Source organism: Streptomyces sp. NBC_01635 (assembly GCF_045209715.1).
Classification (GTDB): Bacteria; Actinomycetota; Actinomycetes; order Streptomycetales; family Streptomycetaceae; genus Streptomyces; species Streptomyces hirsutus.
In genome coordinates, this window is the sequence record NZ_CP109277.1 from 8222782 (window position 1) to 8280452 (window position 57671).

Sequence of the window (57671 nt, forward strand, 5' to 3'; positions counted from 1 at the left end):
ACCCCGTGGTCGATGACGGCGATACGGTCGGCCATCCCGATCGCCTCCTCCTGGTCGTGGGTGACGTAGACCGCGGTGAAGCCCAGGCGCTTCTGCATCTCCCGGATCTCCACGCGCAACTGGTCGCGCACCCGGGCGTCGACGTTGGACAGCGGCTCGTCGAACAGGACGATCCCGGAGTCCTTGACCAGTGCCCGGGCCAGCGCGACGCGCTGCTGCTGGCCGCCGCTGATCTGCGCGGGGTGCTGTTCCGCGAGATGCGCGATGCCCATCATCTCCAGCACGCCCATGACCCGCTCCCGGACCTGCTCCCGGGTCAGGCCCTTGTGGTGGCCCGTGGTCAGCGGGTAGGCGACGTTCTTGAAGATGGTCATGTGCGGCCACAGCGCGTACGACTGGAAGATCATGCTGATGTCGCGCTGCTCGGGCGGGACGAAGACACCGTCCTCGGCGGAGGACAGGATCTTCCCGCGGCTCTCGATGCTTCCGGCGTCGGGCTTCTCCAGACCGGCGATGCACCGCAGGAAGGTGCTCTTCCCGCAGCCGCTGGCACCGAGCAGCACCAGCACCTCACCCTCGTGGATGTCCAGGGTGGTGTCATCGACGGCGGGCACCGACTCCCCGTCGCTGCGGCGGTACATCTTGCGGACGCCCCTGATCCTGAGCGCCGGCTCCGGAGCGGCCGGTGCCGGAGGGTGCGCGGCGGCCTCGCGGGCCGTGACGTCTCCCGTGTCCAGGGATACGACATTCGCCATGACGGCTCTCCTTCTAGGACTGTTGACGGTTTCTGCGTGCCTGCCACATCGAGGTGGCGCTCAGGACCACCGCCACCATCACCATGGAGACGAGGGACACGAAGAGGGCCAGCGCCGCCAGTTCGGCGTATCCGCCGCCACCTTCGAAGATGGCCAGGAGCTGGAAGCCGATCACCGGCGTCCCGGTGCTCGCCAGGAGGGCCGAGGCCTCGACGTCCGCCATGATCCGGACGAAGATCAGCGTCCAGCCGGCGGCCAGGCCCGGCAGCATCAGGGGGAGGTAGACGGACCGGAAGGTGCGTCCCTGCGAGGCCCCGGAGAGCGAGGACGCCTGCCCCAGTTCCTTGCCGACCTGGCCGGCGGCGGCCTCCGAGGTGATGGATGCCTCCGGCATCGCGATCACCAGGAAGCCCATCAGCAGGATCAGGGCGGTGCCGCCGAGGAAGAACGGCTCTCCGGCGAAGGCCAGCACCATGCCCACCGCGACGACGACCGGCGGGATGGCGGCCGGGACCTTGGACACGACCGCGGCGGCCTTCGCCACGGTGCCCGGGGAATGGACCGACAGCCAGGCGATGCCGCCGCCGATCGCGACCGCGACCGTCGCGGTGACCAGAGCGAACAGGAGGCTGTTCACGATCGCCTGCTGGTTGGCGGGGTCGGTGAGGATCGACCAGAAGGAGCCCAGGCCGAAGTTCTCCCAGGAGGGGTTGCCCCAGTAGCCGTTGAGGGTGACCAGGGTCAGCGCGCCCACGGGGAGGAGCACGGCGCAGAACAGGTAGAGCAGCATCGCCGCCCGAGCCACCCCGCGCAGCCGGCCCAGCGGGATGCGCTCGGTGCCCGATCCCTTGCCGCCCATCACCGCCGTACGGCCGCCGCGCAGGGACCGCTGCTGGAGCAGCCAGATCACGCCCAGCACCACCAGTTCCAGGCTGCTCAGTCCGATCGCCGCACCGGTCTGGGGCGGGTAGGAGGAGGTGAGCAGGTGGACGATCTCCACCGACAGCATCTGGATGCCCGCCGGCTCGGCGAGCACCACCGGTACCGAGAAGACCGCGAAGCCGAACCACACGGCCAGGAAGGCCGCGCTGAGCAGGCTCGGGCGCAGCGCGGGCAGCGTCACCCGGACCAGGGTCGTGAACACACCGGCCCCGCACATCCGGGACTGCTCCTCCAGCCGGGAGTCGAGGTTGCGCAGTCCGGCCGATACCACCAGGTAGACGAACGGGACCAGGGTGAGGGTGTAGACGCCGATGACGGTGTACCAGGAGTTGGCGCTGAACGGCCCGGAGGTCAGGTTCGCCCCGAACACCCCGTTGGCCACCGCGCGGATGACCTTGTTGACGTATCCGGCGTCCGAGGACATCAGCAGCAGCCAGCCCACCGCCGTCGCGATGCCGGGCATCAGGAAGTTGACAACGGGGAGCACGTCGGTGAGGACGCCCATCCGGGCGTCGGTCCGCTCGTTGAGCCAGGCGAAGGCCGAACCGATGACCAGGGCCAGCACGACGGAGCTGCCGGTCACGATGAACGTGTCGAGCAGGGTGTCACCCAGCCCGGGCAGGGCCAGGGTCTCGGAGACGGCCGAGAAGGTCAGCGTGCCGTCCACCCACACCAGACCGAGGACGATCCGCACCAGGGGATAGCCGATCAGCAGCGCCACTCCGGCCGCCACCAGCAGGACGACGAGACGGAAGGCGGTGGGGGAGGCCTTGCGGCGTGGAGCGCTCAGGGGGCGCACCGGGACATCTGACGGGCCGGCGGACGCGGGAGTCCGCTCGGCGTCGATGACGGAGTTCTCGCTCATGGTGTCCGCTCACCTGCCGCCGTTGAGGATCTTGGCGACCTCTTCGACCTTGGCGGGCCGGTAGTACTCGAGGTTGGGGTGCAGCAGTTCGAACTCGGTCTCCACCTGGGGCGTGGCTATCGCGCTGTTGGCGCCGTGCAGCGCCTGGCTGGCCTTCTCGGACAGGACGTAGCCGGCGAACAGCTTCTGGGCGTTGGGGTGGCCGGGCTCGGGGTTGAGCGTGTAGGCGAAGGCCGGTCCCGTGGCGCCGGGCTCCGGGAAGACGATGTCGACCGGCGCGCCCTTGGCCTTGGCGTTGTCGATGGCGGCCTTGCTGGCCACGCTCTGGATCGCGTACTGACCGGCGGCCAGTGACTCGGTCAGGCTGACCATGCCGCCGGGGTCGGGGAAGATCTCCTGCTTGCTCAGGCTCTCCAGGAAGCCGTCGACGTGGTCGTCGACGGTGCCGTAGTAGGTGGCGTAGCCGGAGCCGTCCTTGTGCGGGCCGTTCATCCTGCCCTTCCACTTGGGGTCACCCAGGTCGGCCCAGGTCTTCGGACGGTCCTGAGGCTTCACCAGGTCGGTGTTGATGCCGATTCCGAGGGCGTCGACGATGTACGGCGTGCCGACGATCCCCTCGCTGTCGAGGAGCCACTTTTCGGGGTGGTCGGCGGGCAGCAATCCGGCGTCCTTGAAGGACGTGACGAGCCCTTCCTTGAGGGCCGTCTGGATGAACGGGACATCGGCGTGCAGGATGACGTCGGCGGTTTCGGCCGCCGACTTCTTCTCGGTCGCGTACCGCGCCGAGAGGTCGGGGCTGGTCGCTCTGAGGACCTTGACGGAGACTCCCCGGTATTCCTTCTCGAACCCCTTGGCCAGTGCTTCGCACGAGGCGGGGGTGAGGGAACAGTAGAAGACGACCTGGCCCTCCTTCGCGGCCGCGGCCACCAGGGTCTCACCGGTGGCGGCGACCTCGCCGGCCTTCACCCCCGGCCCGCCCTTTCCGCAGGCGGTAAGCACAGCCAGGGAGGCGAGGACGGCCACGGTGAGCACACCGGTCCGGTGCGGGCGGTACTCCATGTTTCTATACCTCTCGTCGCGAGGCTGTTTCACAGCCGGTGTCGGTCTTTCGGTGCCGCGCCGTGTTCGGGCGTGCTCGTCGCGGAGGACGGAGCCGGCACCATCGCTCAGGGGCAAGTGGGGGGAGTGGGGGGCGGTGGCCCCGTCTGTCCCACGGCTGACGCGTGCGGGAAGGACGGGGCAGGGCGGCGGACACGCGCGGGGCGGGACGGCCGGCGCTCACGCGAACGGGCGGGGCGGTCCCTGCGGGGCTTGTGCCGTACGGCGCGACAGCCCCGCCCGGTGGGTCACTTGCGGTAGCGGTCTCCGTGCCGGCTGACCAGCTGCTCGTCGAGGTAGGCGACGGACTCGGGGGCCATGTCGGCGGTCGGTACCGGTTCGGGGACGAAGGCCCCGTACGGGTCGCTGCCGCGTACCAGGGTGGCGGTCTCGGTGTTGCCCTCCTCCTCTCGCTCGAAGGGCTTCATGTAGCGGACGGCGATGCCGATGCGCCGCTCGTCGCTGTGGCTCGGCCCCGAGCCGTGGAAGATGAACTGGTGGTGCAGCGAGAACTGCCCGGGCCGGAGCTGGATCAGCGTGGCGTCGTTCTCGTCCACCTCGACGGCGATCTCCTGCCCCTGGGAGAGCATGTTGGAGCCGTCGCTGTTGAAGGTGTGCTCGGCCTCCTTGGTGTGAGTGCCGGCGACCACCTTCAGGCAGCCGTTCTCCACGATGCTCGGGGCCAGCGCGATCCAGGCGGTGATGATCTCCCCGCCCTTGGGGATGCTGGAGAACGGGGCGTCCTGGTGCCAGGCCACATATCCGGGGTGGTGCGGGTTCTTGATGAAGAAGGAGGAGCCCCAGCAGTAGAGGTCGGGGCCGAGAACGCTCTCGACCGCGTCCAGTACGGGCTCCAGCCGGATCAGCTCGTTGACCCAGGGGAGCACCAGATGGGCCTTGGAGCGCAGGATGGCCGAGCCGCGTTCGCCGTACTCGGCCTCGAACGCCTCCAGCTTCGTACGGTAGGAAGCCGCCTGATCGGCCGTCATGGCATCCAGCGGGAACAGGAAGCCGTTCTGGCGGTAGCCGTCGACCTGGCCGGGTGACAGGGTCCCGGTCGTCGCTGTGGTCATGGAACACACCTCTCTCTGGTTGGGTTCTGGCTGTGCCGAAGGGATCCGCCCGGGTCGACGGGCGGTGAAACCGCATGCGACCGCCCGGGTCAACGGGCCGTGAAGCCGCCGTCGATCGGCAGGGTCACGCCGGTGATGTACGAGGCGGCGTCCGAGGCGAGGAACGCGATACCGTTCGCGACCTCCTCGGGCTCGGCGAACCTGCCGCCGAGGAGCCGGTCCCGCAGGTGTTCCTGCGGCTGCGAGATGCCCCGGTCGGCGATCCGTGTGGTCATCGTCAGTCCGGGACAGACCGCGTTGACCCGCAGACCGCGGTCCGCGAACTCGGCGGCCAACTGCCGGGTGAAGCCCAGCAGTCCTGCCTTGGTGGTGGCGTAGCCCAGTGCCGCCGGGTTGGCGGCCAGGGCGTGTGTCGACGAGACGTTCACGACCGACCCGCCGCGCGGTGCCGCGAGCAGCGCCGGCAGCAGTGCCCGGGTGAGCAGGTAGGCACTGGTGAGGTTGCGGGCGAGGTCCCGGTCCCACTGTTCCGGGTCCAGGTCCTGGATCGAACGCCGGCTGTTGACCCCGACGTTGTTGACCAGTCCCTTGATCACGATCCCGGACTCGTCCACCGCCCGGGGGATCCGCTCCACGTCGGACCGGTCGGTGAGGTCGGCCTCGACAACGGTGCAGGCGGCACCCGAACCGGCCAGACGTGCGGCGAGTTCGGTCAGACCGTCGGCGTCGATGTCGACGGCCAGGACGTGCGCACCGAGTCCGCCGAGCACCTCGGCGGTCGCGGCGCCGATTCCGGCGGCGGCTCCCGTGACGACGACTCCCAGGCCGTCGAACCCGGACTTTTCCAGCATGCGGTCACCCCCTTGGAAGGAAGGACGGGCAAAGGTCGGTCGATGCGGTCGACGCGGCTCACATCGACCCGACAAGAAATTCGGTCATCCGCTTCTCCGGATGAATCAGCTGCAACGTACATGGCTCCCCGCGGTCGCACCAGAGGTGTGCAGAAACCTTTTTTCAAGGGTTTTCCAGCCATTTTCTGCCGACCAAAAGGATCTCGACAGCGCCATTGCGCCCCCTGCTGACCGGCCCTATCCTCCAGTCATCCTGATCAGCGGATGAATCTTCAGGGCTTCGGTCGCACCCCCGCCCTGCGGCCGCCTCACCGCCGGAACCGACCGCTCAAGGGTCGGAAGAGAAGGAGGCGCAGATGCGTCTTGGAGTCTTCGACGGGAACCGCCTCGCGGTCTCGACGGACACGGAAGTCATCGATGTGACGGACCTGGTCCCGGGCCCCGACACACCACAGGGCCCGCTGCAACGGCTGTTGGAGCAGGACCTCGGTCACGTCCTCGCCGCCCCGGGGGCGCTGCGCGACTCCCCCCGGATCGACCCGGAGAAGGTGGCCTGGTCCGCCCCCCTGCCCCGGCCGCACAAGATCATCGGCGCGCCGGCCAACTACCGGGCGCACGTGGCCGAGATGAACAACCCGAACACCATCGCCGAGTGGGGTGTGTTCCTGAAGGCCGGCTCCTCCGTCATCGGCCCGGACGAACTCGTCAGGCTCCCCTACAGCGATGTGCGCACCGATCAGGAGGGCGAGCTGGGCATCGTCATCGGCAAGCGGGCCCGGAACGTGAGCCGGGAGGAGGCACTTGACCACGTCTTCGGCTACACCTGCGTCCTGGACATCACCATCCGCTCGACCGAGGACCGCTCCACCCGCAAGTCCTTCGACACCTTCACCCCGATCGGCCCGTTCGTGGTCACCAAGGACGAGATCGCCGACCCCGACGACCTCGAACTGCGCTGCTGGGTCAACGACGAGCAGCGTCAGTACAGCCGCACTTCCCTGATGATCTACAGCGTGCCGCGGCTCATCGAGTACGCCAGTTCCGTGATGACCCTCATGCCTGGCGACGTCATCGCCACCGGCACCCCGGAGGGCGTGGGCCCGCTTGCCGACGGCGACCGCATCACCGTGGAGATCGAGAAGGTGGGACGCCTGGAAGTGGGTGTGAGCGCCGATCACGCGCTCCCCTACGCCTCCCGCCTGGGCCGCTAGACCGGCTGATCCCCCGCGCCTCAAAGGCACGTCCACCTCGCCGGGGTGAACTGGCGCGGCGCGTCCCGGGCATCGACCAGACGTCGGCGCCGTGACGCGGACCGTCCTCGCATCGGGGCGCAGCACGCGGTAGACGGTCCTGGGCAGGCTGGAGTTGCCGCTGCCACGGCGACCGACCAGGGCGAACCGTTTGTTCCTGACGGCGGGTACATCGGCGAGGGCGGGCTGGGAAAGCAGGAACTTCTTCTGGCCGTAACCCCCGTGGACGAAGTCGGGTTCGGTGTCGAGGATCTTTTCGAACGACGTTTTCCTCTGGGCGAGTTCCGGTATCGCCTCGAAGTCCTTCGCCGATTCCGGCAGTACGGTCGAACCGGGGAGGGCGGTGCCCACCATGCGGTCCTTCAGGCCGAGGGCGAGCAGCGGTTCGGCAGGATGCCGGTGGACGGTGGCAACCCGGGACGGCGGCTTGTCGTAGGTCGTCCTCGCCCCGCAGTTGTCGATGGCGACGGGGAAACCTTCGAGTGACGATGCCGAAGTTGTCGGTTCCCGGCCGGTTTCGTCGGAGGAGCCGCAGCCGGCGGTCAGCACAGCCGCCGGCAGGGCGAGAGCCGCGGCTGTGCCGCGCACGGTCCGGCATCGACGGGCAGGGGAGAGCGAGGGTGACAAGGAGACCCTCCTGAGGAGTCCGCACTCCTCGGAACGGGCCCGGGACAGGCCGGTTTCCTGACTCCCGGACCGACGTTCCCCCTGCCTCGCCGCGCGGACCGCGCGGTGGCGTGCGGAAGAGGCGCACTCTCCGGTCACAGGGGCGGGACCGCGCCGGATTCACACCGGCTTCCTGTTTCCCGTCGCGGCGACGACCTGGCGATATCACGTTCCTTCGGGGCGGGTGCAAAGCATGAGTGGGGCAGGGCGCGGGTCCCGTCCGCCTGACCGGCGTGGTTCCCCCCTTGCTGACACGCCCGCGGCCGAATGCGAGGATGGTCGCGAACAAGGCGACAGCGGTCCGAGGAAGCCGGTGCGAACCCGGCGCGGTCCCGCCACTGTGATCGGCGAGCGCACACCCGCGCAGCCTCCTCCCGCAACCGGGCGAGGAGGCCGGGGGCGAGCCTCGATCCGAGAGCCAGAGACTCACGCGGTCGCCTCCTCGACGAGCCACCGGGGCGGATCTCCCCGGAGAGAGGAACGATGCCGCATGTCTGCCGGTGCCGGTCCAGCCCATGAAGCGGTAGACAACCAGGTCGTCCTCGCACCCGACCCCGCGCCCTGCCGGGTCGTCGTGTGTCGGGACTGCTGCTGCGGCAGCCCCAAGGTGATCGGCGTCGACCACGCGGCGCAGACAGCGCGCCTGCGCGCGGAGGTACCCGTGCGGGTGTCCGCCTGCCTGGACGTGTGCGAACAGGCCAATGTCATCGTCGTCCAGCCCTCCGCCGCGGGTCGGGCCGCCGGCGCCCGGCCCGTCTGGCTCGGGCTGGTCAACGACCCGGACGCCGCCGAGGACATCGCCGCCTGGGCACGCGCCGGCGGACCCGGCGTCGCCCCCCGGCCGGAGATCCTCGACCTGTACGCCATCACACCACCGCGGCGGCGTACGGCTCCCTGAAACCGTGCTCACCGGGAGGGCCCGCACGCCTTGGCAGCAGCCCGTTGCCGGACGAGCCGGGGTGCTCACACCCACCTACTCACTCATTGATCTCGCCTCAGGAGATCAGCCGGGAAGGAAGGCCCCGACATGACCGAACATGCTCGGGCACCTGCCGGGGCCGTCGCCGCCGCTCTCCAGGACGTGGCGGCCCTGGGCGGCTTCTTCGTCCTGCACGTCGGTGGCCCGGACGAGGGCTGGCATCCGCTCGACCACTCCTATGCGAGGGGCTTCACCGACCTGGCCGAAGCCGTGGAGCACCGGCACCACACCCGCGAACCGCGGATCGGCGTGTCCATCGCCCACCTCGGACACGCCGCACGCCTCTGGTCCCCGACCCTGGCCTGCGTGCTGCTGCACGGGATCGTCCCGGACCTGACGGAGTTGCAGCGTGCCGACGACGGACCGGCCCTCCGTCTGCCCCATGCTGCCGGCTGGTACACCGAGCGGCTGCCCGAACCCACTTCCGCCCTGAACGCGCAAGTGATGCGCCATCTGTGGGGGCTCGCGGCCGGACTCCGAATCAAGATCGCTCCGCGTCTGCTGGACGGGAACGCCGCCTCCGCGCTCGTCGGGGCGGCCCATGCTCTGCTGGCGGCCCGCCCCGGGCTGCGCAAGCCGCTCACCAGCCTCACGACCGAGCTGCTGAGTACCGGAGGACTCGCGGGTACCGGAGTGATCACCGGACCGGACCTCACCTTCCGCCGCCGGAGTTGCTGCCTCTACTACCGTGCACCGAAGGGCTCGAAGTGCGGTGACTGCTGCCTGGCCGGCCGAGATGGACCATGAAGTGAGGGGCAGCCGGAGCGACGCATCGGCCCGCCGGGTCGCCCTGGCCCTGCGCGACGAGGTGAACGACGTCACTCGTTGATGGCCGCGACGAGCAGGCTCCCGACATCCTTCGCCGATGGGCACCTTGGCGGCTCTGCCGTGGCCGTACTGCTTGTCGGGGCCGGGGTGGCCGGGGCACTTGTGGCGCCCCGGCCCCGTGGTCCTTACGGGTCAGGAAGCGGGCAGCTCGTCGCGGACGGTGCGGGCGGCGGCGACCAGGTTCTCGAGCGAGGCACGGGTCTCGGGCCAGGCGCGGGTCTTCAGACCGCAGTCGGGGTTGACCCAGAGCCGTTCGGCGGGGATGGCCCTCAGGCCGGTGCGCAGGAGGCCGACCGTCTCCTCGGTGCTCGGGACGCGCGGGGAGTGGATGTCGTAGACGCCCGGGCCGGCTTCGCGCGGATAGCCGTGGGCGGCGAGTTCGCGGGCGACCTGCATGCGGGAGCGGGCGGCTTCCAGGCTGATGACGTCGGCGTCGAGGTCGTCGATGGCCTGGACGATGTCGCCGAACTCGGCGTAGCACATGTGGGTGTGGATCTGAGTGTCCGGCCGGACGCCGGCCGTGGTCAGTCGGAACGCCTCCGTCGCCCAGGCCAGGTAGGCGGCGTGGTCGGCGGCGCGCAGGGGCAGGGTCTCGCGGAGCGCGGGTTCGTCCACCTGGATCACCGAGGTGCCGGCCGCCTCGAGGTCGTTCACCTCGTCGCGCAGGGCCAGGGCGACCTGGCGGGCGGTGTCGGCGAGGGGCTGGTCGTCGCGGACGAAGGACCAGGCGAGCATGGTGACCGGGCCGGTGAGCATGCCCTTGACCGGGCGGGCGGTGAGGGACTGGGCGTATGTGGTCCAGCGCACGGTCATCGGTTCGGGGCGGGAGAGGTCGCCGGCCAGGACCGGCGGGCGGACGTAGCGGGTGCCGTAGGACTGGACCCAGCCGTACCGGGTGGCGAGGTAGCCGGTGAGCTGCTCGGCGAAGTACTGGACCATGTCGTTGCGTTCGGCCTCGCCGTGCACCAGGACGTCCAGGCCGGCCTTCTCCTGGAAGGAGATCACCTCCTGGATCTCGGCCTTGACGCGCTCCTCGTAGCCGGCGGTGTCGAGGCGGCCGGCGCGCAGGTCGGCGCGGGCGGTGCGCAGTTCGCCGGTCTGCGGGAAGGAGCCGATGGTGGTGGTCGGCAGGAGCGGCAGGCCCAGGCGGGCGTGCTGGGCGGCGGCGCGTTCGGCGTAGGGCCGGGAGCGACGGGCGTCGGCGGCCGTGACGGCGGCGGCGCGGGTCCGGACGGCCGGGTCATGTGTGAGCGGGGAGTTCGCGCGGGAAGCGAGGTCGGCCCGGTTGGCGGCGAGTTCGGCGGTGATCGTGCCGGTGCCCTGGGCGAGGCCCTTGGCGAGAGTGACGATCTCGGTGGTCTTCTGCCGGGCGAAGGAGAGCCAGCGCAGGATCTGCGGTTCGATGTCCCGTTCCGTCGCGGTGTCGATCGGGACGTGCAGCAGGGAGCAGGAGGCGGCCACGTCGACCCGGTCGGCCAGGCCGAGCAGCGTGCCGAGGAGGGACAGGGACTTCTCCAGGTCGTTCACCCAGATGTTGCGGCCGTTGACGACCCCGGCGACCAGCCGCTTGCCGGGCAGCCCGCCCACGGCGGCCAGGGCGTCCAGGTTGGCGGCGGCGGCCTCGGTGAAGTCCAGGGCCAGGCCCTCGACCGGAGCCTTGGCCAGCAGCGGCATCGCGTCACCGAGGCGGTCGAAGTACGAGGCGAGCAGCAGCTTCGGGCGGTCGGTGAGGCCCCCCAGCTCACGGTAGGCCCGCTTGGCGGCGTTCAGTTCGACCGGAGAGCGGTCCTGGACGAGGGCGGGCTCGTCCAGCTGCACCCACTCCGCGCCCGCGGCCCGCAGGTCGGCCAGGACCTCGGCGTAGACGGGCAACAGCCGGTCGAGCAGGGTGAGCGGGTCGAAGCCGACGGCCATGCCCGGGGCGGGCTTGGCGAGCAGGAGGTAGGTGACCGGACCGACCAAAACGGGTCGGGCGGCCAGGCCGAGTGCGAGGGCTTCCTTCAGTTCGGCGACCTGCTTGGCGGAGTCGGCGGTGAAGACGGTGTCCGGGCCCAGCTCCGGGACCAGGTAGTGGTAGTTGGTGTCGAACCACTTGGTCATCTCCAGCGGCGCCACCTCCTGGGTGCCGCGCGCCATGGCGAAGTAGCCGTCCAAGGCGTCCGTCTCGACGGCGGCGCGGTGGCGGTCGGGGATCGCGCCGACCATGACGGTGGTGTCGAGGACGTGGTCGTAGTACGAGAAGTCGCCGGCCGGGACTTCGTCGATGCCGGCCTCGGCCAGCTGCCGCCAGTTCGTCCGGCGCAGTTCGGCGGCGGCGGCGCGCAGCTCGTCGGCGGTGACGCGGCCCTTCCAGTAGCCCTCGATCGCCTTCTTCAGTTCCCTGTTCGCGCCCTGGCGGGGGTAGCCGTACACGGTGGCCCGGGCTGCCGCGGTCGCGGTCCTGCTGGTCACGGAGATCTCCTTCGCGAGACGAATCCCTGAGATCCCGGTGGCGGGACGAGAGCGCGAAGGGCGACGGACCGGACGGAAACGACCTCGTGCAGCACAGCGCCGTCGTCCGCCTGGTATGTACGCCGACCCGCCCTCGAGGTCACCGGGATATCCGCGCACGAGCCGGTCGTACGCGGGCAACGGGCAGGTCTTCGGACTCGCGGGCACGTCCTCGTGGGGAGGACACCTACTGGCCGTCGCTTCCCGGGCCCGGTTCGTCGGACCCAGTGCGTATGACGGCGGTCGTTCCCGCTCACCGCTGCGGGGCAGTCCCGGATTCCCACCGGGTTCCCTCTTACGACGCATCCCGTCCGGCTGACGGGGCGAACCAGCTGCACCAGCCAGCGTACGGGGTGCGGCGGGGGAGGGGAGCGACACGTCCATCATCCGGATGGTGAGCTGGAACATGGGTGAGCCGATGGGACGCGTGCCTCGTCGGACAGGGCCGGGCCGTGCTGCCCCACCGTCGGCCGGGTGCCCGGATTCGGGTCGGGTCCGACGAGTCGCCCGGTGGGCAGGGCGCGGACGACGGGGCGGGCAGCCGACCGGCCGCCGCTCTCCCGGACGTGGCGTGGGCCGGGGACGTCACCCTCCCCTGAAGGTGACGTCCCCGGCCGCTCCCCCGGCGCCGGACAGTGGTCGTGGCGTCCGTGTTCGGCGGACCGGTGCCGTTACCAGCACATGACCGCGGTTTCGCCCGAACCCCGTGCGGAGTAGAGGCGGATCCGGACGAAGTAGCGGCGGCCCTTGACGAGCCGGACCGCGAGGGTCGCGTTGTGCGGGGTTCCCCCGTCGTCGTGCCCGGCGAGGTAGCGGGGCTCCCCGCCCCGCTCCTCGAACAGCACGACGACCAGGTCGCCGTCGCCGAAGGTGCCCACCGTGTAGTCGCGGGTCTCCACCGGGTCGATCTGGAAGTCGGCCTGTTCGCCGGGGCCCAGACCGAGCGGCGCCGAGCGGAACGGCACCAGCGCGGGCGGGCCGGGCCGTTCGGCCGGCGGATACCAGCCGAGGGCGAACTCCTTGTCCGCCGCGGACAGCGTGCCGGGCGGATGGACGCCCCCGCGGAACTGCTCCGGTTCCAGTATCAGCCCCGGCGCGAAGGTGTATCCCATGATCGAATCGGCGTCCCAGACGGGGCCGTTGGCCTCGGTCGCGTCCAGCTTGCGCAGGATGTTGTGGTGCGTCCGTTCCCGGCTCCAGTGGTTGGGCGGGCCCGCCAGTTCGGCGTACACGGCCTCGTCGTCCCAGTGGAGACCCGCGCAGGGGCTCTGGTGCTCGTGCAGCATGCCCAGGGCGTGGCCGATCTGGTGCAGGGCCGTCCCACGCTCCCCGGGCTCGGTCAGGTCCCAGCCGAAGTTCACGGTGCGCTCGTGCAGACCCGCCAGGAGTGCCTCCTTACCCACGGCCGACCAGGAGCCGCCGCCGGACTGGAAGCCGATGCGCAGCTCCGCCTCCGAGCGGTCGTGGACCTCGGTGAAGGAGAGTCCGATCCCGAGCCCCTGCCACTCGGCGAAGCACTCGCGCACCACGTCCTGCTGCGCCGTGGTGCCGCCCCACGGCACCCACCGGGTCCGGCCGGTCCCCGGCACGGGAATGACCGACCCTTCGGTGTCGCCGCGGAAGAAGCAGTAGTGCAGCACGGTGCCGTTGACCCACATCCGCCGCCCGGCGGTCAGCGCGCCCAGCCGCTCGGCGGCGAGCCCCGGCGCGAAGGCGGGGGCCGGCTGCCGCGTCAGCGAGCAGTAGCGAGGGGTCATGGGGGAGAGGGTGCCCCACGGACGGCCACCGGCGCCTGAGTCGAGGTCTACTCAACTCGCCCTGTATCAGGCGTGAGTATCCCCGCTCCTGTTGATGTGACGACTTCGCCCGGGAACACGATCACGCCGTGCACGCCGTTCCGGCCCCACGAGAGGGAGGAGACACCGTCCATGAGGGACGTGGTGGCGCCGGAGCCCTTGCCGCTCTGGCCCTTCACCGGCAGGGAGGACGAACTGCGTCTGGTCCGCCGGTCGTCGGCCGGAGCCCGGCGTGGCCTCGTGGTGACCGGACCGCCGGGCCGGGGCAAGACCCGGCTCGTCACCGAGGCCGTCCGCGGCACCGACTGCGCCCGGGTCGCCGGAATCCCGCAGGCCCACCGGATGCCGTTCGCCGCCTTCGCCCCCCTGCTGCCCGAATCGGTCACCCTGCACCGCGCGGTCCGGCTCCTGTCCGGAGTACGGACCCTGCTGGTCGACGACGCCCACCTGCTCGACGACTCCTCCGCCGCCCTGGTCCACCAACTCGCCGTGCGGTCGGACACCCGGCTGCTGATCGTCGTCACCGACGGAGCTCCCGTACCTGCCGCGGTGTCCCGGCTGTGGACCGGCGAGCTGCTGCCCCGCCTGCCCCTGGGGCCGCTGCCCCGCGAGGAGACCGCACAGCTGGTCGCGGTGGGCGCGGACCGGACCCCGGAGCCTCTCACCGTCAACCGGCTGCACCGCCTCGCCGGCGGCGACCTGCGGCTGCTGCGCGAACTCCTGGGGGCGCTGCGGGGACACGAGGACCTCACCCGTGTACCGGCGGGCACGGACGAGTGGGCCTGGCGGGGCCCGGTGCCGCTCACGCCGGCCGTCCGCGAGCACACCGCTTACCTGCTCACCCGCACGGGCCCCGGCGAACGCGAGACGCTGGACCGCCTGGCCTTCGCCGAACCCCTGCCGGTGGAACTGGACGGCCCGACGGGCCCGGAGCATCCGATGGACCCGGCCGGCGGCCCGGCGGGCCCCGCTCCCCTCGACCTCGCCGCCCTCGAACGTCTGGAGGGCGACGGTCTGGTCCACGTCGACGGCCGGGGCGCCGTCCGTCTCACCCACCCCCTGCACGGCCCCGTCCTGCGGGCCGCGGCCGGCAGACTGCGGGCGCGCCGGCTGGCCCGCGCGCCCGAGGAGTACGGACCCGCCCTGGACGCCGAGGCCGCCGCCCTCACCGCGCTGATCGGGCAGGCCGACGTCCGGACCGTCCCGGCGCCCGTGGGGGACTGGCTGGTGGCGGAGGGCGTCCCGGTGCCCGCCGGGTACGCGGCACTGCGGGCCCGGTACGCGCGGCTGCGGGGCGAAGTGCGGGAGGCCGCCGCATGGGCCCGTGAGGGACTGCGCACGACGGCCTCCGCACGCTCCGGTCCAGCCGAAGCCGAAGCCGAAGCCGAAGTGGGCGTCGGGGCGGTCGCCGAAGCAAGAGCCGAACTCGCCCTCGCCGAGGCCCAGTCGCCGGCCCTCGCGAGCGTCCGGCACCCCGCCCACGCCCCGCACGATCCCTATGACGCCGTCCGCCTGGGTGCCCCCGAGCGGGCCGCCGGGCGGCTCACCGGTGTCTTCGCCGCCCACGCCGACGCCCTCACGCACGCCGACGGCCCCGCCCTGGACCGCGCGGCCGGCGAACTGGAGCGGCGCGGCTTCCTGCTGTTCTCGGCCGAAGCGTACGCCCAGGCCGCCGCCGCCCACCGAGACCCGGGTGCCGCCCGCACCGCGCGCACGCGTGCCGTCGCCCTCGCCCGTCGCTGCCAGGGCGCCCGCACCCCGGCACTCGCCGCTCTGACCCTGGGTGAACTCACCGCACGACAAAGGCAGATCGTCACCCTCGCCGCCACCGGACTCAGCAACCGGCAGATCGCCGAACGCCTCACCCTGTCGATCCGCACCGTCGGCAACCACCTGTACAGCGCCTACACCCGCCTCGGCGCGAGCGACCGCACCGCCCTGCCCCGGTTGACCGACTCCCGGCGCTCCGAACTCCGGGAGGCGCAGCCCGCCTGACCCCTCGTCCTCCGGGCCGGGGGCCGACCGCCCGTCTCAGGCCGCGCCGAACGCCGAGAACGCCCACCCGGTGGCCCGGTGCACCGCGTCGCCCGGCAGTGAGGCCCGCGCGTCACGCAGGGCCTGGGCCAGGGACAGTCCCGCGTCGAGCCCCTTGTGCAGCGCGAGCATCAGCGGCACCACCGCCGCGTCGTTCACGGGCGCGCTGCACGCCACCACACCCGCCGTGCCGAGCGGCAGCAACGCCGTGACCAGGCCCAGGAGTTCGTCGGCGCCCACGCTGGCGAACCGCGCGGTGTCGCAGCAGGACAGGATGATCCGGTACGGGCTGCGGTCGAGCCGCTCGAAGTCGTGCACGATCAGCGGCCCGTCGGCCATCCGCAGCGAGGAGAACAGCGGACCGTCCGCGCGGAACTCGCCGTGCGCGGCGATGTGCGCCAGCTCGGCCCCGTCCAGTTCCTCCAGTACCCGCTCCACCCTCGCGTCGTCCTCCTCCAGGACCCTCGCCCCGCCGTACCGGCCGGCGAGCTCCGGCACCTCCGCACCACCTGTCGCGAGTCCGGGACCGCGCACCAGCACCTGGCGGCCCCCGGGCGGCGGAGCGGTCTCCCGCGCGCGCAGCCAGCCGCTCGCCGACGGCGACACACTGAGCACCCGGTCCCGCAACGACGGCAGCAGCGCCCACGGCACCCGGTGCAGCCGTCCCGGAGGTACGACCACCAGCGGACCGGTGCCCAGATGCGCCGCCGCCGGACCCAGCAACAGCTCCTCCAGACGCCGGCCCGCGGCCTCCACCACCGGCAGCCGTGCCTGGGCCCCCGGATGGGCGAGACGCCGCAGCCCGGCCTGCACATGCTCGGCCTCGGTCTCCGCCGCGGCCAGCGGACCCGCCTCGAACCGCCGCACCCGCCCCTGCCCGCACAACAGCACCTGCACCCGCCCGTCGAGCACGGCGAGTTCCACCAGTTGGACGTCACCGCTGTCGCTCAGCCGTCGCAGCAGCCTGCCCACGTCGAACCGGCCCCCGACATCGAACCGGCCCCGGCCGTCGGCCGCCGTGCCCCGCATGTGCAGGGTGCGGGAGCGGATCTCCCGTTCCAGGCGCCGTTGTTCCCGCTCCAGCGCCGGCACGGCCCTGCCGTCCATCCGGGCCTCCTCCGCGCGGGCGGCGATCTCCCGGTAGGCGGTCATGCCGCGGAGCAGCGCCGGGTCGGCGGGTGGCCGGGTGGGCGGCGTGGACAGCGCGGTGGCCCGCCAGCGTTCGCTCCACACCAGCAGCCGCCGCGGCCCGCCCGAGACCAGGCTCGCCCGCTGGGCCAGGGCTGCCAGCTCCGCGCCCTGCGCGGTGGCACGCGCCCGCAGCTCCGACGCGCCCAGCGTCATCCGGTGGTCGTCGAGCACGTCGAGCCCTCGTCGGCAGGCCTCCAGGACACCCCGCGCGGACCCGGCCGCCTGCGCCCGCAGCGCCTGCGCGGCCCAGCCCGTCAGCCGCGCGAGCGGAGGCCCGCTGCGTCTGCTGCGGGCGGCGACCGCGAGATGCCGCTCGGCGTCCACCGTCCAGCCGAGGTCCAGCGCGATCCGGCCCGCAAGCAGGAAGGCCTCCGGCGCGGCCGGCGCGCCCAGGCCGGCCAGCCGGTCGGCCACCGTCGCCGCCTCCGCGACCAGCCGCCCCGAACCGCGCCCGGCCGCGTGCCGCGCCTCGATCAGCACCAGCCGCGCGTGCGTCTCCCACCAGGTACGCCGCTGCCCCGCGAACAGCCGTACGGCGAGCGCCGCGCGGGCGATCGCCGTCTGCGGGTCGTCCGCCAGCCGGGCGGCCCGCGCGGCGGCCAGCAGCAGCTCCGCCTTGCGGGTGGACTGGCCGCCGATCCCGTCGAGCGCCTTGACCGCCGCGTCCGCCCCCGCCAGCGCCTCGGACGGCAGTCCCGCCGCCATCAGCACCTCGCAGCGCCGGATGTCGAGCATGAACGTCGGCGTGCCGAGCTTGGCGTAACGCTCCTCCGCCTCGTCGAACAGCCTGAGCGCCGCCGGGACGTCACCGGAGCGGAACGCGGCGAGACCCCGGCTCTCCACGGCGTCCGCCTTGTCGTGCTCCTGGCCCGTGGTGTCCCACAGCGCCTCCGCCGCGGTGAAGTCGGCGTTCGCCTGCTTCACCGCGCCCAGCGCCAGATGCACCGTCGCGCGCAGGGTCAGGGCGCGCGCCGTCCAGATCACGTCGTCCGCCTGCCGCAGCACGGTGATGGCCCGCCGTACGTCCTCCAGCGCCTCCTTGTGATGTCCCAGCACCCACCACGCGTAGGCACGCCGGAACAGCACCCGCGCGCGGGTGTGCCCGGTACCGCGCTCGATGCCACGCCCCAGGGCGTCCAGGCCCTGACGGGTGCGCCCCGCGTGCACCAACGCCACCCCGAGGGTGCCCAGGACGTCCGCCTCCCGCTCGGCCGAGTCCGCGCTCGCCGCCCAGTCCCGGGCCCGCCGCAGATGGGTCAGGGCCAGCCTCAGATCGCCGAAGTCCCGCTGCCAGATGCCGATCACCTGGTGGGCGACGGACGCGTGCAGCGGCGGGGGACGGTCGCCCAGCACCTTTTCCGCCCTCGCCAGGGCTTCGCCCGGGTCGGCGAACACCATCGGCAGCAGTTCCAGCACCGATTCGCTTCCCGCTGTCACCTCATGGATGGTAGTGCTCCGCAACCGTGCCTCACAGGTGCGATGTTGTATCAAACGGCCGCCCCACGACTCTGATTCACGACGCGCCGTTCGCCGACGGCCCGGCCGGACCCCGGCACCACCCGACACCGGCGCCATTTCACGACAGCGCCGCTCCACGACAACACCGCTCTACGACAGCTTCCGCGGCCCCGGCCGCCAACGCCCCGGTGGAGGACACGCCATGGCACCACAGCGATTCCGTGAGCAGTACGACCAGATCCAGCGCTCCATGCCCGACGTCCCCCTGGCGATCGGCCCGGACGACGCGGGGGAGTTCCTCTACGAGAAGGGCGTCGTGCTCGCCCGCGACGGCGAGGAGGCGCGCCTCGTCGAGGACACCGTGCGGCAGCACTTCACCACGTTCGCGGGCCTGACCGCCGATCATGTGCGCCGCACGGGCCCGGAGACCAACCGCTCGGGCATCACGCGCATCCAGGTCGCCGACCCCGGGCAGGGCGACGGCAGCGGCGACCCCGCCGTCGCGGGCGCCCTGCGCGCCCTGCGGGAGCCGGAGGGCCGCACCGGCCGCCGGCTGGTCAGCCGCAACCACGTGGTGTCGATCGCGGTCAACGCCTGCCCCGGCGACGAGCCCGTGCCCGTGGAGGCCGGCGCGCAGCCCAACCCGGCCGTCGCCGACGGTGCTTACGCCCCGGACGGCGCCGTCGGGGTCCTCGTCATCGACACCGGCCTCATGAACGACTACCGCTCCTACCCGCTCCTCGCCCACACCCGGGGCGACGCCCAGGTCGAGGAGTGCGGGGAGGACGGCATCCTGAGGCAGTACTGCGGCCACGGCACGTTCATCGCGGGGCTCGTCGCGGCCGTCGCCCCCAACACCGACATCACCGTCCGCGGCACCCTGAACGACGCCGGCGCCATCCTGGAGTCCGAGTTCGGCGAGAAGCTGTTCGAAGCCGTCGACCAGGACGGCTGGCCCGACATCCTCAGCCTCTCCGCCGGAACCTCCAACGGCCGCACCGACGGACTGCTCGGCGTCGACGCCTTCATGCGGGAACTCCGGCAGCAGCGCACCCTGTTGGTCGCATGCGCCGGCAACAACTCCAGCGCCTCCCCGTTCTGGCCCGCCGCCTACGCCGGCCTCCCCGGCTTTGAGAACGCCGTCCTGTCGGTCGGCGCCCTGCGCGGCGACGGCGAGTTCGGCGCCTGCTTCAGCAACCACGGGGCCTGGGTGAAGGCCTACGCTCCCGGCGAGCGCCTCACCAGCGCACTCACCGGCTTCGACACCCCGGTGCCGTACGTGTACCAGCACTCCACCTATGAAGCCTGCCGCTACGGCTTCGGCTACGCCTGCACCTGCCGGCACCCCCGGCACACCGGCGTCCTGAGCGAGGAGGGCGGCTCCGGCAAGCCGGACCAGGTGATGTTCGAGGGCCTCGCCCAGTGGAGCGGCACCTCGTTCGCCACGCCTGTCGCCGTCGGCATGGTCGCCGCCCACATGACTGCGCGGGCCGAGACCGCCCCGCGCGCGGCCCGACAGCAGCTGATGGACGCGAACAGCGAACTCGCCGAGGTGCGCGGGGCGACCGTACCGGCGCTCATTCCGGCCACCTGGCGTCCCACGCCGGTCGCGCTCCCCTCCGCCCGGACATGAGGTCCGGAACCATCCCCTCCGCGGCGTACGATGACGTGCCGTACACGAGGGGTGGGAGCGTGGACCGTACTGATGTCGGCGCGTTGGTCAGGTCCGCCGCCGGCGGCGACGCGGCGGCCTGGAAGTCGATCGTGGAGGGGCTGGGCCCCCTGGTGTGGTCCGTGGTGCGCGCCCACCGGCTCTCCGACGCGGACGCGCACGAGGTCTACCAGACGGTGTGGTTCCGCTTCGCCCAGAATCTGGGGCGGATCCGTGAACCGGAGAAGACGGGCGCCTGGCTGGCCAGCACGGCGCGGCACGAGTGCCTGAAGGTGCTCAGGAACGCGCGCCGGCTGACCCTGACGGACGACCCGCAGCTCCTGGACCGGGTCAGCGAGGACGGCACACCGGAGCAGTCGCTGCTGGAGGCGGAGGAAGCCGCCGCGCAGAGCGAACGGGTACGGCGGATGTGGCAGGAGTTCGAGGAACTCGGCGACCGGTGCAGGCAGTTGCTGCGCGTGCTGATCGCCTCGCCGCCGCCGAGCTATCAGGAGGTGTCCGCCGCGCTCGGTATCGCGGTGGGCAGTATTGGGCCCCTGCGCCAGCGCTGTCTGCGCCGGCTGCGGGCCCGGCTCGAGGCACGGGGGGCGATGTGAACGGCATGGACGGTACGGACGGCGCGGACAGTATGCGCGACGGCATGGACGACGACCTCGACGACGGCGCGTTCGACGAGCACGCCGGGACGGCGGAGTCCGCCGGCATCGACGCCGACCTGCTGGAGGAGGAACTCCGGCAGGCCGCCGCCGTCCTGGATCCGCTGCCGCCGGCGCTGCTGCAGAGCGCCGTGGACGCCTACGCCCTGCACGACCTGGACACCAAGGTGGCCGAGCTGAGCTTCGACTCGCTGGTCGACGCCCTCCCGGTCAGAGGCGCCGAGGCCCCGCCGCGGATGCTCACCTTCAGCGTGGGCGAGGTGACCGTGGACGTCGAGGTGACCGCGCACGGCCTCATGGGGCAGCTGATGCCGCCCCAGCCGGCCCGGATCGAGGTGCTGGGCGGACCTCAGCCGGGATCCTCCCTCACCGCCGACGACATGGGCCGTTTCACCGGTACGGCCCCGCCCTCCGGCCCGTTCGCCCTGCGCCTGCGGACCGCCGGGGACGTGGTCGAGACGGAGTGGCTGCGGACCTGACCCGTATCCCGGACCGGGCGTGACGCGTCGCGCTACGCCCGGGTGAGGGGAACGGCGCCCGGTCAGCGCGACACCGCGTCCACCAGGACCCGGAGAGCGGCGGCCAGATCCGCCAGGCCAGGACCGGCGGGGCCGCCCGGCTCGGTCATGTACGTGTCCCGGCGGATCTCCACCATCAGCGCCGTCACCTCCGCCCGCTTCTCGTAGAACTCCAGCGGTACGTACGTCCCGGCGAACGGGCTGTCCAGTCCGGTCTCCCCGCAGGGAGCGAAGGCCTCGCGGGCCGCGTCGAGCAGACCGGGCGGCGTGTGGAAGGCGTCGGTGCCCAGGCAGACCGGCGGGCGCGGGCCCGCGCCGTGGAGTTCGTAGGGCAGGGGCGCGGTGGGGTAGGAGTGGACGTCGATGATCACGGCCCGCCCGGTGGCCGCGAGACGATCCGCCACCGCCTGGGTCATGGCCTGCGCGTACGGACGGAAGTACCGCTCGATCAGCGGCCCGTGGTCGAACCCGTCGGGCCGCAGTACGTCCTCGTGCGTGGTCCGGGTGTAGACCGCGCCCATCCCGGACGCCAGCATCTCCTCCCGCTCGTCCGGGAACCGCTCGGGGTCGATCACCAGCCGGGACAGCCCGTTCACGAACCGCCACGGAGTGATCCCGGCCGCCTCGGCGGCGGCCTCGGCGATCGCGGCGGTGTGCGCGTCGGTGATGTGGTCCAGCTCCCGCTCCAGCTCCGCGTCGCCCAGCACGATCCCGGACCGCACCTCGGCCGGTATCTCCCGCGAGGAGTGCGGCACATGGAGGATCACGGGGGAGTCCCCGGCTCCGGGGAGGAGAGCGTAGGACTGCGGGGTGTCGGCCATCGGGCTGCTCCAGGAGGGTTCGTCGGTGGTGCACGGCATGATCAAGGTGCCACACACCACTGACAACACGTCGAGACCGGGGACCGCCGTGCCGGCTACCCCAGCAACTCGCGGATCAGCGCGCCGACCTGTTCCGTCTCGAGGAGGAAACCGTCGTGTCCGTAGGGCGACTCCACCACTCTGAGCCGGTCGGCGCCGGGAAGGTGCGCGGCCAGCTCGGCCTGCTGGGACAGCGGATAGAGACGGTCCGAGTCGACCCCGGCCACCAGCGCGGGCGCGGTCACCCGGCGCAGGGCGGCAGGGACGCCGCCCCTGCCGCGTCCCACGTCGTGGCCGTTCATCGCCTCCGTCAGCACCGCGTAGCTGCCCGCGTCGAACCTCCGGACGAGCTTGACCGCGTGGTGGTCGAGGTACGACTCGACCTGGTACCGGCCGCCGCGCCACGGATCCTCCGCACCCTGCGGCTCCCGGCCGAACCGGGCCGACAGTTCCGGCTCGCTCCGGTAGGTGACGTGGGCGATGCGGCGGGCGATGCCCAGTCCGGCGTGCGGGCCCCGGCCGGTGTCGTGGTAGTCGCCGCCGTGCCAGTGCGGATCACTGCGAATGGCGTGCAGCTGGAGGGTGGACCAGGCGATCTGCTCGCCACTCGCGGCCGCCGCGGTGGCGAGCAGCAGCAGTGCCCCCGTGCGTTCCGGATGCGTCACCGCCCACTCCACGGCACGCATCCCGCCCATCGAACCGCCGACGACCAGCGCCCACGTCCCGACGCCGAGCGCGTCCGCCAGCCGGGCCTCCGCGGCGACCTGGTCCCGCTGGGTCAGGTACGGGAAGGCGCCGCCCCACCGGCGCCGCCCGCCGGGGCGCGGCGAGGCCGGTCCCGTGCTGCCCTGGCAGCCGCCCAGCACGTTCGGTGCGACGACGAACCAGCGGTCGGTGTCGAGGGCCAGACCGGGCCCGATCAGTCCGTCCCACCAGCCCGCCGTGGGATGCCCGGGGCCGGCCGGTCCGGCCGCATGGCTGTCACCGGTGAGCGCGTGCAGCACCAGGACGGCATTGGACCCGTCCGGCGCAAGCCGCCCCCAGGTCTCGAACGCCAATTCCACACCGGGGAGTTCACCGCCCGCCTCCAGCGGCAGCGGCGTACCGAGGGCATGCCATTGACGCCGTCCGGGCGGGTCCCCCTCCTGCCAGGCCCCGGTGGCCGGCGGGAGGGGAACCGATGTTCCGGAGGCTGCGAAGGCGCTCAGGGGGCACCCTTGGCCGCGCGGAAACCGGACTCCAGGTCGGCCGTGAGGTCGACGAGGCTCTCGATGCCGACCGAGAGCCGTACCAGACCCGGCGCGGTGCCGGTCGCCTCGAGCTGCTCCTCGTCCAGCTGGCTGTGGGTGGTGGACGCCGGGTGGATGATCAGGCTGCGCACATCACCGATGTTGGCGAGGTGGCTGAACAGCTCCACACCGTCCACGAACCGCTTGCCCGCTTCGACACCGCCCTTCAGCTCGAAGGAGAACACCGCGCCGGCACCGCGGGGGAGGTACTTCTGCGCGGCCTCGTGCCAGCGGCTGGACGGCAGGCCCGGGTAGTGCACCACCGCCACCTCGTCACGCTGCTCCAGCCACTCCGCCAGCGCCTGCGCGTTGGCGGACTGCCGCTCCATGCGCAGGCTCAGCGTCTCCACGCCCTGCAGCAGCAGGAAGGCGGAGTGCGGGGCGATGGCCGGTCCGAGGTCGCGCAGCAACTGGACGCGCAGCTTGATCGCGAACGCACCGGGTCCGAGCGCCGGCCAGTAGCGCAGGCCGTGGTAGCTGGGGTCGGGCTCGGTGAAGTCCGGGAACCGCTCGGCGTGCGCGCCGAAGTCGAAGGTGCCGCCGTCCACGACCACGCCGCCGAGCGTGGTGCCGTGCCCGCCGAGGAACTTCGTCGCCGAGTGCACCACGATGTCCGCGCCGTGCTCGAGCGGGCGCAGCAGATAGGGCGTGGGGATCGTGTTGTCCACGACCAGCGGCACGCCCGCCCCGTGCGCCGCGTCCGCGACCGCCCGCACGTCGAGCACGTTGCCCCGCGGATTGCCCAGCGTCTCGGCGAAGAACGCCTTGGTGTTCGGCCGGACGGCCGCCCGCCAGGCGTCGGCGTCGTCGGGATCGTCGACGAAGGACACCTCGATGCCGAACTTCGGCAGGGTGTGCCGGAAGAGGTTGTACGTCCCGCCGTACAGCGAGGAGGCCGAGACGATGTGGTCGCCGGTCCCGGCGAGGGTCAGGAGGGCCAGTGTCTGCGCGGCCTGCCCCGAGGACAGCGCCACCGCCGCCACACCGCCCTCCAGGGCGGCGACGCGCTGCTCGAAGACGTCCTGGGTGGGGTTGTGGATGCGGGTGTAGATGTTCCCCGGCTCCGCCAGCGAGAAGAGGTCGGCCGCGTGCTGGGTGTCCCGGAACACGAACGAGGACGTCTGGTAGATCGGCGTGGCCCGGGACCCGGTCGTGGGATCGGGCTCGGCGCCGGCGTGGATCTGCTTCGTCTCGAACGACCAGGCCGACATGTCGGGACCGGTGGACGTCTCCTCGGGAGTGTGACCGGCGGGGACGGGTTCGGTGGGCTGGCTCACGGTGTGCTCCTCGTGCGCAGTGCGGGCGCGGATGAAGGGTGGGCGTGCGGATCCGCGGACGTACCTGTGGGGTGCGGGGGCGTGCCGGATGTCCCTGGGGGATCCAGGGCGTCGGGAAGGACCGCGTGCCGACGTAGGTGCCGGCTTCTCGCGCGACACGCCGTAGTGGTGACACGTGCGCGGTCGCGGTGGCAGCGCGTCACCAGCTCGATGCTACGACGAGGGGAGCTGAAAATGAGATGGCGTCTCAGCAAGTGGTCGGTCTTTTCACACGGCGTTCACGAACGCGGGGTGACCGGGGCACGGCCCGCCGGCCGGGCCGGAGCCGAACACGGCTCCGCCCCGGCCGGGCGTCATGCCGGCCGGGGCGGAGCCAGTGGATCCTCTGCCTGCTCGCGTCAGCTCAGCGACGCGAGCACCTCGTTCCACGTCGCGGACGGACGCATGACCGCGGCGGCCTTGGCCGGGTCGGGCTGGTAGTAACCGCCGATCTCGGCCGGCTCGCCCTGGACGGCGATCAGCTCGTCGACGATCTTCTGCTCGTTCGCGGCGAGCGTCTCGGCGAGCGGGGCGAAGGCCTTCGCCAGGTCCGCGTCCTCGGTCTGCCCGGCCAGCTCCTGCGCCCAGTACAGGGACAGGTAGAAGTGGCTGCCGCGGTTGTCGATGCCGCCGAGGCGACGGCTCGGGGACTTGTCCTCGTTGAGGAAGGTCGCCGTGGCGCGGTCGAGCGCGTCGGCGAGGACCTTGGCGCGGGCGTTGCCCGTGGTCTCGGCGAACTGCTCCAGGGACGGCACCAGGGCGAAGAACTCGCCCAGGGAGTCCCAGCGCAGGTAGTTCTCCTTGACCAGCTGCTGCACGTGCTTGGGCGCGGAACCGCCCGCACCCGTCTCGAACAGGCCGCCGCCCGCCATCAGCGGGACGACCGACAGCATCTTGGCGCTGGTGCCCAGCTCCAGGATCGGGAACAGGTCGGTCAGGTAGTCGCGCAGCACGTTGCCGGTGACCGAGATGGTGTCCTCGCCGCGACGGATGCGCTCCACCGACAGCTTGGTGGCCTCGACCGGGTTCAGGACGCGGATGTCCAGGCCCTCGGTGTCGTGGTCGGCCAGGTACCGCTCGACCTTGGCGATCAGGTTGGCGTCGTGGGCGCGGGTCTCGTCCAGCCAGAACACGGCCGGGGAGCCGGTGGCGCGGGCGCGGGTGACGGCCAGCTTGACCCAGTCGCGGATCGGCGCGTCCTTGGTCTGGCAGGCGCGGAAGATGTCACCGGCGGAGACGGTCTGCTCCAGGACGACGTCACCGGCCTGGTCGACCAGGCGGACGGTGCCGGTGACCGGGATCTCGAAGGTCTTGTCGTGGCTGCCGTACTCCTCGGCCTTCTGCGCCATCAGACCCACGTTGGGGACCGAGCCCATCGTGGACGGGTCGAAGGCGCCGTGGGCACGGCAGTCCTCGATCACGGCCTGGTAGACGCCGGAGTAGCTGGAGTCCGGCAGCACCGCGAGGGTGTCGGCCTCCTGGCCGTCGGGGCCCCACATGTGGCCGGAGGTGCGGATCATGGCCGGCATGGAGGCGTCCACGATGACGTCCGAGGGGACGTGCAGGTTGGTGATGCCCTTGTCGGAGTCGACCATCGCCAGCGCCGGGCCGTCGGCGAGCTCGGCGTCGAAGGACGCCTTGATCTCCGCGCCCTCGGGCAGGCCCTCGAGTCCCTTGTAGATGCCGCCCAGGCCGTCGTTCGGGCTGAGCCCGGCCGCGGCGAGCTGCTCGCCGTACTGGGCGAACGTCTTCGGGAAGAAGGCGCGCAGTACGTGGCCGAAGACGATCGGGTCGGAGACCTTCATCATCGTGGCCTTCAGGTGCACGGAGAACAGCACACCCTCCTGCTTGGCGCGGGCGACCTGCGCGGTCAGGAACTCGCGCAGTGCGGCGACCCGCATCACGGAGGCGTCGACGACCTCGTCCTTCAGGACGGGTACGGACTCGCGCAGCACCGTGGTGGTGCCGTCGTCGCCGACCAGCTCGATGCGCAGCGCGCCGTCCTCGGCGATCACCGCGGACTTCTCGGTGGAGCGGAAGTCGTTCTCGCCCATCGTCGCCACATCGGTCTTGGAGTCGCCGCTCCAGGCACCCATGCGGTGCGGGTGGTTCTTGGCGTAGTTCTTGACCGAGGCGGGGGCGCGGCGGTCGGAGTTGCCCTCACGCAGGACCGGGTTCACGGCGGAACCCTTGATCTTGTCGTAGCGGGCGCGGATCTCGCGCTCCTCGTCGGTCTTCGGGTCGTCCGGGTAGTCCGGCAGCGCGTAGCCCTGGCCCTGGAGCTCGGCGACCGCGGCCTTGAGCTGCGGGATCGACGCCGAGACGTTCGGCAGCTTGATGATGTTGGCCGCGGGGGTCTTCGCCAGCTCACCGAGCTCGGCGAGGGCGTCCGGGATGCGCTGGTCCTCGGTGAGGTACTCCGGGAACACGGCGATGATGCGTCCGGCCAGCGAGATGTCACGCGTCTCCACGGGGACACCGGCCTGGGAGGCGTACGCCCGGACCACCGGCAGGAACGAATACGTCGCCAGGGCGGGGGCCTCGTCAGTGTGCGTATAGATGATGGTCGAGTCAGTCACCGGGTGCTCCGCTCCACGTCTGCAACATTGCTCGACATCAAGATATCCCGTACGCGTCCTGAGCTCGACAGGGGTCCGGACCGCATGGGGGCCCACCGTGCCGGACCCCATGGGTTTCGGCCCCCGGCGGCGGCCGCCCCGCCGGCCGCGGGCCGCGGCGGACTCCGCGGCCCGGCCCCGCCCGCCGTACGTCAGACCGGGCGGAACGCCGTCATGTCGCCCGGCTCCGGCTCGGTGCCGCGCTGCTGCGGGAACACCACCGAGCCCTGCTGCAACGCCACCGTCCGCGCGGGTGACGGAATGCGGATGCCCTCCTCGCGGTAGCGCCGGTGCAGGCGCTTGATGAACTCGTGCTTGATCCGGTACTGGTCGCTGAACTCGCCGACGCCCAGGATCACGGTGAACCCGATGCGGGAGTCGCCGAAGGTGTGGAAACGCACCGCCGGCTCGTGCTCCGGGAGCGCTCCGGTGATCTCCGTCATCACCTCGGTGACGACCTCCTTGGTCACCCGCTCCACCTGCTCCAGGTCGCTGTCGTACGACACCCCGGCCTGCACCAGGATGGTCAGCTCCTGCTCGGGGCGCATGAAGTTGGTCATGTTCGTCTTCGCGAGCTGCCCGTTGGGGATGACGACCAGGTTGTTGGAGAGCGCGCGGACCGTCGTCTGACGCCAGTTGATGTCCTCGACATAGCCCTCCTCGCCGCTGCTCAGCCGGATGTAGTCACCGGGCTGGACGGTCTTGGAGGCGAGGATGTGGATGCCCGCGAACAGGTTGGCGAGCGTGTCCTGGAGCGCCAGCGCGACCGCCAGACCGCCGACGCCGAGAGCGGTGAGCATCGGGGCGATGGAGATGCCCAGCGTCTGGAGCACCACCAGGAAGCCGATCGCCAGGACCAGGATCCGGGTGATGTTCATGAAGATCGTGGCCGAGCCGGCGACGCCGGACCGCGACTGGGTCACCGACTGCACCAGGCCGGCCACCACCCGCGACACCGACAGCGTCGCCGCGAAGATGACCAGCACCGTCAGCACCTGGTTGACGTTGTGCTGCACGGTCCGGGTCAGGGGCAGCGCGGCCGCCGCGGACGCGGCACCGCCCGCGAGGGCCGCCCACGGCGCGATCATGCGCAGGGCGTCCACGGCGACGTCGTCGCCGCGCCACTGGGTCCGGTCCGCGTGCCGCCCCAGCCAGCGCAGCAGCATGCGCAGCAGGAACGCCGCGACCAGGCCCGCGGCGATCGCGATACCGGCGAACAGCACATCGTTCATGGTGAGCGCACGCGTCATCGCTCACCTCCGGCGAGGGCCCTTGCCGGGGGGCGTATGTGATGTCGTGTCACGTCTCGTCACCTGCTCGCATTCGGGGGTGCCCGGGAGAGTGCGGCCCGGGAGGGTGTGCCGTGCCGCACCGGCCGGCCGGCGGTCGGCGCGATCGCTCATCCTGCCGTATCCGGCAGGGCAGTTCGTACCACGCCGTGGCAAGGAGGCGGCCTGCCGCCACCCTGGTCAGATCACCTTCAGCCGCACCAGCGCGCCCAGCGTCAGCGCGCCGGGCAGCAACGGCAGCCACACCGTGACGACCCGGAACGCCAGCACCACCGCGGTGGCCACCGCGGCCGCCCCGCCCACCGCGACCAGCGCCACGATCAGGGCGGCCTCCACCGAACCGAGCCCGCCCGGCGTGGGCACCAGCGCGACCGCGACGGTCGCCGCGAGATATGCCACCGCCATGTGCGCGATCGGTACCGACAGTCCCAGCGCCAGTCCCACCAGGATCAGCGCCGCCGCCTGCAGCGCCGGGAACGCGAGGGCGCCGCCCCACAGCGCCAGTGCCCTCGACGGCCGGGTGTGCACCGACCGGGCCTCGCCGAGTGCCGTCCGCAGGAAGGAGAACACGGCCGTCCGTATGCGCCGCACCAGCGCGAGCACGGCCGCCGCGACCAGCAGTACCGCGCCGAGCGCGAGCAGCGCGGGGCCCAACGCGCCTTCGGGCAGCAGGGGTCCGGGGCGCAGCACGTCCGGGAAGGCGACGAGCAGCGCGCCCAGCAGGGCCACCCGGCCGATGGACTCCGCCAGCAGGTACAGCGCGAGGGCGGCCGAGGAGCGGGTCAGGGACAGCCCGCACACCGTCATGAACCGCAGGTTGACCGCGCTCGCGCCCAGCCCCGTCGGCAGCAGATGGTTGGCCGCGCCCGCCGCGAACTGGGTGGCCAGCAGCCGCCGCGCGGGGAGCCGTTCGAGGACCGCGCCCTGCCGGGTGCACGCGGCGGCCACCCAGGTCAGACAGGTCACCCCCACCGCGGCCAGCAGCCAGGGCCACCGCGCGGTGCCCAGATGGGCGAAGCCGTCGGCGAGCACCGACCGCTGCTGCACCGCGACCACGGCCACGAGCAGCAGGGGAAGGACGTACAGGATCCTGCGGAGGGGCCGCGTCACATCGGAGGAGCCTTTCCGCCCCGCGCCAACTGCGGGTGGCGGCAGGCCGGACGGCGGCTTAAGGCTGGGCAGCGGCTGCCGGAGCGTCATACGGACCTCACATGCCCCGAACGGGTGACGGGCCTTGACCTCGACAATGCTTGAGGTTCTACCTTCTCCGGCATGAGCATGGAGACCACCGCCTGGACCCAGTTGCACAGCGTCATGAACGCCGAGGAGGAACGCCGCCCCTTCGCGCGGGAAACGCTACGCCGCATCGCGGGGTTCGCCCGCCCGCACCGCCGCCGCATGACCCTTTTCGTCCTGCTCGGAGCCGCCACCGCGCTGCTCGCCGTCGCCACCCCCGTACTGGCCGGACGCGTCGTCGACACCATCGTGTCCGACGGCGACTCGGCCACGGTCGTCCGGCTGGCCCTGCTCATCGCACTGATCGCGGTGGCGGAGGCAGCCCTCGGCATCCTCGGCCGGAGGCTGTCGGCATCCCTCGGCGAGGAACTCATCCTCGATCTGCGGACCGCCGTCTTCGACCATGTGCAGCGGATGCCGGTCGCGTTCTTCACACGCACCCGTACGGGCGCGCTCGTCTCCCGTCTCAACAACGACGTGATCGGCGCCCAGCGGGCCTTCAGCAACACCCTGTCCACCGTGGTCGGCAACGTCGTCACGCTGGTGCTCGCCCTGGCCGTGATGCTCACCCTGTCCTGGCGGATCACCCTGCTCGCCCTGGTCCTGCTGCCGGTGTTCGTGATCCCCGCCCGCCGCATGGGCCGCCGCATGGCCGGGATGCAGCGTGAGGCCGCCGCCCTGAACGCGGCCATGGGCACCCGGATGACCGAGCGTTTCTCGGCGCCCGGCGCCACCCTGGTCAAACTCTTCGGCCGCCCCCAGGAGGAGTCGGAGGAGTTCGCGGTGCGCGCCCGCCGGGTCCGGGACATCGGCGTACGGACGGCCACCGCCCAGACCGTTTTCATCACCGCGCTCACCCTCGTCTCCGCCCTCGCCCTGGCCCTCGTCTACGGCGTCGGCGGCCACCTCGCCCTGCGCGGCTCCCTGGAGCCCGGCGCGGTCGTGTCCCTGGCCCTGCTGCTGACCCGCCTGTACGCGCCGCTGACCTCCCTCGCCGGGGCGCGGGTGGAGGTGATGAGCGCGCTGGTCAGCTTCGAGCGGGTCTTCGAGGTGCTGGACCTGAAGCCGCTCATCGAGGAGAAGCCGGACGCCCGCGCCGTCCCCGAGGGTCCGGTCTCCGTGGAGTTCGACGACGTCCGCTTCGGCTACCCGTCCGCCGACAAGGTCTCCCTCGCCTCCCTGGAGGAGGTCGCCGCCCTGGACACGCACGGCTCCGCCGAGGTTCTGCACGGCATCTCCTTCCGCGTCGAACCCGGGCAGACCGTGGCCCTCGTCGGCTCCTCCGGCGCCGGCAAGTCGACCATCGCGCAGCTGCTGCCGCGCCTCTACGACGTCGACTCGGGCGCGGTGCGGGTGGGCGGCGTCGACGTCCGGGACCTGGCCGCGGGATCACTGCGCGACACCCTCGGCATGGTCACCCAGGACGGCCACCTCTTCCACGACACCGTCCGCGCCAACCTGCTGCTGGCCGCGCCCGCCGCGAGCGAGCCCGACCTGTGGGACGCGCTGCGCCGCGCCCGCCTGGACGAGCTCGTACGCTCCCTGCCCGACGGTCTGGACACGGTGGTCGGGGAGCGCGGCTACCGGTTCTCCGGCGGTGAGCGCCAGCGCATGACCATCGCCCGGCTGCTCCTCGCCCGCCAGCGGGTCGTCCTCCTCGACGAGGCCACCGCCCACCTGGACAACACCTCCGAGGCCGCCGTCCAGGAGGCGCTCACGGAGGCCCTGGAGGGCAGGACGGCCATCGTCATCGCGCACCGGCTGTCCACCGTCCGGGCCGCGGACCGGATCCTGGTCGTCGAGGCCGGCCGGATCGTGGAACGGGGCACGCACGAGGAACTCCTGGCGGCCGGCGGCCGCTACGCCGCACTGCACCGCGCCCGGTTCGCCCGCCGGCCCGCGGACCACGACCGGGGCGCGGAAGGGGCGGTGGCGGTGTAGAGCACGCCCGACGCCCCGTACGAGACGTACGAGAGCGCCGCCGCGGGCCCGGTCCCGGGCCCGCGGCGGCGCTCTCGCGTACGACCGCGGTCGCCTACGGCTCCTCGCCGTCTCCTACGGCGAGCCGTGCGGCGTCAGTGGCCACGGCTTTCCGCCTTGGCCCGCCCGGAGTTCTCCCCGTCGCCGGACTTCCCGCGCGCCGGACCGCCGCGGCCGCGGCTGCCGCGGCGACGGCCGCCACCGTTGCGGCGGCCGCTGTACGCGTCGAGTTCGATGGCGAGCGGTGACGCGGTCAGCACCGACGAGTACGTACCCACCAGCATGCCGATCAGCAGGGCGAGCGCGAAGTCGGTGAGCGAGTCACCGCCCAGCAGAGCCAGCGCGGCCAGGATGAAGATCACACCGATACCGGTGTTGACCGTACGGGGCACCGTCTGCAGGATCGCCGTGTTGGTGGACTGGGGCAGGGGCGCCTTGGGATCCTTCTGCCACAGCTCCCGGACGCGGTCGAAGACCACGACGGAGTCGTTCACCGAGTAACCGACCACGGTGAGCAGCGCGGCCAGGAAGATCCCGTCGATCGGCTTGCCCAGCCACGCGAAGATACCGGTGAGGATCACCACGTCGTGGGCCAGGGTGCTGACCGCCGCCGTACCGAACATCCAGCGGAACCGGAAGGCGAGGTAGACCAGCTGGGCGCCGAGGGCCAGGCCGAGCGCGATCAGCGCGTTGCGGCGCAGTTCGTCGCCGAGGCTCGGGCCGATCAGCTCGTCGCGGACCTTCTCCGCCCCGCCGCCGACCTCGTCGATGGTCCCGGCGACCTTGACCGCCTCGGCGTTGCTCAGCTCCTCGGTACGCACCGTCAGCCTGTTGTCCCCGGAGGACTGCACGACGGCCTGCGGGAAGCCGGCGTCGGCCAGGGCCGCACGGGCCCGGTCCGGATCGACGGTCTCGGTGGTCGAGTACTCGATCAGCCGGCCGCCGGTGAACTCGACACCGAAGTTCAGCCCGCGCACCACGATGCCGGCGCCGGTGACGACGAGGACGAGGAGGGACACCAGGAGCCAGCGGCGCGGGCGGTGCATCAGCTGCGGGTTGCGACGGGTGAGGTACTCACGGACCCGCCCGATGGAGGCCAGACCGGTGAGCTTGGGACGGCGGTGCACCCAGCGGCGCTCCACGGCGAACTCGGCCAGCACCCGCGTGATCACCAGTGCGCTGATCATGGAGGCGAGGACACCGATGGCCAGGGTGACGCCGAAGCCCTTCACCGGACCGGAGGCGAGCAGGAACAGCAGCCCCGCCGCGATGAGCGTGGTGATGTTGGAGTCGGCGATCGCGCTGAACGCGCCCTTGAAGCCGGCGGTCAGGGCCGAGCGGCTGCTGGGACGGTTGCGTTTGCTGTACTCCTCGCGCGCTCGTTCGAAGACCAGCACATTGGCGTCGACGGCCATGCCGATCGCCAGGACGAAACCGGCCAGACCCGGCAGGGTCAGGGTCGCGCCGAGGCCCGCGAGAGCGGCGTAGGAGATCACGCCGTAGCAGGTCAGGGCCACGATGGCCAGGAAACCCATCAGCCGGTAGACGACGAGGATGAACAGCGCGGTGAGGGCGGTGCCGAAGGCGGCGGCCCAGGCGCTGGACTCGATGGCCTCGGCGCCCAGCGTCGCGCCCACGGTCCGCTGCTCGACCGTCTCGACCGGCACCGGAAGGGCACCGCCGCTGATGAGCAGGGCGAGCTCCTTGGAATCTTCAGCGGTGAAGGACCCGGTGATCTGGGTGGAGCCGCCGGTGATGCCGGCCCCGCAGGCCACGGACGGGTCGACCTGCGGCGACGAGATGACCTTGTCGTCCAGCACGATCGCGACCCGGCGCTTGTGATCCCCCGCGGGATTGCAGGCCGCCTCGCCGGTCAGCTTCGACCAGCCCTTGTCGTCGGCGAAGTCCACGGTGACCATCCAGCCGGCACCGCTCTGCTGGTCGAAGGTGGCCTCGGCGCCCTCCACGTCCTGGCCGGTGAGCGCGGCGGGGGACAGGTGGAGCCGCTCCCCGGCCTCGTCGGCCAGGACGCGCTCGCCCTTCGGCAGCTTCTTGGCGGCCTCGGGGTCGGTACCGGGACCGAGCACCGGGTGGACGGTGAGCTGCGCGGTACGGCCCAGCACCTCGGCGGCCTGCCGCGGGTCCTGCACGCCGGGCAGTTCCACGATGATCCGGTTGTCCCCGGACCGGACGATGCTGGGTTCGGCGACGCCGAGGGCGTCGATACGGCCGCGCAGCACCTCGAGCGTGCGGTCCGTCGCCTCACCGTCGGCCTCGAGGGTTTCGGTGGAACGGGTCTCCAGCACGATCTGGGTACCGCCGCGCAGGTCGAGTCCCAGACGGACGGGGACCGTCACGGCGATGTAGACGGACAGGGCGATCACGACAAGTGCGAACAACGCCCGGATGCGGGCGGAACTTTTCACGGATGACTCCAGCAGTCACGCCGCGGCCGGTGCGGGACGCGGCGGAGAGGAAAGGAACAGGACTCTCATGTGCTGGACGGTCCGGGAGGCCCCCGGCCGAGGTCCGCCGGCATGTGGGCGGCGGCGGGCGGCGCGTGCCCGGCCGCCGGGGCGGGCCGGGCCGGGCGCGGAGGCATGCGGGGGGTGTGCGCGGGGGTGAAGAGCAGATGGCCCGCCGGTACCGTGCGCTCCCCGGCATCGCCGCGCTGCGGCCTCAGGGGGGCGATACGGGCGGTGCAGCCGTCGTCGGTGTGCGGACGGATGTCGGACGAGTGGGTCCCGGGCGCGGGCGAGGGAGCCGGAACAGACGGATCCGGCCCGTCGGACGCCGGGGCGCCGGGCGCCGCGGGAGCGTCATGGGCGGGCGGCTGCGCCGCGCGGACGGCCCGCGGGTCGCCGACGAGACCGAACCCCAGGGTCAGGATCACGGCCGCCAGGGCGGCCAGAACCGCGACGGCGCGGAGCGGAGGGCGGGCGGTGCGGGAGCCACGTCCCGGCAGGGCGGTGTTCAAGGCTCGACGAGCCCCGCCCGGATGGCGTAACGGGTCAGATCCAGGCGGTCCCGCAGCCCCAGCTTGCTCAGCAGGTTCTCGCGGTGCCGCTGCACCGTCTTGATGCTGATGAAGAGCAGCTCGGCGATCTCCTTCGACGAGTGCCCTTCGGCGACCAGCTTGAGCACCTCCTCCTCGCGCGGGGTCAGCAGCTGGGGTGCCTCCTCGCCGTGCTGGACCCGGTCGAGGTAGTTGCGGATCAGGGCGGTGACCGCCCCCGGGTACAGGAACGGCTCGTCCCGCATCGCGGCCCGGCAGGCGGCGACCAGATCGCGGTCGGCGACCGACTTCAGCACGTACCCGCCGGCCCCGGCCTTGAGCGCCTGGAACAGGTACTGCTCGTTGTCGTGCATCGTCAGCATCAGGATGCGCAGGCCCGGCTTCAGAGCGGACAGCTCACGGGCGGCCTGCAGACCGGTCATCCGGGGCATGGCGATGTCCAGCACCGCCAGGTCGATCTCCTGGGCGCGGGCCATGGAGATCGCCTCCGCACCGTCACCGGCCTCGGCCACGACCTCGAGGTCCGGCTCCCGGTCGAGGATCAGCCGGACGCCGCGGCGCACCAGGGCATGGTCGTCGGCGAGCAGGATCCGGATCGGGGTCGGTGAGGCCTGATGGTTCATGACTGCTTCCTGACGGCGGGCACGGCCAGCCGGATCCGGGTACCGGTCCGGCCGACGGGAGTGATGTCCAGTGTGGCCCCGATGAGCAGGGCCCGTTCACGCATACCGCGCAAGCCGGCTCCCTCGTGGGCGGCGCCGATGCCACGGCCGTCGTCGGTCACCTCGAGGACGACACGGTCGTCGTCCCGGTACAGGCTCACCAACGCGGAACGCGCCTCGGCATGCCGGGCGACATTGGTCAGACTCTCCTGCGCCACACGGTAGATCACCAACTCCGTGCCGTTGTCCAGGGTGGGCAGATCGGGGCCGAAACGACGCTGCACCCGCAGCCCGGTGTGGGTGGAGAACTCGGTGGCGAGCGAGGTTACCGCACTGACCAGACCGAGATCGTCCAGGACGCCGGGACGCAGCCGCCGCACCAGCCGGCGGACCTCGTCGAGACTTGCCCGGGTGATCTCCTGCACCTGTTGGATCTCGCCGCGCAGCGGAGCGGGCGCCTCGTCGGAGACCTGCTTCAGGGCCAGCAGGATGGCGGTCATGCTCTGCCCGACCTCGTCGTGGAGTTCGACGGCGATCCGGCGCCGCTCCGCCTCCTGGGCGAGCAGGGCGCGGGCGCTGCTCGCGGCGCGCTCCTTCTCCAGCCGTTCCAGCATGGCGTTGAACGTGCTGACCAGCTCGGCGACCTCCCCGCCGCCGTGCACCGGAAGCCGTTGACCGGGCCGCAGCAGGTCGACGGTGGTCATCAGCCGGGTCACCCGGCCCAGTGGGGCGAGGCCGATCCGCAGCAGGGCCGCGTTGGCGACGAGCATCACACTCATGCCGCCCACGAGGATCACCGCCTCGGTCAGCAGCACCGGTACGGACACGGTCACCGGAGCCCACAGCAGCAACGAGGTGGCCGCGCCCAGCACCACCGCGTTGAGTCCGAAGATCCGCCAGTACAGGGACACGGAGGTCACGCCTTTCCTCTTTCGTCTGCCTCTACTGTCGGGCACCGCGACACCCGATGCGGCAGCGGTCCCTGATCCCGGCGAACAGCGAAACCGACACAGTGCACGAGCCGACGGCATCAGGTCGATGGGCTCCACGACCCATTTCAGCCCACCCGGCGGGCCCATGTCACCCGGGTGGGTCCTCGGACCCGACAGAGATGGGTATCGCGCCCAATGGGTTACGGGCGGGAAAACGACGATGGTGATGGATCGCCCATCTGTAACCGGAGGAGACTTTCCGTGTCGCTCGACCTGCCCCTCACCGAATCGCGCACCGACCACCCCGCCGTGGACCAGATCCGGCAGCGCCTCGAACACGCGCGCACCACACGGGTGGCACAACTCAAGGCCCTGGACGACGGCGGACAGAGTGCCGACGACCACCTGCTGGCCAACCAGCGTGACTCCATCAAGCGTGTCCTCAAGGAGATCGACGAGGCCTTCGCCCGCGTCGAGGACGGCAGCTATGGCACCTGCATGGGCTGCGCCAAGCCCGTTCCGGCGGAGCGGCTGGAGATCCTCCCGCACACCCGGTACTGCGTCTCGTGCCAGAGCCGCGCGGCCTGACCGCACCCGTTCCCGCCCCGTCCGTGTTCCTCTCCCGCTCCGCCCAAGGGGGGTGCAGTGGTGACCCACCAGACGATCGACGAGCACGACGAGGTCCTCACCTCCGAGGACCTCGCCCTGCTGCGTGCGAACCTGCGCGAACAACAGCTGTTCCGCCGGGACCAGCTGCGCCAGTTCGCCGTCGATGAGGGGCCGCACCCGGGAGACCCGGACGGACCGACGGTCGCCGGCCAGCTCGAGGTCCAGGTCAGGCTCGCGGCGTCCGCCCGGATGGTGCTCGCCGACGTGGAGGCGGCGCTCGCCCGCATGGACACCGGGGGCTACGGCGTCTGCCACCTGTGCCGCGGCCGCGTCGAGCGCGACCGGCTGCTGATCGTCCCGCAGGCCCGCTACTGCGCCCGCTGCCAGCAGGTGCGGGAGGCCGCGCGATGACCACGGCGCCCCACCGGCCGCCCCATCGGCCGGAGCACGTGCGTACGCGGCACGTGCGAGCCGACCACCCCCGTGCGGGGCACGTACGCGGGTGACCCGTCCGGCCCCAGGAATCCTCCGTCCGCGCGCTGCACCCACCGTCCCGGGCGCGCAGGCGGTGGCCGCCCCCCGCCGCGGACACCCACCCCACCGGACCGCTCCCGGTGGGGCACCCCGGTGCGCACCTCACCGAGGCGGTGCCGTGTGCGGAGGGCACCGTCACCGGCGCCCGGCACATTCCGCCGGGCGCCGGTGACTTACGCCCCGAGACCGACCCACCCCGAAGGAGTCACGACGTGGAGGACACCATTCCTCCCGCGCAGCCGCCCCCGGGGCCCCGCCTCGGCCCGCCCCGGAGCCTGCGGCCGTGGCACCGGCGGCCCAACCCCCTGCGCCGCCCCACCGACCGTTTCCAGGCCCGGATCGGTCTCGGGCTGCTGCTCGCCGTACTGGTCGTGGCACCCGTGGCGGGCGTCGTCGTCGAGGAACTCGCCCACCGCCACTACACGGACACGGCCCGCCACCAGGCCCTGACCCGGCACGAGACGAGCGCGACCCTCACCGAGGACGTCCCGCGCCATCCGGAGCCCGGATCCGACGAGGCGAAGCTCGCCCGTTACCCGGCCGAGGTCCGTCTCACCACCCCCGACGGGCGCACCGCCACCACCCGGGCCGAGGTCCCACCGGGTCTGTCGGCCGGCGGCCAGGTGCGCGTCTGGGTCACCGCCGACGGCGAGGCGACCGAGCCGCCGCTGACGCGCGAACAGATCCGCAGCCGCAGCATGGGCTGCGCCCTCCTCGCCGCCGTGGGAACCGTCCTCGCCGGTGCTGCCGCCCACGCCGTGATTTGTCACGTCGTGCGCCGCCGCAACCTCACCGCCTGGGAGAGGGCCTGGGCCGAGACGGCCCCCCGCTGGACGCCGTCCGGATGAACCGTCGCGCGCGGCCGACGGGGAATCCACGCAGCCCCGTGCGCGTTGATCTTGCGCAGCCGGCGCAGGGAGCTGCCGTAGTAGGACCGCAGGACGCAGTGCGCGCCGACCGAGGTGACGTGCGGGATGCGCGGGAGCCGCTCGAGAAGGAGACCGTCCCGTTCCCGGCTGCTGCGCGGGCTGATGGCACAGACGACCTCGGTGCCGCCGGCGGCCAGGTCGACGTAGTGGGTGTCGGGCCGTCCGGCGATGGCGCCGGCCAGCTGCGACGCGGTGTTCCGGCTGCAGCCGAGCCGGACGATCCAGCCGTCCCTGCCCAGGCGGCTCTCGTCGGTCATGTCGGTGACCCGCAGGTTCACGGTGGTGCGCAGTCGTCTGAAACGACGTGCGACGGTCTGGTCGGACACCCCGAGCACCTGGGCGATACGGCTGAAGGAGGCCCGTCCGTCGAGTTCGAGGGCCTGCAGCAGCTTGAGGTCGAGGGAGCCGAGGGAAGAGGGGGCACTGGCCTGCTGGTCTCTCCTGAGGGAGCCGGGGGAGGGGACGGGCAGCCATCGTAGGACCGGGCCCGCCCCGGGGCACGATGTCTCCGGCCTCCGGCCTCCGGCCCCGGCCTGCCGGTCCTCCCACGGCCCCGGCCTGCCGGTGCTCGCTCCGTACGCCATCCCGCGCCGCGAGAGCGCCGGATCGGGTACGGATGCGGGTGGGGGCGTCATCGCCCGGGGGAGCCGCCCGTGTTCCGGCCGGCGAACGCACTACGGGCGCTGGACACGATTGGCTGGGCCGAAGCGTGCCCGCCGTCGGGCACTCCACCACCGCCCAAGGCCCCGTGCTCGACGTGGAGGGCGACCTCCTCCGAGAGATGCCCGGCGCCCGCATCCCCGGGCCCGCCCCGCCGCCCAGGAACGGCCTCACCCGGCCGCAACCACGGCTTGGCCGTCACCCGCGGCACCGGGGGCGGTCGCGGACTCCCCGCCACGGAGCACTTCACCATCGTGGGCGGCCCTCTCGCGTCGCGTCGATGAGGGGCGCGGTCACCAGAGGGCGGGAGGAGAGGGAGCCGGGGAGGGGGTGAATATATTTTTACAGGCTCTGCATATTTGCGTATCCTGCACGACGTGCGTGACAGGGACCCCGCAGAGGGTGGACTTCGGGGGCGTAAGAAGCGGGAGACCCGTGCTGCGCTGGTGGCGGCCGCCGTGCGGCTGGCGGCGGAGCACGGCGAGGAGAACGTCACCGTCGACGCGATCAGCGAAGCGGCCGGTGTGTCGCCCCGCACATTCTTCAACTACTTCGACTCCCGTGACGAGGCGTTCGTGATGGTGGGCGCGGAGTCGAGCGGGCGCGTCCGGCGGGCGGTGCTCGCCGCGCCCGCCGACGTGCCCCCGCTGACGGCGCTGCGTGACGCGCTGGCCGCGGAACTGGGAGAAGTGGAACAGCAGCACGAGCTGTGGCGGCTGCACTCCGAAGTGCTGCGCAGGTCACCGCACCTGCTCGCGCGCAGCATCGGCGCCCACGTCGAGGACGAGTTCCTTCTGGCCGAGACGCTCGCGGAGCGCATCGGCGCCGGTTCGCCGCTGTTCACCGGGGACCGTCTCCCCTTCGGGACGGCCGAGGGGGAGCTGCGGCGCCAGGCCCTGGGGCTGTATCCGAGGCTGCTGGCCGCGGTCGGCGCCACGGCCGTCCGTGTCGCCGTGGAGCACTGGTGCGTGCGGCAGGACGAGGCCACCTTCGAGGCCGTCTTCCGGACGGTCTTCGACCACCTGGCCGCCGGACTCACGGAACCGGTCGTGCCGGTCGTGCTGGTCGTGCCGGCGGACGAAGCCTGAGCGGGTCCGTCCCTCACCCGACCTTCGAACGTTTGTGAAAGAGCTGAAGTGACCTCATCACCGGCGCCCCTAGAGGCGTCACCCACCTCCATGACCAACCGGCAGATACTCCAGGCCATGTCGGGGCTGATGGCCGGCATGTTCGTCGCCATCCTGGCCGGCACCGTGGTCGCCAACGCGCTCCCGCGCATCATCGCCGACCTGCAGGCCAGCCAGTCCTCCTACACCTGGGTCATCACCGCCGAGCTGCTGGCGATGACGGCGACGGTGCCCCTGTGGGGCAAGCTGTCGGACCTGTTCAACCAGAAGCTGCTGCTCCAGCTGTCCCTGTCCCTGTTCGTCGTCGGCTCCCTGTTGGCGGGCTTCTCCCAGGACGTGGGCCTGCTGATCTTCAGCCGCGTGGTGCAGGGCATCGGCGCGGGTGGACTCACGGCTCTGGCGCAGATCGTGATGGCGGCCATCATCCCGCCGCGCAGGCTGGGCAAGTACGCGGGCATCTTCGGAGCCGTCTTCGCGGTCGGCACCGTGGCCGGACCGCTCATCGGCGGTGTTCTGGTGGACACGTCCTGGCTCGGCTGGCGCTGGTGCTTCTTCATCGGTGTGCCGTTCGCGCTGCTCGCCATCGCGCTGCTGCAGCGCACCCTGAAGCTGCCCACCGTCCGCCGCGAGGCGAAGATCGACTTCTTGGGCGCCTTCCTGATCGTCGCGGGTGTCTGCGCCCTGCTCATCTGGGTCTCCCTCGCGGGCAGCGAGTTCGACTGGATGTCGTGGCAGACCGCCGCGCTGACCGGTGGGGGAGTGCTGCTGCTGATCGCCGCGGTCGTCGTCGAGGCGCGCGTGCCGGAGCCGATCATTCCGCTGGGCATCTTCCGCAACCGCACGGTGACGCTCACCACGGTCGCGAGTCTCCTCGTGGGTGTGGCCATGTTCGGCGGCACCGTCTTCCTCTCGCAGTACTTCCAGATCTCCCTGGGCAAGTCCCCGACCGTCGCGGGCCTGATGAGCCTGCCCATGATCCTCGGCCTGCTCGTCTCCTCGACCGTCGCCGGACAGATCATCACCGCCACCGGCCGGTGGAAGGTGTACCTGGTCGCGGGTTCCATCATCATGACGGCGGGCCTCGGCCTGCTGTCCACCATCGAGGCGGACACCCCCTTCGGCCTGCTCAGCCTCTACATGGCCGTCATGGGCGTCGGCGTCGGCATGCTGATGCAGAACCTGGTCCTGGCCGCGCAGAACGACGTTCCGGCGACCGAGCTGGGCGCCGCCACCTCGGTGCTCTCCTTCTTCCGGAGCATGGGCGGCACGATCGGCACCAGTGTGCTCGGGGCCATCCTCGCCAACCGGGTCGCCACCGAGATGACCAAGGGTCTGACGGAAGCGGGCATTCCGGCCGGGGCCGGTGAGTCCGGCGGCGAAGGGGTGCCCGACATGACGACGCTGCCGGAGCCGATGCGGGAGATCGTGGAGCACGCCTACGGGGTCGCCACCGCGGACCTCTTCCTCGTGGCCGCACCCGTCGCGGCCCTCGCCGTGATCGCCGTGCTGTTCATCAAGGAGAAGCCGCTGAAGGACACCAGCGGCATGGAACGGCTCACCGCCGAGTCGGCCGAGTCCGCCGGTAAGACGGCGTCGCCGGCCGGCGTCGGCTGAGGCGAACGCCCTTGGGGGCGGTGGCGTGCGGAGGTCTTCCGGGAGGTGCCCGGAGGGCCTCCGCACGTGTATGCGGCGGGCCGGGCGTTGTTGACGAGAAGCGAGTCGTCCGGGCCAGAGGGCAGTGCGCCGCTGACCCGGCAGACCCTCAAGAACGCCTTCGAGCCGGCGAGCGGTGCCACGCTCCCGGCAGGAGAGAGGCAGGCGCTGCACGGCCGCTCCTGGTCGGGTGCCGCGGCCATCGCGCGGGTAGACGTCAGTACCGACGGGGGAGCGAGCTGGCGTCGGGCACGCCTGCACGACGACAGCCGTTCCGGCACCTGGACCCGCTGGTCCGTCCCCGGGACGCCCGGGACGCCCGGGACCCCCGGCCCCACCCAGCTCCTGGCCCGCGCCACCGACACGGCCGGCCGCCGTCAGCCGGACGTCGCGGTACCCCACACACAGGGCTATCTCTTCGACGCGGTGGTGCGGCATCCGGTGACCGTGGTCCGACGGCACCGGAGCACCCCTCCGCGCAACGAATCGTCGTGACGCGCAACGGTCCGTGACGGCCTGCGAAGGCCCGTGCGAAGGCGCCGCTCAGCGGTCGGCGGGACTGATGCGGCACCCCGTCAGGCTGGTGGGCCGGATCGCCACCCACATCTCGCGTTCGCCCCCGGTCCACGGCGCGGTGCGGGCGTGTTCGGTCAGCCGCCGCACGGCGTCGGCGTCCGTGACCAGCCGCGCGGGGCCGACGGCGAGCACGCTCCAGCCCTGGCTCATGGTCTCGTCCACACGGTCGACCTCGAAGGCGGTGTCCGATCCCACGGCCGCCGCGGGCACGGAGCCGGGAGCGGTCCGGAAGGCGATCACGTCGTCGACGACCTCGTAGTTCACCGGGGCGACCGCCGGGCCGTCCGGGGTCGACACCGCGACGCGTCCCACCCCGTGGGTGGACAGCAGGGTGCGGCATTCCTCGGGGTCGAGGTCCAGGAGCCGGGGATGCAGGAGCGCCGCGCCCTGGCCCGGCGGCATCTCGGTGCCGCCGCCGCGCAGGGCCTGGACCGTGGTGTTCAGCGCCCCGGCCAGGTTGATGAGCGTCGCCAGGCTCGGGTCGGCCTGGTGTTCCTCGAGGTACGCGAGATACGCCGGCGCCATCCTGGCGCGGCGGGCCGTCTCGGCCCGGGTCAGACCCTGCCGCTCGCGTTCGGTGGCCACCCGTCGGCCGAGGTCGCTGGTGTGGTGCGCACCGGAGCGGTGCCTACCGGAAGCGGCGCCCGTTCCGGCCGCGCCCGGTCGACGGGACGGCTCCCGGGCCGTCCCGGGCTCGTGCCCCGGATGCAGGAGGTGTGCGTCGGGCCCGGGAAACACGAGGGTCACCGCCTGGGTGTCCGACCAGCGCACGTCGTACGGGGGTGTCCCGTCCTGGTGGTGGAGTCCGATGATCTCGCCGTCGCGCCGGGTGGCACCGGTCGCCGGACTTTCGATGACGAGCCGATCGCCGAGATGAGCTCGCATGACCGCCGCCTTCGCTCAAGTGTCAGGGGTGGGGGAAAAGACCGGTGGGGCGGGGCCGCCGCCTTTCACCGACGGCCGGCTCCGACCTCGGATCAGCCGGTGATCTCGATGCGGCGCTGCGTGCCCTTCCCGGTCCTGGGGACACGCACCGTGAGGACTCCGTTGGTCAGCTCCGCACTGATGCGTTCGGTGTCGGCGTTGGTCGGCAGCGCCGTGCGGTAGTGGAACCGTCCGACGTGACGGGTGTGCCGCCGGACCACACCCGTGCGTTCCCGCTCCTCGATCTCGCCGTGGACGACGAGTTCGCCGTCGCTGACCTCGACATTGATCCGGTCCTTGTCCGCACCGGCGAGCTCCAGCTCCACCACGTGGGCGTCCCCGGTGTCCTCGACGTCGGCCGGCGGCGTCCACGTGCCGGCCGTGCCGGCCTCGGAGAAGTCGTCGCCGGGAAAGGGGAAGGTGGAGTGCATGAGGTACTCCATCCGGGAGCGGAGGTCCTCGAGCTCCCGGAAGGCGTCCCACCCGGAGAGCGGCCCCCTGCTGCGGCGTGCGGGATGCGACATAGGTCCTCCTCCTCGGATTCTGCGACGGCAGCGCCACCCGTCGGCGAGGGAGACGGATCCGCCGCTCCTCGGCCGGGTACCCCGGCAGGCGCGGGACACCCACAAGGCCGTCGCAGCTGTTTCGGCGGGGCGTCGAGGACCGCGGCCGGCCGGTCGCGCGGGAACCGCCGGCCCTGACGGATGCCGCCGGAACTCCTGGTTCCAGGGTCCGTGGGCCCGGCCCGGCCGGCATGGGCCGACCGGGGCGGAGGAGAGGCCCGAGTGTCCTTCGGCGTCGCGTCGTGTCGCGTCGTGTCGCGCCACACGACGCGGCGTTCGCGTGCCCTGTGCTCCGTGTGCTCGCGCCGGTTCTCCTCAGTGGCGGTTCTTCGGGTTCGTCCGTGGCCTGGGCGGGGCCGCCCGGCGGCGGGAGGAGATTCCTTCCCGGCCGTCCACCGTGCCGGGGTGGCCGACCGTGCCGAGGCTGAGGAGCACATGGCGCTCGGCGATCTCCGCGGCGCTCAGGGGGCCGTCGGTCCGGTACCAGTTGGCCACGCCCTGGCACATGATGAGCACGGCGCGGACCGCGTCGGCCGGGATGGGGGTGGTGAAGACGCCCCGCGCGATACCGGTCTCGACCGTGTCGAGCAGCATGTGCTCGAGATAGTCGCGCAGGGCCACGTACCGGGCCCGGTTGTCCGGCTCGAGACTGCGGATCTCGGTGTCCAGGAACGCCAGCCCCTTGCGGTTGGCCATGTAGAGCACGATCGACTCGACCATGGCGCAGAAGCGGGGGAGCGGTTCGTCGCCCGCCTCGGCCGCGGCGGCCCGGCAGCGGTCCAGGACGTCCTTCATCGACGTCTCCAGCAGCGTGGCGAGCAGGGCCTGCTTGTTCTCGTAGTGGTAGTAGAGCGCGGGGACGGTCACTCCCACTCGTCCGGCGATGTCCCGCACCGAAGTGCCGTGGTACCCGTGCTCGTTGAAGGCCTCCATGGTGTGCACGAGGATCGGGTGCAGGTCGAGCGGCCCGTATGCGCTCCAGTGCGGTGCGTCAACGGTCTCCTGGCGTGACTGCGTGCTCAACGGTGCTCCTCCGATGGATTGCCGGCGAGCGCCATGCTATGTCCGCCGGGCGCCCCCACACCCCTGATTCTTGCTTATCCATCGCTCAGTGGATCCCTTCGTCACTGCTGGGGAGTCGGCGTCGAGGGCCTGCCCTTGAGGGTGGTTTGCTACGCAATACGCCGAAAGTGCGAACCGAAGTGCCGTGTGAAGTCGTGGTGTTGTGAGTATTGACCGCTCTCCCGCCCCCCTCTACTTTCTTAGCGAGCGCTAAGTAGAGCCCTGTTCGGAGGATGGCTGCCCGCCCCTGCCGTGAGAGAGGGACCGATGAGCTCGACGAGTGACACCGCTGCCCACCCCGGCGATGTGACCGACCGTCAGATGACCCCGCCGCCCCGCCGTGCCGGTCCGCTGGCCGGAGTACGGGTGGTGGAACTGGCGGGGATAGGCCCCGCGCCCTTCGCCGGCATGCTCCTCGGCGACCTGGGGGCCGACGTCGTGCGCGTCGACCGCCCCGGGGCGACGGCCCTCGGCGTCGAGCCCGCCCGGGACGTCACCCACCGCAACAAGCGCTCCGTCCTGGTCGACCTCAAGTCGGCCGACGGGCCGGGGACCGTACGGGATCTCGCCGCACGCGCCGACATCCTGATCGAGGGGTACCGCCCGGGGGTCGCGGAGCGGCTGGGGGTCGGCCCCCAGGAGTGCCGGGCCGTCAACCCGGCCCTCGTGTACGGCCGGATGACCGGCTGGGGCCAGGACGGACCGCTCGCACCCCGGGCGGGACACGACATCGGCTACATCGCCACCGCGGGCGCGCTCGGCATGATCGGCGCACCGGACGGGCCGCCCGCGATCCCGGCCAACCTGCTCGGCGACTACGCGGGCGGTTCCCTCTACCTCGTCGTCGGGGTGCTCGCCGCCCTGCTGACCGCGCGCGTCACCGGCGCGGGACAGGTGGTGGACGCGGCGATCGTCGACGGCACCGCCCACCTGACCGCCATCGTCCAGGGCATGCTCGCCTCCGGTTCCTGGCAGGACGGCCGCGGCCGCAACCTCCTCGACGGCGGCTGCCCCTACTACGCCGTCTACGAGACACGGGACGGCGGCTGGATGGCGGTCGGCGCGCTGGAGCCCCAGTTCTACGCCGAGTTCGTGCGGCTGCTCGGTCTCGACGCCGACGACCTGCCCGACCGCGCCGACCCGCGCGGGTGGCCTCGGTTACGGGACCGGTTCGCCGCCCGCTTCAGGACGGCGGACCGCGACGCGTGGACTTCCGTCTTCGAGGGCACGGACGCCTGCGTCGCCCCCGTGCTCTCCCTGCGGGAGGCCGCCCGCCACCCTCACCTCCGGCACCGCCGCACCTTCACCGAGGAACACGGCCTCGTCCAGCCCGGGGTGGCCCCCCGCTTCTCCGCCACGCCCGGCGCCCTGCGCCGTCCGCCCGCCCTGCCCGGCGCCCACCAGTACGAGGTGGCCAAGGACTGGCGGATCCCCGCCCTGACCGGAGCCCCGCACCCCGGAACCCCGGCCCCGGCCTCCGCAACTCCGACCCCCGAAGCCCCCACCGAGGACGGCCGCTGATGGAACTGTCCACCCCCCTGCAGTACGCCGGCGACCCGCGCAAGGCCGCCGACGAGGCCGCCGTGCTGGAGTCCGCGGGACTCGACGCGATCTGGGTGGCCGAGGCCTACGGCTTCGACTCGCCGACCGTGATGGGATACCTCGCCGCCCGCACCGAACGGCTGCGCATCGGCTCCGCCGTCCTCAACGTCTACTCCCGCACCCCCGCGCTGCTCGCCCAGACCGCCGCCGGACTGGACGCCCTGACCGGCGGGCGCGCCATGCTCGGCATCGGCGCGTCCGGCCCCCAGGTCGTCGAGGGCTGGCACGGCCGCCGCTACGACAAACCCCTCGGCCGCACCCGCGAGACGATCCACCTCGCCCGGCGCATCTGGCGGCGCGAGGTGATCGAGCACCACGGCATCACCGACATGCCGCTCCCCGCCGAGAAGGGCGGCACGCTCGGCAAACCGCTGAAGCTGCTCACTTGCCCCGTCCGCGACACCATCCCCGTGTACGTCGCCGCCCTCGGCCCCGCCAACGTCCGGATGACCGCCGAACTCGCCGACGGCTGGCTGCCGTTCCTCTACGCACCCGAGCACGCGGCCAAGACCTGGCACGGCCCGCTCACCGAGGGCACCGCCCGGCGCGACGCGGCCCTCGGCCCGCTGTCCGTCGTCGCCGGCGGACTGCTCGCCGTGGGCGACGGGGCCGAGGCGGTCCGCGACCTGATGCGGCCCATGATCGCCCTGTACGTGGGCGGGATGGGGGCCCCGGGGCGCAACTTCTACTACGACCTGGTCTGCCAGTACGGCTACGAGGCCGAGGCCGCCGCCGTCCAGGAGCACTACCTGGCGGGCCGCAAGCGGGAGGCCGAGTCCGCGGTCCCGGCCGAACTGTGCGAACTCCTCTGCCTGGCAGGCCCCGAGGGCTACGTACGGGACCGGGTCGAGGTGTTCCGCGAGGCGGGCGTGACCATGCTCAACGTCACTCCCGTCGGCCCCGACCCGGCCCGGCTCGTCGAGCAGGTCAGGAACTGGCTCTGAACGACGGCCCCGCGCCCGGCGAGGCCCACCGCTCCCCATTCCCGGCATCCCCGACGTGGAGACACCCGACATGCAGCGAGACATCTACACGGCGGACCACGAGGCGTTCCGCGACACCGTGCGCACCTTCCTGGAGAAGGAGGTGCTGCCGCACCACGAACGCTGGGAGCAGGAGGGCGTCGTGAGCCGCGAGGTGTGGCGCGCGGCCGGCCGGCAGGGCCTGCTGGGCCTCGCGGTCGACCCGGAGTACGGCGGCGGAGGCACCGACGACTTCCGCCACAGCGCGGTGCTCATCGAGGAGTTCGCCCGCGCCGGGGCGTCCGGCCTGGCACTGAGCCTGCACAACGACATCGTCGGCCCCTACCTGACCCGCCTAGCCACCGGCGAACAGAAAAGGCGCTGGCTGCCCGGCTTCACCACCGGAGAGACGATCACGGCCCTCGCGATGACCGAGCCCGGTGCGGGCTCCGACCTCCAGGGCATCCGGACCACCGCCACCGACCAGGGCGACCACTACCTCCTCAACGGAGCCAAGACGTTCATCTCCAACGGCATCCTGGCCGATCTGGTCGTCGTCGTGGCCCGCACCACCCCCGAGGGCGGCAGCTCCGGGCAGAGCCTGCTCGTCGTCGAACGGGGCATGGACGGCTTCGAGCGGGGCCGCAACCTCGACAAGATCGGCCAGAAGGCGCAGGACACCGCCGAGTTGTTCTTCGACGACGTGCGGGTGCCCAAGGCGAACCTGCTCGGCGCGGAGAACCAGGCGTTCTCCGCCCTCATGGCCAACCTCGCACAGGAACGGCTGGCCATCGCCGTGGGCGCCGCGGCCGCGGCCGAGCACGTCCTCGAACTCACCATGACCCACGTGAAGGAGCGCGAGGCCTTCGGCCGGCCGCTCGCCCGCCTCCAGCACATCCGCTTCGAGATCGCCGAGATGGCCACCGAGTGCGCCGTCACCCGGAGCTTCGTCGACCGCTGCATCACCGAGCACAGCGCGGGACGCCTCGACGCCGCGCACGCCTCGATGGCCAAGTGGTGGGCCACCGAACTGCAGAAGCGGACCGTCGACCGCTGCCTCCAACTGCATGGAGGCTACGGCTACATGACGGAGTACCGGGTCGCCAGGGCATTCCTCGACGGCCGTATCCAGACGATCTACGGCGGTACCACGGAAATCATGAAGGAGATCATCGGCCGCTCGCTGCTCGGCTGAGCGCCGAAGCGTACGTGGACGACGCGATCCGCACCCGTTCCTCCCCTCCCGCTCCTTCGATACGCCCCGAACCGTCCAGCCCGCCAGGAGGCCGTCATGACACCAGCCCCGCGCACCGACGGGGAACGAGCGGCACGGTCCACGCTGCCGCTGCTCGTGGAACACAACGCCCGCGCCCACCCGGACCGGCCCGCCCTGTCCTGGCGCAGGCCGGACGGCGCAGGATGGGCCACGCTCGACTGGGCGCAGGTCCGGGAGCACACCGGACAACTCGCCGCCGGGTACGCGGCGCTCGGCGTCGGCCGCGGCGACCACGTCCTGCTGATGATGGCCAACCGGTCCGAGCACTGGCTGTCCGACCTCGCCCTGGTACGCCTCGGCGCCGTGCCCGTCAGCGTCTACGGCACCTCGGCGCCCGAGCAGATCGCCCACATCGCCCGCAACTGCCGGGCGGCGGTGGCGGTCGTGGAGGGCGCCGCCCAGGCCAGGGTGTGGGCGCCGCTGCTGGACGACGACGCCACACCCCTGGCCCGGCTCGTGGTCGCGGAACCCGGAGAGGAGGGACCGCACCTGCCGTACGCGGCACTGACCCGCGAACCCGTCCCGGAGGGGTTCGAGAAGGCGCTGGACACGGCCGGCCCCGACGACCCGCTGACCGTCGTCTACACCTCGGGCACCACCGGCGAGCCCAAGGGCGTGGTCCTCACCCACCGGCAGGTGATCGCCAACGCCCTCGCGCTCGACGCGGCGGTGGAGCTGCCGCCGCACGTCGAGCACATCTGCTACCTGCCGTTCGCCCATATCGCGGAACGCATGCTGGGCATCTACCTGCCCTGTCACCGAGCCTCGCACGTCTACCTGTGCGCCGACCCGACCGTCGTCGCCGAGACGGTGCGCGAGGTACGGCCGCGGCAGTTCTTCGGGGTGCCGAGGATCTGGGAGAAACTGGCCGTGGCGGTACGCGCCGGGCTGGCCCTGCTTCCCGAGGAGCAGCGCCACGGCGTGGAGAAGGCCATGGAAGTGGCCCGCGAGCACGTCGGTTTCCGGGAACGGGGGGAGACCCCGCCCCCCGAACTGGAGGCGGCGTACACCCGGATGAGGGAGAAAGTGCTCCAGCCGCTGCTGGCCGCGGGCGGACTCGACCGGGTGGCCTGGACCGCCAGCGCCTCCGCCCCCATGTCCCTGGACGTGGTGAGGTTCTGGTCCGGCCTGGGCGTCGTGATCATGGACGCGTGGGGCCTGACCGAGACGACGGGCGTGGCCACGACCAACAGCCCCCGCACCGGGTTCCGGCTGGGCTCGGTCGGACGCCCGGTCTCGTCGGTGGAGGTCCGCCTCGCCGAGGACGGGGAGATCGAGGTACGGGGCGCCTCCGTCTTCTCCGGATACCTTCAGCAGGACGGTTCCGTGCGGTCGGCACTGGACGACGACGGATGGCTGGCCACGGGAGACATCGGCCGGATCGACGACGACGGCTATGTGTGGCTCACCGACCGGAAGAAGGAAATGATCATCACCTCGACGGGGAAGAACGTCTCCCCGGCCCTGGTGGAGAACACCCTGAAGGAACACCCCCTGATCGGGCAGGCGCTGGTGCACGGCGACAACCGTTCCTACCTCGTCGCCCTGCTGGTGCTCGACCCGGAGGCCGCCCCCGCCTGGGCCGCCGCCCACGGCATCGGCACCGGCGACCTCGCGGCCCTGGCCGCCCACCCCGCCGTGCGCGAGGAGGTCGACCGCGCGGTCGCCGCGGCCAACACCCGGCTCAACCGGACCGAACAGGTCAAGCGGTACCGGCTGCTGGCCCGGGAGTGGGGGCCGGCGACCGGTGAGCTGACGCCGTCGCTGAAGATGCGCCGCCGCGTCATCCGCGACCGGCACGCCGCCGAACTGACGGAGCTCTACGCCGACTGACGGCGGCGTCGCTCCACCGCCTTGTCCACCGGCGGTCGCCCCGTCCACCGACGGCCGCCCCACACGTTGACGGCCGCCCCGCCCGAACCGGCGGGGCGGCCGTCGACGTACGGTCGTCAGCGACTTCTACAGCCCGTAGCTCCTGCCGATGATGTCGCGCTGGATTTCGCTGGTTCCGCCGTAGACGGTGGAGACCACCGCGGACCGCAGATGGCGTTCCATCCCGTACTCGGTGGCGTAACCGTAGCCGCCCATCATCTGCATGCACTCCAGGACGACTTGCTTGGCCGTCTCGGTGGCCTTGAGCTTGGCCATCGAGGCCTCCCGGGGGAAGAGCCGGTCGGGCTCGGCGTCGCAGTCCGACGCCACCTCGCGCACCAGCAGCCGCGTGCACTCGATCTCCGTGGCGAGATCGGCGACGCGGTGCCGCAGCGCCTGGAAGCTCCCGACGGGCCGGCCGAACTGCTCCCGTTCGCCGATGTAGGCGACCGCGTCGTCGAAGGCCCTGCGCGCCAGGCCCAGCATGTTGGCGGCCAGGAACAGCCGCTCGTGGTTCAGCCCGGCCATCAACTGCTTCCATCCCCCGTCGACTTCCCCGACCACCGCGTCGGCGGGCAGCCGTACGCCGGTGAAGAAGACGTCGTTGACCTCCTTGCCGCCCATGGTCTCGATGCCGCGGATCTCGATGCCCGGCGTGCTCGCCGGCACGTGGAACATGGTGAGCCCCTTGTGCTTGTCGCCGCCGGTCCGGGCCACCAGCAGCATGCTGTCGGCGAGGTGGGCGTTGGAGATCCAGGTCTTCTGACCGTCGATCAGCCAGTCGCCGTTCGCCTGCCGTTCGGCACGGCAGCGCAGAGCCCCCACGTCGGATCCGGCGCCGGGCTCCGACATGGCGATGGCGAGGACGCCGCCGCGCGCCGCGCCGCCGAGCACCTCCCGCCGCTGCCGCTCGGAGCCGAACCGTTCGTACGCCTTGGCGGTGATGACGGTGGTGATGAAACCTCCCGCGGGCACCATTCCGTAGGAGGTCTCCTCGAGGAACACGCAGGCGTCGCCGATGCCGCCGCCCGCCCCGCCGTACTCCTCGGGCAGGCAGACCCCGAGCCAGCCGAGTTCGGCGAGCATGCCGTAGATCTTGGGGTTGTGCGGCTCCCGGCCGTCCTGCGTCAGCGCGGCGCGCTGCTCCCGTGACCCGCACTCGCGCTGGGCGAAGTCACGGATGGCGGCGGCGAAGTCCGCCTGCTGTGCGGTGAGACGACTTCCCATGTGGGGCCTCCGAACGTGGTGGGACACAGCATTGAGATACATGTATATGGAGTGTGTTTCAATGTTGCTCACTGGAGGTGGGCCGGTACCGTGAAAGACACCATGAAGACTTCTGCGAACGACTCCCTGCTCGCCCGTGCCCTCGCACGGCCGGAGACAGAGGAAAGGCTGGCGCGGCAGATCCTCGATGCCGCCGTGGAGCAGTTCACGATCTTCGGCCTGCGCCGCTCCTCGGTGGACGACGTCGCCAAACGGGCCGGCGTCTCGCGGGTGACGGTGTACCGCCGTTTCCGGAACAAGGACGGACTGGTCGAGGCGTGCCTGCTGCGCGAGGTCAGCCGCTTCTTCCAGGAACTGGACGACGCGGTCGCTCCGTTGCCGACCATGCAGGACAGGGTCGTCGAGGGCTTCGTGGTCGCCCTGCGCCACACCAGGGCCCACCCGCTCTTCGGCGGGCTGCTGCGGCTCGAACCCGAGGTGGTGCTGCCCTACCTGACCGTCCAGGGCGGCCCCGCCCTCACCGTCACCACCGATTACCTGACGTCCCATCTGCGGCGGGCCCGGCACACCGAGGGCCGCTCGGACTCCGACCCGCGGCCGGTGGCGGAGCTGATGGTGCGTGTCGCCGTCTCCTTTCTCCTCAACCCGGCCGGCTGCATCGAACTGGACGACGAGGAGCAGTCGCGCGCCTTCGCCCGGCGCTACCTCGCGCCGCTGCTCGACGCCTGAAGGGGGCTGCCGGACCCGCGTCGCGTCCCGCGGCGGGTCCGGCCGGCCACCCCTCAACGCCTCGTGTGCAGCCACCGCGTGAGCGCGACGGCACGGGCCTTCGCGGCGGACGGGGTGGCGAAGGACGTCAGGTCGACCGGAGGCGCGAAGCGCCGGACCGTGACCGACTGCGGCGCGGTGAACCCCCGCAGCCCCTCCGCACCGTGGATACGGCCGAAGCCGGAGTCGCCCGATCCGCCGAACGGCAGGGCCGGAACGGCGGCGAAGCCGAGCACCGAGTTCACCGACACCGCTCCCGCGCGCAGCCGGGACGCGATCGCGGCGCCTTCGCGACGGCTGCCGCAGAACACCGCCGCGCCCAGTGCGTAACGGGACGCGTTGGCGCGGCGCACCGCCTCGTCGACGTCCGCCACGGCGTTGATCGCGACGGTCGGCCCGAACGTCTCCTCGGTCATCGCGGAACAGTCCTCCGGTACGTCGACCAGAACCACCGGTGCCACGAGCGGCCCGCCCGGCGGCTCTGCCGAATCCGACGGCTCCGGCGACGCCGACGCATCCGGGTCACCGAGCGGCGCGCCCGCGCCGGCCGCCAGCGCGGCGTCGACGTGCCGGCGCACCACATCGCTCTGGCCCGGCATCGTCATCGGACCGTAGGCGGCGTCCGGGCCCGTGCCGGGCCGCAGCAGGCGGGCCCGCTCCACGACCCGGTCGCACAGCTGCGCGTGCACCGCGCGGACCGCGTAGACGCGCTCCACACCCGCACAGGTCTGGCCCGCGTTGCCCAGTGCTCCCCACACGACGGCGTCCGCGGCGGCGTCGAGGTCCGCGTCCGCGGTGACGAGGACGGCGTCCTTGCCCCCGCATTCGGCCAGGAACGGCGTCAGCGACCGGGCGCACACCTCCATCACCTTGCGCGCGGTCCCCGGCGAGCCGGTGAAAGCGATCTTGTCGACCCCGGAGGCGGCCAGCGCCGTGCCGGTTTCGGCGGCGCCCGTGACGACGGTGAACAGACCCGCGAAGTCGGGCACGGCCGCGTCGAAGAGCCGGGCGAGCAGCACGCCGGTGCCCGGGGTGTACTCGGACGGTTTGAACACCACGGCGTTGCCCGCCGCCAGGGCGTAGCCGATCGACCCCATCGGCGTGTAGACGGGATAGTTCCAGGGGCCGATCACCCCGACCACGCCGAGCGGCCGGTGGACGACGAAGGCCGCCTGGTTCGACGCCGGCAGCCCGGTGCGGACACGGCGCCTGCGCAGTACGCGGCCTGCGTTGCGCGCCGCCCAGGACACGTGCTCCAGGGTCAGCAGCACTTCCAGCTCCGCGTCCTGGAGCGGCTTGCCCGTCTCCGCCGCGACGGACGCCGCCACCGCGTCCAGCTCCGCTGCCAGCAGCCGCTTCCAGCTCAGCAGATGGCCGCGTCGGCGGGCGGCCGGGAGTGCCGCCCAGCGCGCGCCGGCCGCCCGGCCCCGTTCCACCGCCGACGCGACGTCCTCCGGTCCGTGGACCGGATGGTCGGCGAGCGGCCGGCCGGTGGCCGGGTCCCGGGACGTGAACGTCGGCGTCGGCGGCGCCTTTCGGGAGGTGCCGGTATCGGTGTCGGTGTCGGTCATCTGTTCTCCAGAGGTGAGGTCTCGTCGGCGAGAGGTTCCAGTGGCCTGCCGTGCGCCCAGTGCGGGCCGAGGTCGTCCAGCGTCCACCCGAACGGGTAGCTGCGCGGCTTGTGCCGGAACCCCCACCACGCGGGCCGGGGCGGAAGCAGGCGTACCACCGCGGCACGGGTGCGCAGGGCGCGGTGGGCGGTGGCGCGCAGCCAGCGGGGCTGCGGGGCGAAGCCGAGCGCGGTCAGCAGCGGTTCGTCCAGAACCGCCGTCGACAAGCGCGAGACGAGCGGACGCAGCGGCCGGGGATACCAGTCGGTCATGATCCGCAGAGTGGCCGCGGCCACCCGCCGGTTGGCGGGGTCGTACGCGAACATCTCCTTCTCGTAGGAGTCGAGGAGATGCTCGAAACCGGCGTAGTCGGCGGGCACGTCGGCGATGCCCATCATCTCGCCCATCCGCCGTCCGACCAGGGCCAGGCTCTCGGTCTCCTGCCAGGACAGCGGGCGCCAGCCGTAGCGGTCGATCCACCGTTTCGGGCCGACCACGGTGGTGGCCAGCACGTACAGGTAGTCCTCGTTCGGTATGCGGTAGCGGCCGTGGATACGGTTGAGGTGCCGGGCGGTGGCCCGCCCGTGCGGTGAGTCCATGCCGTCGCGGACCATCTCGTACGCGATCAGGACCGTGTCGTCGAAGCGTTTCTGCCCCGCGCGCTCGAACTCCTGGGTGCGGTCCAGCAGCCGGGAGATGCGGGGGACGCCGTAGTCGCGCAGGAACGCGACGGAGACGCCCTGAAGGTAGTCCCAGGGGAACTCGTACCGGGTGACCAGGGCGAAGATCTCCTCGTAGTCCTGCTGCGGGTCCATCTTCCGGATCCGGCGGAGCCGGGTGTAACGGCCCATCGGGGGGTGCCTCCTCATCGAGACAGGGTGCGCGCGTTCAGGTCGGAGAAGTTGACCGTCTCGGCGTCGACGAGTACCTGTCCGGCCTCCACCGCGGTGACCGACAGCTCGGGCAGGTGCACGGCGATCGGCAGGTTGGCCGGGACGATGTCGGCCCCGATGCAGATCCGGGGCGTGGCGACGTCGATGACGGGGATGGTGATCGATCCGGTGAGCCGGGTGACGTAGATGTCGACCTGGGGGATGTCGAGGTCCACGTCGATGGTCTGCACCTGGCCGGCGGTCTCCAGCCGGAAGGAGTAGTCGTCGGCGACCAGCCGGTCGGCGTGCACCCACAGCACCTTCGTCCGCCCGCCGTCGGCCGTCCTGAGGTAGGTCGCGCCGTGGATGACGGCTCCGTGGGCGGTCAGGCTGTCCGCACCGACCTCCGGGAAGAGGGTGTTGACCGGATACGTCGAGCGGGGGCGGCCCGGCTGGTCCCCGATGACGATCGGCGGGCGCAGGGCCGTCAGATCGCCGGGGTCCTTGGGCAGGGCACCGGACTCGGCCTCCTCGCCGGAACCCGGGGCGTCCTGGTCGGGGTGGGGCAGCCCGCCGGTGTCGGTGCCGGTCAGGCACGGGAGGGTGACCCGGGCGGCGTCCTTCCTCGGATCGTTCTTGTGCTTGTCCTTCTTGTCCTCGTCCCTGCCCTGGTCGTCCTTCTCGCCCTCCTCGTCGCGGGAGGGGGACGAGGAGGGACCGGGGGAGGGCTGCGACGTCGCGGACGGGGCGTCGCCGGGCGACGGAGTGGGCGACGGGCCGGGCGACCCGGTCGGCCCGAGGTCCCACGGCCAGGTGAACGTGGGCCAGGGCAGCGGGGAGACGCCGGCGCCCGGAGCCGCCGCCGCGCTGCCGGTGCCCGCCGGCAGCGCGGCCGCCGCCAGCACCGTACTCAGCGCGAAGAGGACCGCGCCCCGGGCACGGCCGCGCCGCCGGGCATGCCGGGCGCGGTCCTCACCGGCTTTGGGGAGGCCTCCGCCTCCCTCCTCGGCCAGGGGAGGGGCGGCCGGGACGGGCCCGGCCGCCGACGGGACGCGAGGTGCGTCGCGGTCCGGGGAGGCGGCCGGATCCTTGTCCCCGTCCGCCCTCCCGGCGCCGTCCGGTTCCCCGGCGTCGGGCGAGGCCGTCTCCTCCGGTGGCGCCGAGGCGGGATGCGGCATCCACCCGAACGCCATGGAGGAGCCGACCAGCCCCGCCGCCATCCCCATGCCGAAGCCCCCCAGGTTCGTCGTCGCCAGCGACGTCAGGGACGCGACGGCGGTGACGATCGAGACGAACACGCGCTGGTCGGGCTTGAAGAGGAAGAACAACCCGCCCGCGACCAGCACCACGCTGATGCCGACGGCCGACATCGCGCCGATGCCCACCTTGATCATCAGGGGCAGCGGGGCCAGCGGGATCGCGACCATCTCCACGCCGCCCGCGACGACCCACATCGCCGCCCAGAACGGCCGGCTCCCGCGCCACCGGCGGAACGCGCGCCGCGCCCGGGGCGCCGGCAGGATCCGGTCGAGCCGGTCGCCGACCTCCCGGGAAAGCTCCGAGAGGAATCCGAGAACGAAACCGAACATGTCGTGAGTCCGTCTCTCGGCGTGGTCAGAAACACTGCTTGCCGGTGCGGCTGAACTCGATCTCCAGCTTCTCCAGCGTCAGCGTGCCGCTGTTGGCGGAGTACGCGGTGCTGTTGACGTCGTGCGCGACGGCGCTGTCCGCCTGGACGCCGAAGACGCCCTTGGGGCCGGTCACGCCCGGTGCGCCGGACAGGGTGGAGGCGTCGCGGCCGGCCTGGACCCCGGTGACCTTCCCGCCGCCACCGGTGAGCGCGTCCGCGTTCACGATGAGGTTGCTGCCCTTGAGCGGCTTGTCCGATCCGGAGCGGACCAGCATCGAGATCTCCCCGACCACCGGCACCTTCTGCTTCAGCGAGACGCACACGCCGGAGACCGTGCCGTCCTTGACGGCGGCCAGCAGAACCGGCTTGGCGTCGCCGCCGGAGCCGATGGAGGACGGGAACGAGGACAGGCCGTTCGCGGTGACCTCCTCGGCGCGCACCTTGAACGCGGTGCCGGACACCGCGAAGGAGGCGGCGATCGCGCCCTGGGCGAGGGCGATGCCCATGGCCCCCACGGCCAGGGTGCAGGGGACGAGCATGACGGCGCTGCGCTTCCAGTGGGTGCGGCCCTCCCCGGTGGGGATGTCGCCGTTGCGTGCCTCTCTGTCCCTCATGAGAGTTCCTTCACGTTGGAGTGATGGTGCGGGATGACGTGCCGGCCGGACCGTGAGAGAGTCGAAGATACAAAAACTATTGACTTGTTTCACGGGGTGCGTCAATACTCCGGACACGACGGAGAATCGGAGGCCTCATGAGTGGCATGCCGCACACGTCCGACACGCCAACTCCACTACAGGCAAAGCAAAGTGACGTGACGTCACATATTCGGGCGCCACGCAGAGGCGGGGCGGTCTGGCGCTACTTCGGTGACGCCCGCTCCACGCTGATGGCACCC

General features: G+C 72.0%; 46 protein-coding genes, 1 pseudogene and 3 riboswitches (2 of these 50 only partly in view). Of the genes and pseudogenes, 20 read left to right on the forward strand and 27 right to left on the reverse strand.

Features of this window, described 5'->3' with window-relative positions; translation table 11 throughout:
* The 5 genes from OHB56_RS37520 to OHB56_RS37540 all read right to left on the reverse strand — a co-directional run.
* Window positions 1–755, reverse strand: the 5' portion of a protein-coding gene (locus tag OHB56_RS37520) for an ABC transporter ATP-binding protein (protein WP_406358318.1). Its footprint begins 436 nt before the window's first position; 755 of the gene's 1191 nt are visible here — the first part of the coding sequence; its start codon is at window positions 753–755; the stop codon falls past the left edge of the window.
* Between the two features lie 13 nt (window positions 756–768).
* Window positions 769–2562, reverse strand: coding sequence for an iron ABC transporter permease (locus OHB56_RS37525; RefSeq protein ID WP_326756155.1), 1794 nt, complete (start codon window positions 2560–2562; stop codon window positions 769–771).
* A 9-nt stretch (window positions 2563–2571) separates the two neighbouring features.
* Window positions 2572–3621, reverse strand: coding sequence for an extracellular solute-binding protein (locus OHB56_RS37530; RefSeq protein ID WP_406358320.1), 1050 nt, complete (start codon window positions 3619–3621; stop codon window positions 2572–2574).
* A gap of 287 nt (window positions 3622–3908) precedes the next feature.
* Window positions 3909–4733, reverse strand: a complete 825-nt coding sequence (locus OHB56_RS37535) for a phytanoyl-CoA dioxygenase family protein (protein ID WP_406358322.1) — start codon at window positions 4731–4733, stop codon at window positions 3909–3911.
* Between the two features lie 89 nt (window positions 4734–4822).
* Complete coding sequence (locus OHB56_RS37540; RefSeq protein ID WP_326756158.1) at window positions 4823–5584, reverse strand: SDR family oxidoreductase; 762 nt, start codon at window positions 5582–5584, stop codon at window positions 4823–4825.
* Window positions 5585–5940: 356 nt separating this feature from the next.
* On the opposite strand from OHB56_RS37540, the gene OHB56_RS37545 reads away from it, so the two are divergent.
* The 3 genes from OHB56_RS37545 to OHB56_RS37555 all read left to right on the forward strand — a co-directional run bounded on the left by OHB56_RS37545 (window position 5941) and on the right by OHB56_RS37555 (window position 9226).
* The gene (locus OHB56_RS37545; RefSeq protein ID WP_326756159.1) at window positions 5941–6795 is read left to right on the forward strand and encodes a fumarylacetoacetate hydrolase family protein; all 855 of its coding nucleotides are present in this window, start codon (window positions 5941–5943) and stop codon (window positions 6793–6795) included.
* Window positions 6796–7490: 695 nt separating this feature from the next.
* A riboswitch (cobalamin riboswitch) is annotated at window positions 7491–7675 on the reverse strand.
* A 128-nt stretch (window positions 7676–7803) separates the two neighbouring features.
* A riboswitch (cobalamin riboswitch) is annotated at window positions 7804–7928 on the forward strand.
* A gap of 62 nt (window positions 7929–7990) precedes the next feature.
* On the forward strand, window positions 7991–8398 hold the full coding sequence (locus OHB56_RS37550) for a (2Fe-2S) ferredoxin domain-containing protein (RefSeq protein WP_326756160.1): 408 nt from the start codon (window positions 7991–7993) through the stop codon (window positions 8396–8398).
* Between the two features lie 129 nt (window positions 8399–8527).
* Window positions 8528–9226: a (2Fe-2S)-binding protein gene (locus OHB56_RS37555; protein WP_326756161.1), complete on the forward strand. Its 699-nt coding sequence runs from the start codon at window positions 8528–8530 to the stop codon at window positions 9224–9226.
* Window positions 9227–9439: 213 nt separating this feature from the next.
* Here the strand turns inward: OHB56_RS37555 and metE are convergent, their stop codons facing one another.
* On the reverse strand, window positions 9440–11758 hold the full coding sequence (gene metE, locus OHB56_RS37560) for a 5-methyltetrahydropteroyltriglutamate--homocysteine S-methyltransferase (protein WP_406358325.1): 2319 nt from the start codon (window positions 11756–11758) through the stop codon (window positions 9440–9442).
* A 164-nt stretch (window positions 11759–11922) separates the two neighbouring features.
* Window positions 11923–12145: riboswitch (cobalamin riboswitch) on the reverse strand.
* Window positions 12146–12468: 323 nt separating this feature from the next.
* Window positions 12469–13554 (reverse strand): M12 family metallopeptidase, encoded by a 1086-nt coding sequence (locus tag OHB56_RS37565; protein WP_326756163.1) that lies wholly within the window; start codon window positions 13552–13554, stop codon window positions 12469–12471.
* A 171-nt stretch (window positions 13555–13725) separates the two neighbouring features.
* On the opposite strand from OHB56_RS37565, the gene OHB56_RS37570 reads away from it, so the two are divergent.
* Window positions 13726–15588 carry a LuxR C-terminal-related transcriptional regulator gene (locus tag OHB56_RS37570; protein ID WP_406358327.1) on the forward strand — a complete coding sequence of 621 codons (1863 nt, stop codon included), beginning with the start codon at window positions 13726–13728 and terminating at the stop codon, window positions 15586–15588.
* Between the two features lie 36 nt (window positions 15589–15624).
* Here OHB56_RS37570 and OHB56_RS37575 read toward each other — a convergent pair whose 3' ends face one another.
* On the reverse strand, window positions 15625–18216 hold the full coding sequence (locus OHB56_RS37575; protein WP_406359289.1) for a CHAT domain-containing protein: 2592 nt from the start codon (window positions 18214–18216) through the stop codon (window positions 15625–15627).
* Window positions 18217–18478: 262 nt separating this feature from the next.
* Between OHB56_RS37575 and OHB56_RS37580 the strand changes: the two genes are divergently transcribed.
* From OHB56_RS37580 to OHB56_RS37590, 3 genes are read left to right on the forward strand one after another with little or no spacing between them, the layout of a single operon-like run.
* Window positions 18479–19909: a S8/S53 family peptidase gene (locus OHB56_RS37580; protein ID WP_406358329.1), complete on the forward strand. Its 1431-nt coding sequence runs from the start codon at window positions 18479–18481 to the stop codon at window positions 19907–19909.
* Between the two features lie 59 nt (window positions 19910–19968).
* On the forward strand, window positions 19969–20544 hold the full coding sequence (locus OHB56_RS37585; protein WP_055592810.1) for an RNA polymerase sigma factor: 576 nt from the start codon (window positions 19969–19971) through the stop codon (window positions 20542–20544).
* A gap of 5 nt (window positions 20545–20549) precedes the next feature.
* Window positions 20550–21083 carry a hypothetical protein gene (locus tag OHB56_RS37590; protein WP_406358331.1) on the forward strand — a complete coding sequence of 178 codons (534 nt, stop codon included), beginning with the start codon at window positions 20550–20552 and terminating at the stop codon, window positions 21081–21083.
* Between the two features lie 62 nt (window positions 21084–21145).
* Here OHB56_RS37590 and OHB56_RS37595 read toward each other — a convergent pair whose 3' ends face one another.
* The 6 genes from OHB56_RS37595 to OHB56_RS37620 form a co-directional block, all read right to left on the reverse strand.
* Complete coding sequence (locus tag OHB56_RS37595) at window positions 21146–21943, reverse strand: N-formylglutamate amidohydrolase (protein WP_055592809.1); 798 nt, start codon at window positions 21941–21943, stop codon at window positions 21146–21148.
* A gap of 95 nt (window positions 21944–22038) precedes the next feature.
* Window positions 22039–23190, reverse strand: coding sequence for a homoserine O-acetyltransferase (locus tag OHB56_RS37600; protein WP_326757247.1), 1152 nt, complete (start codon window positions 23188–23190; stop codon window positions 22039–22041).
* On the reverse strand, window positions 23187–24548 hold the full coding sequence (locus OHB56_RS37605) for a bifunctional o-acetylhomoserine/o-acetylserine sulfhydrylase (protein ID WP_326756167.1): 1362 nt from the start codon (window positions 24546–24548) through the stop codon (window positions 23187–23189). Before OHB56_RS37605 ends, OHB56_RS37600 begins: the two co-directional genes overlap by 4 nt.
* A gap of 398 nt (window positions 24549–24946) precedes the next feature.
* A complete protein-coding gene (locus OHB56_RS37610) occupies window positions 24947–27166 on the reverse strand; it encodes an NADP-dependent isocitrate dehydrogenase (protein WP_406358332.1) in 2220 nt (739 codons plus the stop codon).
* Between the two features lie 191 nt (window positions 27167–27357).
* On the reverse strand, window positions 27358–28455 hold the full coding sequence (locus tag OHB56_RS37615) for a mechanosensitive ion channel family protein (RefSeq protein ID WP_055592806.1): 1098 nt from the start codon (window positions 28453–28455) through the stop codon (window positions 27358–27360).
* A 219-nt stretch (window positions 28456–28674) separates the two neighbouring features.
* Complete coding sequence (locus OHB56_RS37620) at window positions 28675–29694, reverse strand: lysylphosphatidylglycerol synthase transmembrane domain-containing protein (RefSeq protein WP_326756169.1); 1020 nt, start codon at window positions 29692–29694, stop codon at window positions 28675–28677.
* A gap of 72 nt (window positions 29695–29766) precedes the next feature.
* On the opposite strand from OHB56_RS37620, the gene OHB56_RS37625 reads away from it, so the two are divergent.
* A complete protein-coding gene (locus tag OHB56_RS37625; protein WP_326756170.1) occupies window positions 29767–31671 on the forward strand; it encodes an ABC transporter ATP-binding protein in 1905 nt (634 codons plus the stop codon).
* Between the two features lie 134 nt (window positions 31672–31805).
* On the opposite strand, the gene secD is transcribed toward OHB56_RS37625, so the two are convergent.
* The 4 genes from secD to OHB56_RS37645 form a co-directional block, all read right to left on the reverse strand.
* Window positions 31806–34136 (reverse strand): protein translocase subunit SecD, encoded by a 2331-nt coding sequence (secD, locus tag OHB56_RS37630; protein WP_406358334.1) that lies wholly within the window; start codon window positions 34134–34136, stop codon window positions 31806–31808.
* Window positions 34137–34201: 65 nt separating this feature from the next.
* Window positions 34202–34687: a hypothetical protein gene (locus OHB56_RS37635; RefSeq protein ID WP_406358336.1), complete on the reverse strand. Its 486-nt coding sequence runs from the start codon at window positions 34685–34687 to the stop codon at window positions 34202–34204.
* Window positions 34684–35349: a response regulator transcription factor gene (locus OHB56_RS37640; protein WP_326756173.1), complete on the reverse strand. Its 666-nt coding sequence runs from the start codon at window positions 35347–35349 to the stop codon at window positions 34684–34686. The genes OHB56_RS37635 and OHB56_RS37640 overlap by 4 nt, the downstream gene beginning before the upstream one ends.
* Window positions 35346–36299: a histidine kinase gene (locus tag OHB56_RS37645; protein WP_406359290.1), complete on the reverse strand. Its 954-nt coding sequence runs from the start codon at window positions 36297–36299 to the stop codon at window positions 35346–35348. Before OHB56_RS37645 ends, OHB56_RS37640 begins: the two co-directional genes overlap by 4 nt.
* A 282-nt stretch (window positions 36300–36581) precedes the next feature.
* Here OHB56_RS37645 and OHB56_RS37650 point away from each other — a divergent pair, with 282 nt between their 5' ends.
* From OHB56_RS37650 to OHB56_RS37660, 3 genes are all read left to right on the forward strand, one after another.
* Window positions 36582–36908, forward strand: coding sequence for a TraR/DksA C4-type zinc finger protein (locus tag OHB56_RS37650; protein WP_326756175.1), 327 nt, complete (start codon window positions 36582–36584; stop codon window positions 36906–36908).
* Window positions 36909–36968: 60 nt separating this feature from the next.
* The gene (locus tag OHB56_RS37655) at window positions 36969–37340 is read left to right on the forward strand and encodes a TraR/DksA C4-type zinc finger protein (protein ID WP_326756176.1); all 372 of its coding nucleotides are present in this window, start codon (window positions 36969–36971) and stop codon (window positions 37338–37340) included.
* A gap of 335 nt (window positions 37341–37675) precedes the next feature.
* Window positions 37676–38311 carry a hypothetical protein gene (locus OHB56_RS37660; RefSeq protein WP_326756177.1) on the forward strand — a complete coding sequence of 212 codons (636 nt, stop codon included), beginning with the start codon at window positions 37676–37678 and terminating at the stop codon, window positions 38309–38311.
* On the opposite strand, the gene OHB56_RS37665 is transcribed toward OHB56_RS37660, so the two are convergent.
* A complete protein-coding gene (locus OHB56_RS37665) occupies window positions 38230–39027 on the reverse strand; it encodes an Lrp/AsnC family transcriptional regulator (protein WP_406358339.1) in 798 nt (265 codons plus the stop codon). The two genes, OHB56_RS37660 and OHB56_RS37665, sit on opposite strands and share 82 nt — an antisense overlap.
* Before the next feature lie 393 nt (window positions 39028–39420).
* On the opposite strand from OHB56_RS37665, the gene OHB56_RS37670 reads away from it, so the two are divergent.
* The 3 genes and pseudogenes from OHB56_RS37670 to OHB56_RS37680 all read left to right on the forward strand — a co-directional run.
* The gene (locus OHB56_RS37670) at window positions 39421–40140 is read left to right on the forward strand and encodes a TetR family transcriptional regulator (RefSeq protein ID WP_326757249.1); all 720 of its coding nucleotides are present in this window, start codon (window positions 39421–39423) and stop codon (window positions 40138–40140) included.
* 90 nt (window positions 40141–40230) lie between these two features.
* Window positions 40231–41793 (forward strand): MDR family MFS transporter, encoded by a 1563-nt coding sequence (locus OHB56_RS37675; RefSeq protein WP_326756178.1) that lies wholly within the window; start codon window positions 40231–40233, stop codon window positions 41791–41793.
* A 117-nt stretch (window positions 41794–41910) separates the two neighbouring features.
* Window positions 41911–42327 (forward strand): annotated as a pseudogene (locus OHB56_RS37680) (hypothetical protein); the annotation flags it as partial.
* Between the two features lie 48 nt (window positions 42328–42375).
* Here OHB56_RS37680 and OHB56_RS37685 read toward each other — a convergent pair.
* From OHB56_RS37685 to OHB56_RS37695, 3 genes are all read right to left on the reverse strand, one after another.
* Complete coding sequence (locus OHB56_RS37685; RefSeq protein WP_326756179.1) at window positions 42376–43293, reverse strand: pyridoxamine 5'-phosphate oxidase family protein; 918 nt, start codon at window positions 43291–43293, stop codon at window positions 42376–42378.
* A gap of 92 nt (window positions 43294–43385) precedes the next feature.
* On the reverse strand, window positions 43386–43856 hold the full coding sequence (locus OHB56_RS37690) for an Hsp20/alpha crystallin family protein (protein ID WP_326756180.1): 471 nt from the start codon (window positions 43854–43856) through the stop codon (window positions 43386–43388).
* A gap of 354 nt (window positions 43857–44210) precedes the next feature.
* The gene (locus tag OHB56_RS37695; protein ID WP_326756181.1) at window positions 44211–44918 is read right to left on the reverse strand and encodes a TetR/AcrR family transcriptional regulator; all 708 of its coding nucleotides are present in this window, start codon (window positions 44916–44918) and stop codon (window positions 44211–44213) included.
* 360 nt (window positions 44919–45278) lie between these two features.
* On the opposite strand from OHB56_RS37695, the gene OHB56_RS37700 reads away from it, so the two are divergent.
* The 4 genes from OHB56_RS37700 (at window position 45279) to OHB56_RS37715 (ending at window position 50630) form a co-directional block, all read left to right on the forward strand.
* Window positions 45279–46478, forward strand: a complete 1200-nt coding sequence (locus OHB56_RS37700) for a CaiB/BaiF CoA transferase family protein (RefSeq protein ID WP_406359291.1) — start codon at window positions 45279–45281, stop codon at window positions 46476–46478.
* Window positions 46478–47503: an LLM class F420-dependent oxidoreductase gene (locus tag OHB56_RS37705; protein WP_406358341.1), complete on the forward strand. Its 1026-nt coding sequence runs from the start codon at window positions 46478–46480 to the stop codon at window positions 47501–47503. Before OHB56_RS37700 ends, OHB56_RS37705 begins: the two co-directional genes overlap by 1 nt.
* Before the next feature lie 70 nt (window positions 47504–47573).
* Window positions 47574–48716 (forward strand): acyl-CoA dehydrogenase family protein, encoded by a 1143-nt coding sequence (locus OHB56_RS37710; protein WP_406358343.1) that lies wholly within the window; start codon window positions 47574–47576, stop codon window positions 48714–48716.
* Window positions 48717–48812: 96 nt separating this feature from the next.
* Window positions 48813–50630, forward strand: coding sequence for an AMP-dependent synthetase/ligase (locus tag OHB56_RS37715; RefSeq protein WP_406358345.1), 1818 nt, complete (start codon window positions 48813–48815; stop codon window positions 50628–50630).
* 126 nt (window positions 50631–50756) lie between these two features.
* On the opposite strand, the gene OHB56_RS37720 is transcribed toward OHB56_RS37715, so the two are convergent.
* Entirely contained in the window at window positions 50757–51896 is a 1140-nt protein-coding gene (locus tag OHB56_RS37720; RefSeq protein ID WP_406358347.1) for an acyl-CoA dehydrogenase family protein, read from the reverse strand.
* Window positions 51897–51998: 102 nt separating this feature from the next.
* Between OHB56_RS37720 and OHB56_RS37725 the strand changes: the two genes are divergently transcribed.
* The gene (locus OHB56_RS37725; protein WP_326756186.1) at window positions 51999–52625 is read left to right on the forward strand and encodes a TetR family transcriptional regulator; all 627 of its coding nucleotides are present in this window, start codon (window positions 51999–52001) and stop codon (window positions 52623–52625) included.
* Window positions 52626–52678: 53 nt separating this feature from the next.
* On the opposite strand, the gene OHB56_RS37730 is transcribed toward OHB56_RS37725, so the two are convergent.
* From OHB56_RS37730 to OHB56_RS37745, 4 genes are read right to left on the reverse strand one after another with little or no spacing between them, the layout of a single operon-like run.
* Window positions 52679–54235, reverse strand: a complete 1557-nt coding sequence (locus OHB56_RS37730) for an aldehyde dehydrogenase family protein (RefSeq protein WP_406358349.1) — start codon at window positions 54233–54235, stop codon at window positions 52679–52681.
* Complete coding sequence (locus OHB56_RS37735; RefSeq protein WP_406358351.1) at window positions 54232–55125, reverse strand: oxygenase MpaB family protein; 894 nt, start codon at window positions 55123–55125, stop codon at window positions 54232–54234. The genes OHB56_RS37730 and OHB56_RS37735 overlap by 4 nt, the downstream gene beginning before the upstream one ends.
* Window positions 55126–55139: 14 nt before the next feature.
* Window positions 55140–56735 carry a DUF6114 domain-containing protein gene (locus OHB56_RS37740; protein ID WP_406358353.1) on the reverse strand — a complete coding sequence of 532 codons (1596 nt, stop codon included), beginning with the start codon at window positions 56733–56735 and terminating at the stop codon, window positions 55140–55142.
* Between the two features lie 25 nt (window positions 56736–56760).
* Window positions 56761–57390, reverse strand: a complete 630-nt coding sequence (locus OHB56_RS37745) for a DUF6230 family protein (protein ID WP_326756190.1) — start codon at window positions 57388–57390, stop codon at window positions 56761–56763.
* Between the two features lie 197 nt (window positions 57391–57587).
* On the opposite strand from OHB56_RS37745, the gene OHB56_RS37750 reads away from it, so the two are divergent.
* Window positions 57588–57671: the beginning of an oxygenase MpaB family protein gene (locus OHB56_RS37750; RefSeq protein ID WP_406358355.1), read on the forward strand. 786 nt of this gene lie beyond the right edge of the window; 84 of the gene's 870 nt are visible here — the first part of the coding sequence; it begins with the start codon at window positions 57588–57590; its stop codon lies off the right edge, out of view.

What these genes read in the sequence shown, in the direction of transcription:
- OHB56_RS37565 (WP_326756163.1), bottom strand. Translation starts at nt 13,554, where the DNA reads ATGACCCCTCGCTACTGCTCGCTGACGCGGCAGCCGGCCCCCGCCTTC.
- OHB56_RS37675 (WP_326756178.1), top strand. Translation starts at nt 40,231, where the DNA reads ATGACCAACCGGCAGATACTCCAGGCCATGTCGGGGCTGATGGCCGGC.
- OHB56_RS37745 (WP_326756190.1), bottom strand. Translation starts at nt 57,390, where the DNA reads ATGAGGGACAGAGAGGCACGCAACGGCGACATCCCCACCGGGGAGGGC.
- OHB56_RS37720 (WP_406358347.1), bottom strand. Translation starts at nt 51,896, where the DNA reads ATGGGAAGTCGTCTCACCGCACAGCAGGCGGACTTCGCCGCCGCCATC.
- OHB56_RS37640 (WP_326756173.1), bottom strand. Translation starts at nt 35,349, where the DNA reads ATGAACCATCAGGCCTCACCGACCCCGATCCGGATCCTGCTCGCCGAC.
- OHB56_RS37625 (WP_326756170.1), top strand. Translation starts at nt 29,767, where the DNA reads ATGAGCATGGAGACCACCGCCTGGACCCAGTTGCACAGCGTCATGAAC.
- OHB56_RS37740 (WP_406358353.1), bottom strand. Translation starts at nt 56,735, where the DNA reads ATGTTCGGTTTCGTTCTCGGATTCCTCTCGGAGCTTTCCCGGGAGGTC.
- OHB56_RS37700 (WP_406359291.1), top strand. Translation starts at nt 45,279, where the DNA reads ATGACCCCGCCGCCCCGCCGTGCCGGTCCGCTGGCCGGAGTACGGGTG.
- OHB56_RS37540 (WP_326756158.1), bottom strand. Translation starts at nt 5,584, where the DNA reads ATGCTGGAAAAGTCCGGGTTCGACGGCCTGGGAGTCGTCGTCACGGGA.
- OHB56_RS37555 (WP_326756161.1), top strand. Translation starts at nt 8,528, where the DNA reads ATGACCGAACATGCTCGGGCACCTGCCGGGGCCGTCGCCGCCGCTCTC.
- OHB56_RS37545 (WP_326756159.1), top strand. Translation starts at nt 5,941, where the DNA reads ATGCGTCTTGGAGTCTTCGACGGGAACCGCCTCGCGGTCTCGACGGAC.
- OHB56_RS37725 (WP_326756186.1), top strand. Translation starts at nt 51,999, where the DNA reads ATGAAGACTTCTGCGAACGACTCCCTGCTCGCCCGTGCCCTCGCACGG.
- OHB56_RS37665 (WP_406358339.1), bottom strand. Translation starts at nt 39,027, where the DNA reads ATGACGCCCCCACCCGCATCCGTACCCGATCCGGCGCTCTCGCGGCGC.
- OHB56_RS37570 (WP_406358327.1), top strand. Translation starts at nt 13,726, where the DNA reads ATGAGGGACGTGGTGGCGCCGGAGCCCTTGCCGCTCTGGCCCTTCACC.
- OHB56_RS37620 (WP_326756169.1), bottom strand. Translation starts at nt 29,694, where the DNA reads ATGACGCTCCGGCAGCCGCTGCCCAGCCTTAAGCCGCCGTCCGGCCTG.
- OHB56_RS37530 (WP_406358320.1), bottom strand. Translation starts at nt 3,621, where the DNA reads ATGGAGTACCGCCCGCACCGGACCGGTGTGCTCACCGTGGCCGTCCTC.
- OHB56_RS37535 (WP_406358322.1), bottom strand. Translation starts at nt 4,733, where the DNA reads ATGACCACAGCGACGACCGGGACCCTGTCACCCGGCCAGGTCGACGGC.
- OHB56_RS37705 (WP_406358341.1), top strand. Translation starts at nt 46,478, where the DNA reads ATGGAACTGTCCACCCCCCTGCAGTACGCCGGCGACCCGCGCAAGGCC.
- OHB56_RS37690 (WP_326756180.1), bottom strand. Translation starts at nt 43,856, where the DNA reads ATGTCGCATCCCGCACGCCGCAGCAGGGGGCCGCTCTCCGGGTGGGAC.
- OHB56_RS37615 (WP_055592806.1), bottom strand. Translation starts at nt 28,455, where the DNA reads ATGACGCGTGCGCTCACCATGAACGATGTGCTGTTCGCCGGTATCGCG.
- OHB56_RS37580 (WP_406358329.1), top strand. Translation starts at nt 18,479, where the DNA reads ATGGCACCACAGCGATTCCGTGAGCAGTACGACCAGATCCAGCGCTCC.
- OHB56_RS37730 (WP_406358349.1), bottom strand. Translation starts at nt 54,235, where the DNA reads ATGACCGACACCGACACCGATACCGGCACCTCCCGAAAGGCGCCGCCG.
- OHB56_RS37590 (WP_406358331.1), top strand. Translation starts at nt 20,550, where the DNA reads ATGGACGGTACGGACGGCGCGGACAGTATGCGCGACGGCATGGACGAC.
- OHB56_RS37715 (WP_406358345.1), top strand. Translation starts at nt 48,813, where the DNA reads ATGACACCAGCCCCGCGCACCGACGGGGAACGAGCGGCACGGTCCACG.
- OHB56_RS37575 (WP_406359289.1), bottom strand. Translation starts at nt 18,216, where the DNA reads ATGGTGTTCGCCGACCCGGGCGAAGCCCTGGCGAGGGCGGAAAAGGTG.
- OHB56_RS37525 (WP_326756155.1), bottom strand. Translation starts at nt 2,562, where the DNA reads ATGAGCGAGAACTCCGTCATCGACGCCGAGCGGACTCCCGCGTCCGCC.
- OHB56_RS37550 (WP_326756160.1), top strand. Translation starts at nt 7,991, where the DNA reads ATGTCTGCCGGTGCCGGTCCAGCCCATGAAGCGGTAGACAACCAGGTC.
- OHB56_RS37710 (WP_406358343.1), top strand. Translation starts at nt 47,574, where the DNA reads ATGCAGCGAGACATCTACACGGCGGACCACGAGGCGTTCCGCGACACC.
- OHB56_RS37685 (WP_326756179.1), bottom strand. Translation starts at nt 43,293, where the DNA reads ATGCGAGCTCATCTCGGCGATCGGCTCGTCATCGAAAGTCCGGCGACC.
- OHB56_RS37735 (WP_406358351.1), bottom strand. Translation starts at nt 55,125, where the DNA reads ATGGGCCGTTACACCCGGCTCCGCCGGATCCGGAAGATGGACCCGCAG.
- OHB56_RS37595 (WP_055592809.1), bottom strand. Translation starts at nt 21,943, where the DNA reads ATGGCCGACACCCCGCAGTCCTACGCTCTCCTCCCCGGAGCCGGGGAC.